Annotated in this window: 47 protein-coding genes and 1 riboswitch (2 of these 48 running past the window's edge); of the genes, 20 read left to right on the top strand and 27 right to left on the bottom strand. The window is 66.8% G+C overall.

Annotated features, from left to right (window positions below; all coding sequences use genetic code 11):
• Together QFZ41_RS10410 and QFZ41_RS10405 are read left to right on the top strand one after the other, a co-directional pair.
• On the top strand, nt 1-905 hold the 3' portion of the coding sequence (locus QFZ41_RS10410; RefSeq protein ID WP_429198703.1) for a sugar MFS transporter. 385 nt of this gene lie to the left of the window's left edge; the window shows 905 of its 1290 coding nt (coding positions 386-1290); its start codon lies off the left edge, out of view; its stop codon occupies nt 903-905.
• 66 nt (nt 906-971) lie between these two features.
• A complete protein-coding gene (locus QFZ41_RS10405) occupies nt 972-2000 on the top strand; it encodes a LacI family DNA-binding transcriptional regulator (protein ID WP_429198702.1) in 1029 nt (342 codons plus the stop codon).
• Between the two features lie 12 nt (nt 2001-2012).
• On the opposite strand, the gene QFZ41_RS10400 is transcribed toward QFZ41_RS10405, so the two are convergent.
• Complete coding sequence (locus QFZ41_RS10400) at nt 2013-2864, bottom strand: EamA/RhaT family transporter (RefSeq protein ID WP_429198701.1); 852 nt, start codon at nt 2862-2864, stop codon at nt 2013-2015.
• Nucleotides 2865-3051: 187 nt separating this feature from the next.
• Here QFZ41_RS10400 and QFZ41_RS10395 point away from each other — a divergent pair, with 187 nt between their 5' ends.
• Nucleotides 3052-5385, top strand: coding sequence for a membrane-bound PQQ-dependent dehydrogenase, glucose/quinate/shikimate family (locus QFZ41_RS10395; RefSeq protein WP_429198700.1), 2334 nt, complete (start codon nt 3052-3054; stop codon nt 5383-5385).
• 6 nt (nt 5386-5391) lie between these two features.
• On the opposite strand, the gene eda is transcribed toward QFZ41_RS10395, so the two are convergent.
• The 4 genes from eda to zwf all read right to left on the bottom strand — a co-directional run bounded on the left by eda (nt 5392) and on the right by zwf (nt 10111).
• Complete coding sequence (gene eda, locus QFZ41_RS10390; protein ID WP_429198699.1) at nt 5392-6042, bottom strand: bifunctional 4-hydroxy-2-oxoglutarate aldolase/2-dehydro-3-deoxy-phosphogluconate aldolase; 651 nt, start codon at nt 6040-6042, stop codon at nt 5392-5394.
• Nucleotides 6043-6061: 19 nt separating this feature from the next.
• Complete coding sequence (gene edd, locus QFZ41_RS10385) at nt 6062-7873, bottom strand: phosphogluconate dehydratase (protein WP_429198698.1); 1812 nt, start codon at nt 7871-7873, stop codon at nt 6062-6064.
• 67 nt (nt 7874-7940) lie between these two features.
• Nucleotides 7941-8642 carry a 6-phosphogluconolactonase gene (gene pgl, locus QFZ41_RS10380; RefSeq protein WP_429198697.1) on the bottom strand — a complete coding sequence of 234 codons (702 nt, stop codon included), beginning with the start codon at nt 8640-8642 and terminating at the stop codon, nt 7941-7943.
• Nucleotides 8639-10111, bottom strand: a complete 1473-nt coding sequence (zwf, locus tag QFZ41_RS10375) for a glucose-6-phosphate dehydrogenase (protein WP_429198696.1) — start codon at nt 10109-10111, stop codon at nt 8639-8641. Before zwf ends, pgl begins: the two co-directional genes overlap by 4 nt.
• A gap of 237 nt (nt 10112-10348) precedes the next feature.
• Here zwf and QFZ41_RS10370 point away from each other — a divergent pair, with 237 nt between their 5' ends.
• The 3 genes from QFZ41_RS10370 to nagA all read left to right on the top strand — a co-directional run bounded on the left by QFZ41_RS10370 (nt 10349) and on the right by nagA (nt 13364).
• A complete protein-coding gene (locus QFZ41_RS10370) occupies nt 10349-11101 on the top strand; it encodes a GntR family transcriptional regulator (protein ID WP_429198695.1) in 753 nt (250 codons plus the stop codon).
• A gap of 16 nt (nt 11102-11117) precedes the next feature.
• Entirely contained in the window at nt 11118-12152 is a 1035-nt protein-coding gene (locus QFZ41_RS10365; protein WP_429198694.1) for an SIS domain-containing protein, read from the top strand.
• A gap of 66 nt (nt 12153-12218) precedes the next feature.
• The gene (gene nagA, locus QFZ41_RS10360; protein ID WP_429198693.1) at nt 12219-13364 is read left to right on the top strand and encodes an N-acetylglucosamine-6-phosphate deacetylase; all 1146 of its coding nucleotides are present in this window, start codon (nt 12219-12221) and stop codon (nt 13362-13364) included.
• Nucleotides 13365-13479: 115 nt separating this feature from the next.
• Here the strand turns inward: nagA and QFZ41_RS10355 are convergent, their stop codons facing one another.
• Nucleotides 13480-16494 carry a TonB-dependent receptor gene (locus QFZ41_RS10355; protein ID WP_429198692.1) on the bottom strand — a complete coding sequence of 1005 codons (3015 nt, stop codon included), beginning with the start codon at nt 16492-16494 and terminating at the stop codon, nt 13480-13482.
• Nucleotides 16495-16740: 246 nt separating this feature from the next.
• A riboswitch (cobalamin riboswitch) is annotated at nt 16741-16982 on the top strand.
• Nucleotides 16983-17125: 143 nt separating this feature from the next.
• Here QFZ41_RS10355 and QFZ41_RS10350 point away from each other — a divergent pair.
• A complete protein-coding gene (locus QFZ41_RS10350) occupies nt 17126-19012 on the top strand; it encodes a TonB-dependent receptor domain-containing protein (protein WP_429198691.1) in 1887 nt (628 codons plus the stop codon).
• Between the two features lie 130 nt (nt 19013-19142).
• Nucleotides 19143-22292 (top strand): efflux RND transporter permease subunit, encoded by a 3150-nt coding sequence (locus QFZ41_RS10345; RefSeq protein WP_429198690.1) that lies wholly within the window; start codon nt 19143-19145, stop codon nt 22290-22292.
• A gap of 171 nt (nt 22293-22463) precedes the next feature.
• Here the strand turns inward: QFZ41_RS10345 and QFZ41_RS10340 are convergent, their stop codons facing one another.
• The 3 genes from QFZ41_RS10340 to QFZ41_RS10330 form a co-directional block, all read right to left on the bottom strand.
• Nucleotides 22464-23024 (bottom strand): DUF2239 family protein, encoded by a 561-nt coding sequence (locus QFZ41_RS10340; RefSeq protein WP_429198689.1) that lies wholly within the window; start codon nt 23022-23024, stop codon nt 22464-22466.
• Between the two features lie 133 nt (nt 23025-23157).
• Nucleotides 23158-23934 (bottom strand): DODA-type extradiol aromatic ring-opening family dioxygenase, encoded by a 777-nt coding sequence (locus QFZ41_RS10335; protein WP_429198688.1) that lies wholly within the window; start codon nt 23932-23934, stop codon nt 23158-23160.
• Nucleotides 23935-24259: 325 nt separating this feature from the next.
• The gene (locus tag QFZ41_RS10330; protein WP_429198687.1) at nt 24260-27145 is read right to left on the bottom strand and encodes a bifunctional diguanylate cyclase/phosphodiesterase; all 2886 of its coding nucleotides are present in this window, start codon (nt 27143-27145) and stop codon (nt 24260-24262) included.
• A gap of 279 nt (nt 27146-27424) precedes the next feature.
• Here QFZ41_RS10330 and QFZ41_RS10325 point away from each other — a divergent pair, with 279 nt between their 5' ends.
• A complete protein-coding gene (locus QFZ41_RS10325; RefSeq protein ID WP_429198686.1) occupies nt 27425-27958 on the top strand; it encodes an acyloxyacyl hydrolase in 534 nt (177 codons plus the stop codon).
• Between the two features lie 220 nt (nt 27959-28178).
• Here the strand turns inward: QFZ41_RS10325 and QFZ41_RS10320 are convergent, their stop codons facing one another.
• From QFZ41_RS10320 to QFZ41_RS10300, 5 genes are all read right to left on the bottom strand, one after another.
• Complete coding sequence (locus QFZ41_RS10320; protein ID WP_429198685.1) at nt 28179-29705, bottom strand: DHA2 family efflux MFS transporter permease subunit; 1527 nt, start codon at nt 29703-29705, stop codon at nt 28179-28181.
• A gap of 10 nt (nt 29706-29715) precedes the next feature.
• Nucleotides 29716-30927, bottom strand: coding sequence for an efflux RND transporter periplasmic adaptor subunit (locus QFZ41_RS10315; protein WP_429198684.1), 1212 nt, complete (start codon nt 30925-30927; stop codon nt 29716-29718).
• 24 nt (nt 30928-30951) lie between these two features.
• Nucleotides 30952-32412 (bottom strand): efflux transporter outer membrane subunit, encoded by a 1461-nt coding sequence (locus QFZ41_RS10310; RefSeq protein ID WP_429198683.1) that lies wholly within the window; start codon nt 32410-32412, stop codon nt 30952-30954.
• Nucleotides 32413-32433: 21 nt separating this feature from the next.
• Complete coding sequence (locus QFZ41_RS10305; protein WP_429198682.1) at nt 32434-32892, bottom strand: MarR family winged helix-turn-helix transcriptional regulator; 459 nt, start codon at nt 32890-32892, stop codon at nt 32434-32436.
• Nucleotides 32893-32969: 77 nt separating this feature from the next.
• Complete coding sequence (locus QFZ41_RS10300) at nt 32970-33212, bottom strand: hypothetical protein (protein WP_429198681.1); 243 nt, start codon at nt 33210-33212, stop codon at nt 32970-32972.
• A gap of 143 nt (nt 33213-33355) precedes the next feature.
• Between QFZ41_RS10300 and QFZ41_RS10295 the strand changes: the two genes are divergently transcribed.
• Nucleotides 33356-34147 carry an AraC family transcriptional regulator gene (locus QFZ41_RS10295; RefSeq protein ID WP_429198680.1) on the top strand — a complete coding sequence of 264 codons (792 nt, stop codon included), beginning with the start codon at nt 33356-33358 and terminating at the stop codon, nt 34145-34147.
• 82 nt (nt 34148-34229) lie between these two features.
• Here QFZ41_RS10295 and QFZ41_RS10290 read toward each other — a convergent pair whose 3' ends face one another.
• The 4 genes from QFZ41_RS10290 to QFZ41_RS10275 all read right to left on the bottom strand — a co-directional run bounded on the left by QFZ41_RS10290 (nt 34230) and on the right by QFZ41_RS10275 (nt 40577).
• Complete coding sequence (locus tag QFZ41_RS10290; protein WP_429198679.1) at nt 34230-34583, bottom strand: hypothetical protein; 354 nt, start codon at nt 34581-34583, stop codon at nt 34230-34232.
• Nucleotides 34584-34734: 151 nt separating this feature from the next.
• Nucleotides 34735-35433 (bottom strand): response regulator, encoded by a 699-nt coding sequence (locus QFZ41_RS10285; RefSeq protein WP_429198678.1) that lies wholly within the window; start codon nt 35431-35433, stop codon nt 34735-34737.
• The gene (locus QFZ41_RS10280; RefSeq protein WP_429198677.1) at nt 35430-38090 is read right to left on the bottom strand and encodes an ATP-binding protein; all 2661 of its coding nucleotides are present in this window, start codon (nt 38088-38090) and stop codon (nt 35430-35432) included. The genes QFZ41_RS10285 and QFZ41_RS10280 overlap by 4 nt, the downstream gene beginning before the upstream one ends.
• Nucleotides 38091-38135: 45 nt before the next feature.
• Complete coding sequence (locus tag QFZ41_RS10275) at nt 38136-40577, bottom strand: S9 family peptidase (RefSeq protein ID WP_429198676.1); 2442 nt, start codon at nt 40575-40577, stop codon at nt 38136-38138.
• 229 nt (nt 40578-40806) lie between these two features.
• Here QFZ41_RS10275 and QFZ41_RS10270 point away from each other — a divergent pair, with 229 nt between their 5' ends.
• The 5 genes from QFZ41_RS10270 (at nt 40807) to hemC (ending at nt 46390) form a co-directional block, all read left to right on the top strand.
• Entirely contained in the window at nt 40807-42909 is a 2103-nt protein-coding gene (locus QFZ41_RS10270; protein WP_429198675.1) for a prolyl oligopeptidase family serine peptidase, read from the top strand.
• A gap of 4 nt (nt 42910-42913) precedes the next feature.
• Nucleotides 42914-43582 carry an alpha/beta hydrolase gene (locus tag QFZ41_RS10265; RefSeq protein WP_429198674.1) on the top strand — a complete coding sequence of 223 codons (669 nt, stop codon included), beginning with the start codon at nt 42914-42916 and terminating at the stop codon, nt 43580-43582.
• A 44-nt stretch (nt 43583-43626) separates the two neighbouring features.
• Nucleotides 43627-44694, top strand: coding sequence for a sensor histidine kinase (locus QFZ41_RS10260; RefSeq protein ID WP_429198673.1), 1068 nt, complete (start codon nt 43627-43629; stop codon nt 44692-44694).
• Nucleotides 44672-45385, top strand: coding sequence for a LytR/AlgR family response regulator transcription factor (locus QFZ41_RS10255; protein WP_429198672.1), 714 nt, complete (start codon nt 44672-44674; stop codon nt 45383-45385). Before QFZ41_RS10260 ends, QFZ41_RS10255 begins: the two co-directional genes overlap by 23 nt.
• An 84-nt stretch (nt 45386-45469) precedes the next feature.
• Complete coding sequence (gene hemC, locus QFZ41_RS10250; protein ID WP_429198671.1) at nt 45470-46390, top strand: hydroxymethylbilane synthase; 921 nt, start codon at nt 45470-45472, stop codon at nt 46388-46390.
• Nucleotides 46391-46400: 10 nt separating this feature from the next.
• Here the strand turns inward: hemC and QFZ41_RS10245 are convergent, their stop codons facing one another.
• Both QFZ41_RS10245 and QFZ41_RS10240 read right to left on the bottom strand, forming a co-directional pair.
• Nucleotides 46401-47258 (bottom strand): DUF481 domain-containing protein, encoded by an 858-nt coding sequence (locus QFZ41_RS10245; protein WP_429198670.1) that lies wholly within the window; start codon nt 47256-47258, stop codon nt 46401-46403.
• An 80-nt stretch (nt 47259-47338) separates the two neighbouring features.
• Nucleotides 47339-48262 (bottom strand): hypothetical protein, encoded by a 924-nt coding sequence (locus tag QFZ41_RS10240; protein ID WP_429198669.1) that lies wholly within the window; start codon nt 48260-48262, stop codon nt 47339-47341.
• Between the two features lie 220 nt (nt 48263-48482).
• Here QFZ41_RS10240 and QFZ41_RS10235 point away from each other — a divergent pair, with 220 nt between their 5' ends.
• Together QFZ41_RS10235 and QFZ41_RS10230 are read left to right on the top strand one after the other, a co-directional pair.
• On the top strand, nt 48483-49472 hold the full coding sequence (locus QFZ41_RS10235; RefSeq protein WP_306848655.1) for a helix-turn-helix transcriptional regulator: 990 nt from the start codon (nt 48483-48485) through the stop codon (nt 49470-49472).
• Between the two features lie 9 nt (nt 49473-49481).
• Nucleotides 49482-50423, top strand: a complete 942-nt coding sequence (locus QFZ41_RS10230; protein ID WP_429198668.1) for a patatin-like phospholipase family protein — start codon at nt 49482-49484, stop codon at nt 50421-50423.
• A gap of 197 nt (nt 50424-50620) precedes the next feature.
• Here the strand turns inward: QFZ41_RS10230 and QFZ41_RS10225 are convergent, their stop codons facing one another.
• From QFZ41_RS10225 to QFZ41_RS10195, 7 genes are all read right to left on the bottom strand, one after another.
• Complete coding sequence (locus QFZ41_RS10225; protein ID WP_429198667.1) at nt 50621-51337, bottom strand: glycosyltransferase; 717 nt, start codon at nt 51335-51337, stop codon at nt 50621-50623.
• Between the two features lie 79 nt (nt 51338-51416).
• Nucleotides 51417-52151 (bottom strand): DUF3379 family protein, encoded by a 735-nt coding sequence (locus QFZ41_RS10220; RefSeq protein ID WP_429198666.1) that lies wholly within the window; start codon nt 52149-52151, stop codon nt 51417-51419.
• Entirely contained in the window at nt 52148-52681 is a 534-nt protein-coding gene (locus QFZ41_RS10215) for a sigma-70 family RNA polymerase sigma factor (protein ID WP_429198665.1), read from the bottom strand. Before QFZ41_RS10215 ends, QFZ41_RS10220 begins: the two co-directional genes overlap by 4 nt.
• 23 nt (nt 52682-52704) lie before the next feature.
• Nucleotides 52705-53577, bottom strand: coding sequence for a ParB/RepB/Spo0J family partition protein (locus QFZ41_RS10210; RefSeq protein ID WP_429198664.1), 873 nt, complete (start codon nt 53575-53577; stop codon nt 52705-52707).
• 10 nt (nt 53578-53587) lie between these two features.
• Nucleotides 53588-54436, bottom strand: coding sequence for a ParA family protein (locus tag QFZ41_RS10205; protein ID WP_429198663.1), 849 nt, complete (start codon nt 54434-54436; stop codon nt 53588-53590).
• A gap of 60 nt (nt 54437-54496) precedes the next feature.
• Complete coding sequence (gene rsmG, locus QFZ41_RS10200) at nt 54497-55126, bottom strand: 16S rRNA (guanine(527)-N(7))-methyltransferase RsmG (protein ID WP_429198662.1); 630 nt, start codon at nt 55124-55126, stop codon at nt 54497-54499.
• A gap of 67 nt (nt 55127-55193) precedes the next feature.
• Nucleotides 55194-55628 carry an SPFH domain-containing protein gene (locus QFZ41_RS10195; RefSeq protein WP_429198661.1) on the bottom strand — a complete coding sequence of 145 codons (435 nt, stop codon included), beginning with the start codon at nt 55626-55628 and terminating at the stop codon, nt 55194-55196.
• Nucleotides 55629-55875: 247 nt separating this feature from the next.
• On the opposite strand from QFZ41_RS10195, the gene QFZ41_RS10190 reads away from it, so the two are divergent.
• The 3 genes in view from QFZ41_RS10190 to QFZ41_RS10180 are tightly spaced (at most 3 nt apart) and all read left to right on the top strand, a layout consistent with a single transcriptional unit that may run on beyond the window.
• Nucleotides 55876-56145, top strand: a complete 270-nt coding sequence (locus QFZ41_RS10190; protein WP_429198660.1) for a hypothetical protein — start codon at nt 55876-55878, stop codon at nt 56143-56145.
• The gene (locus tag QFZ41_RS10185) at nt 56145-56408 is read left to right on the top strand and encodes a hypothetical protein (protein ID WP_429198659.1); all 264 of its coding nucleotides are present in this window, start codon (nt 56145-56147) and stop codon (nt 56406-56408) included. The genes QFZ41_RS10190 and QFZ41_RS10185 overlap by 1 nt, the downstream gene beginning before the upstream one ends.
• Before the next feature lie 3 nt (nt 56409-56411).
• Nucleotides 56412-57671, top strand: partial view of a PepSY-associated TM helix domain-containing protein gene (locus QFZ41_RS10180; protein WP_429198658.1) — the 5' portion only. It continues 342 nt past the right edge of the window; 1260 of the gene's 1602 nt are visible here — the first part of the coding sequence; it begins with the start codon at nt 56412-56414; its stop codon lies beyond the right edge, outside the window.

Here is a 57671-nt window from a genome sequence, read left to right as displayed (position 1 = left end):
CCAACCCGTACATCTCCATCCTCGGCCCCATCGACAGCGGTGCGCAGCGCATCGCCTTCATGGGCATCTGCAACAAGCTCGCCGGCGCGGCGGCACCGTTCGTGTTCAGCGCGGTGGTGATGAGCGACATCGGCAACTTCGACAAGCAGATCGCGGCGGCCGCGTCCCCCGAGGCGAAGGATGCGTTGCTCGCCGCCTTCGCGGCGAAGGTGCACCTGCCGTACATGGTGATGGCCGGTCTCCTCGTGGTGCTGGCGGTATGGGTGGTCCGTTCCTCCCTGCCGGAGATCAAGCCGTCGAGCGACAATTCCGAACGCGCCATCGGTCATGCCAAAGGCAGCCTCTTCAGCTTTCCTCACCTGTGGCTGGGTGTGCTCTGCCTGTTCGTCTACGTGGGCGTGGAAGTGATGGCGGGCGACGCCATCGGCACGTACGGCCAGGGCTTCGGCATGACCCCCGCCGACACCCAGCATTTCACCTCGTACACGCTCATCGCGATGCTGGTGGGTTATGTCGCCGGCCTGCTCCTGATTCCGAAGTTCATTTCGCAGCAGCGTTACCTGGCTTTCTCCGCCGTGCTGGGCGTGGCCTTCTCGATCGGCACCTACGTCACCAGCGGCTATGTCTCGGTGGGCTTCGTCGCCGCGCTGGGCTTCGCCAACGCCATGATGTGGCCGGCGATCTTCCCGCTGGCGATCAAGGGCCTGGGTGCCCTCACCGAGTTCGGATCCGCCTTCCTCATCATGGGCATCGCCGGCGGCGCGATCATTCCGGTGATCTTCGCCCACCTGAAACAGACCTACGACTTCCAGGCCGTGTTCCTGTGCCTGATGGTCCCTTGCTACCTGTACATCCTGTACTACGGCGCCGCGGGCCACCGGGTCGGGCAGCACGTCAGGGACTGATGTCCCGCCTTCGCTAAATAACGGCCATCCGCTAGGATGGCCGTCTTGTTATTGAGGGGTCGTAGATTGCGTAGCCCTACCATTAAGGACGTCGCCGAGCGCGCGGGCGTATCGCTCAAGACCGTCTCCCGCGTGATCAACCACGAGCCGTCCGTCCACGCGCGTACCCGTGAAAGGGTACAACGCGCGATCGAGGCGCTCGACTACCAGCCGGACCAGGCCGCGCGGAGCCTGCGCAGCTCACGCACGTACGCGTTGGGCCTGGTGTACGACAACCCCAATGCGCACTACGTCATCGCCATGCAGAACGGCGTGCTCTCGGTATGCCGCGAACGTGGCTTCGGCTTGCAGATCCATCCTTGCGATTCCTCCGCATCCCGCCTGGCAGAGCAGCTGGGCGACCTGGTACGGCGCAACCGGCTGGCGGGCCTCGTGCTCTGCCCGCCCATGTCCGAGCAGCCGGGCCTGCTGGCGACGCTGACCGAGCAGAAAGTGCCTTTCGTGCGGATCATCTCGGCACGGCAGGACCCGAAGGACGGCTGGCCCTGCGTCTTCGTCGACGACCGCGACGCGGCTTACGCCATCACCGAACACCTCATCCAGCTCGGCCACCACCGCATCGGTTTCCTCTGGGGTGGCAAGGAGCACCGCTCCAGCCCCGAGCGTTACCAGGGATACGAAGACGCGCTGCGCGAGTACGGCATCGCGGTGGACAAGAAGCTCGTGGTGGAGGGCGACTATTCGTTCGACGATGGCTTCCGCGGCGCGCGCAAGCTGCTCGCCTTGAAGGAGCCGCCCACGGCGATCTTCGGCTCCAACGACGAGATCGCCGCCGGCGTGCTCGCCGCCGCGCGTTCCGGTGGCGTGGACGTGCCCTGGGAATTGTCCATCGCCGGCTTCGAGGACAGCCCGTTCTCGAAACAGTCGTGGCCCGCGCTGACCACCGCGCGTCAGAACACGGAAGAAATCGGCCGCCACGCGGCGCAACGCCTCATCGCGGAACTCGAACGCGAGGATAACGACCCGATGATCGAGAACGAAGGGTTCAGCCCGGATCTCGTCGTGCGCGGCTCGACGGCGCCACGGCGGTTGTAACAGTTCCCGCGATCAGGCGATCGTCATCACGCCGATCGCGCCGATCGCCAGGGCCACGCCCAGCCAGTTGACCGCCGCGAGGCGTTCCTTGAAACCGAAGGCGCCCACGAGGGCGCCGAGCACCACGACGCCCACGTTCATCGACGCGAACACGAGCGACGGGTCTTTCGGCAAGGCTTGATGGCCACGCACGTAGAACAGGATGTTCGCGAAATTCGCGGCACCCAATAGCACGCCGAAACCCAGGCTGCGGGCCGTGACCGGCGCCTGCCGCCTGGCGGCGCGCACCAGCACCGCGATCCAGCACAGCACCATGGCGATGAGGAACGACGCGAGCAGGGCGCTCGCGAACGGGGCGCCCGCCTGTGCGATCAGCTTGAAGCAGATATCGATCGCGCCGAAACCCACGAATACGGACAGCGGCGCCAGCCAGCCACCGCGCTCCATGCTGCCGCGCTCCTTTCGCCAGAGCACGCAGAGCACCGCGGCGAGGGCGAGGGCGATGCCCAGCGACTTGATGCCGGTGAGCGTATCGCCGAGGAAGACGAACGCCGCGATAAGCGCAAGAAATAACGAAAGGCGCTGCGCCACGTCGGTGCGAACGATGCCGGCACTGCGGACCGACCGCGCCAGCATCAGGAAGATCGCCGGCAACAAGACGCCAAGCACCACCAGCGGCACATAGGTGGCTTTCGCATCGATGGCGGCTTGTGGCGTCGCGTGAAGCAGCCAGACGGAAAGCGCCGCGGCCACGACATAGTTCGTCGCCACCGCCTGCACGATGTCGATGTTCGCGCGGCGCGCGAGCTTGAGCAGGACCGAGACGGCGACGCTGAAAGCGACGGCGAGAAGGATGTAAGTCATGGAAGGGCGTGTCGCACGGCGGGGCTGCGAAGGATCGTACAGGTTCGGACACATGCGGGTCACGCTCGTGGAGACATCTACCCGGGACGATCACCGATGCTAGACAAGGCGTGCGTTGTGCTACGTGTTTCTCACGCGAGGCAGGGTCATGCGGCGCAGACGGTGGGCGGCTTGGGTGGTGTCCTTGGTGACCGGGATTCTCGGCCTCGTCTATATCGTCCTCGGTGCGTGGCTGGCGGCCAGCGGCGGCAGTGTTTATTACGCACCGGCCGGATGCCTGCTTCTGGCCAGTGCCGTCATGTTCCTGCGCCGTCCGTCGGCGGGCCTGCTTGTCTACTGCGTATTCCTGGTCGCGACCGCGCTCTGGACGTATTACGACGTCGGCCTGGACGGCTGGCAATGGATGCCGCGCCTGCTCGTGTTCGGTTTCCTCGGACTAGCCCTGGCATGGGTTGGTGCGGCCGGCGCCGTACGCCGTGGCGTGTGCGCGACGACGGCCATCCTGTCGCTGCTCGTGCTCGCGGCGATCCTGGGCCTGGGCATTCGCATCACCCACGAGCGCACCGTGCGATACCAGCCGGTCGCGGCGGCCTCGGCCACGACCGACAACGACAACGACTGGATCTACTACGGCCGCACGCCCGCCGGGCAACGCTTCTCGCCCGCCCGGCAGATCACGCCCGCGAACGCCGACGAACTTCAACCGGCGTGGACGTATCACACCAGCGACACGCTGCGCGAGGGAGAGGACAAGGCGGGGCGCGAGTTCAACTTCGAGACGACGCCGGTCAAACGCGGTAACCGCCTCTACCTCTGCACGCCGCATCGACAGGTCATCGCGCTGGATGCCACCACGGGCAAGGAGGTGTGGCGTTTCGATCCGAAGACGGACACCCGTGCGAACGAATACCTCGCCTGCCGTGGCGTGGCCCTGTACGAGACCGGCGACACCGGCGCCTGCCATGCACGCGTGTTGTCCACGACGGCCGACGCGCGTCTCTTCGCCCTGGATGCGGATACCGGCAAGTTGTGCGACTCGTTCGGCCAGGGCGGCTATGTCTCGCTGAAGGACAAGCTCGGCGAGGTGCCACCGGGTTTTCATTTCATCACCTCGCAACCGTTGGTGATTAAGGACCGGTTGCTCCTGAGTGGCTGGATCTACGACAACCAGAGCACGGGGGAACCTTCCGGCGTCGTGCGTGCCTATGATCCGCGCACGGGCGAACTGGCATGGGCGTGGGATCTGGGCAAATCGTCACCGACCGCGCCGCTCGCGCCCGGTGAAACGTATACCCGTGGCACGCCGAACGCGTGGGGGACCTATACCGCCGATCCCGCCCTTGGACTCGTGTACCTGCCACTCGGAAACGCCACGCCCGATTATTACGGTGGCAAGCGACGCCCCTTCGACGATGCCTATTCCAGCAGCCTCGTGGCGCTGGACATCGAGACGGGCCAGGAACGCTGGCATTTCCAGACCGTGCATCACGACGTCTGGGATTACGACCTGCCGATCGGGCCCACCCTGGTCGACCTGCCGGGCGCCCAGGGTCCGGTACCCGCGCTGGTGCAGACGACCAAGCTCGGCCAGTTGTTCGTGCTCGACCGCCGCACCGGCAAGCCGATCGCCGGGGTGGAGGAACGCCATGTCCCGACCGATCCGCACCTGGAAGACGAGCATCTGTCGCCGACGCAACCGTACTCGACGGGCTTCCCGTCACTCACGCCTCCGGACCTCAAGGAGAGCAACGCATGGGGCGCGACGCCCGTCGATCACCTGATGTGCCGGCTGGAGTTCAAGCGTTCGCGTTACCAGGGTCAGTACACGCCGCCCGCCCTGGGCAAGTCGATCGCCTATCCCGCGTTCGACGGCGTGGTCGACTGGTTCGGTGCATCCGTGGATCCCACCCGCCACCTGCTCATCGCCAACACCAGCTACATCCCCTTCGTCATGGAAACGCTCACGCACGACGATGCGCTGCGCCAGGGCCTGATGAAACCGTGGGCGGGATGGGGAAGCGGACAACCGTATCCGAAGCCGAAGGAATTCGCGGTGGGCCCGCAGTACGGGCTTCCCTTCGTCACCGTGGTCAATCCGTGGCTGTCGTTCCTGGACGCACCCTGCGCCGCGCCACCCTGGGGCAAGCTGGTCGCGATCGATCTTGTCAGCCGAAAGATCGCGTGGGAGGAACCGGTGGGCACGACGCGCGACATGAACGTGCTCGGCATCCATACGAACGCGCCGCTTCCGACCGGCATCTACACCATGGGCGGCAACATCGTCACCGCCGGTGGCGTGATCTTCATGGGCGCGACCGCCGACGACTACCTTCGCGCCTTCGACGTCACGTCGGGCAAGGAACTCTGGAAGGGCCGGCTGGACGCGGGCGGACAGGCGACGCCGATCACGTACATCGGCGAGGACGGCCGCCAGTACGTCGTCATCGCCGCGGGTGGACACGGTGGCCTGAGAACGCGCAGCGGCGACTCGGTACAGGCCTTCGCGCTACCCAGGCGGTGACTGGCGTCAGGCCTTGTGGGAAAGCGTCGCCGCTTCGCGCGCGAGGGCTTCGATGCCAGCCCAATCCGACGAGGCCAGTTTGTCGGCCGGCGTGAGCCACGAACCGCCAACGCATACAACGTTGGGCAGGGACAGGAACTCCGTGGCATTGGCGAGGCTGATGCCGCCCGTCGGGCAAAACCGGATCTGCGGCAGCGGGCTGGCCCAGGCGCCGATCAGCTTCGCGCCGCCGACCGGTACCGCCGGGAAAAACTTCTGGAAACGATACCCGCGCTCGAGCAGTTCCATCGCCTCGCTGGAGGTCGCCGCGCCCGGCAGCAGCGGTAGTTCCGAATCGTCCGCGGCATCGAGCAGGCGCGGCGCGCTGCCCGGAGATACCGCGAATTTCGCGCCCGCCTTGTAGGCGTTCTCCAGGTCGCGCGCCGTAAGCACCGTGCCGACACCGACGAAGGCGCCTTCCACTTCGGCGGCGATGGCGCGCACCGCGTCCAGCGCGGCCGGCGTGCGCAGTGTCACCTCGATCGCGGGAACACCGCCCGCGACCAGCGCACGGGCCATGCCCACGGCCTTCGAGGCGTCGTCGATGATCACCACGGGAACCACCGGCGCGAGGCGCAACGTGGCTTCGACGAGTTTCTGCTTCGCTTCGTTGCTCATCAGGTACTGCTCCGGTAAATCAAAATACGCCCGCGCCGAGGTCGGCGGTGACGGCCGACTGGCGGAACATGGCGAAGAGTTCGCGGCCCATGCCGGTGTGATGCATGGCGAGGTCGGCCTGCTCGGGCACGCGGTTGTTCCATTCGTCGGCATCGACCAGCACCTGGAGTGAACCGGTGAGGGCGTCGACGCGGACGAGGTCGCCCGTGCGGATGCGTGCGATGGGTCCGCCCGCCTCGGCTTCCGGCGTGACGTGGATCGCCGCCGGCACGCGGCCGGACGCGCCGGACATACGGCCATCGGTGACCAGGGCCACGCGGTAACCGCGGTCCTGCAACAGGCTCAGCGTTGGGGTGAGCTTGTGCAGCTCGGGCATGCCTCGCGCACGCGGTCCCTGGAATCGCACCACCGCGACGAAGTCGCGATTGAGGTCGCCACGGTCGAAGGCCGCCTTCACGTCGTCCTGCTCGTCGAACACGATCGCCGGCGCCTCGACGACCATGCGGTCGTCCGGCACCGAGGACACCTTGATCACGCCACGGCCGATGTTGCCGTCGAGCATGCGCAGGCCACCATCGTGGCGGAACGGTTCGGTGATGGAACGAAGCACGCCACGGTTGCCGCTTTCCTTCGACACCGGCTTCCACACGAGCGCGCCATCCTCGAGCATGGGCGTGGTGCGGTAGTGGTGCAGGCCGCGGCCCATGATCGTGTTCACGTCGTCGTGCAGCAGGCCCGCGTCGAGCAACTGGTCGATCAGGAAGCCCATGCCACCGGCTTCGTGGAAGTGGTTCACGTCCGCGTAGCCGTTGGGATACACGCGAGCCAGCAAGGGCACCACGGCCGAGAGCGCGTCGAAATCGTCCCAGCGCAACTCCACGCCGGCCGCGCGCGCGATGGCGACGAGATGCAGCAGGTGGTTGGTGGAACCTCCCGTGGCGTGCAGCCCGACCACGCCATTGACGATGGCACGTTCGTCGACGATGCGGCCCAACGGCAGGTACTGGTCACCCAGCGTGTCGATGGCCAGCACGCGTTCCACGGTGGCCTGGGTGAGCGCATCGCGCAACGGCGTGTCCGGTGCCTCGAAGCTCGATCCGGGCAGGTGCAGGCCCATGATCTCCATCAGCATCTGGTTCGAGTTGGCGGTGCCGTAGAACGTGCACGTGCCTGAGCCATGGTACGAGCGCGCTTCGGCTTCGAGCAGTTCGGCGCGCGTGGCCTTGCCGGCGGCGAACGCCTGGCGCACCTTCGACTTCTCCTCGTTCGGGATGCCCGAGGGCATCGGACCCGAGGGCACGAACGCCCCGGCGAGATGGCCGAAGCTCAACGCACCGATCAGCATGCCCGGCACGATCTTGTCGCAGATGCCCAGGTACAAGGCGCCTTCGTACATGTCATGCGAAAGCGAGACCGCCGTGGCCATGGCGATGAGGTCGCGCGAGAACAGCGACAGCTCCATGCCGGGACGGCCCTGGGTCACGCCGTCGCACATCGCCGGAACGCCACCCGCTACCTGCGCGGTGGCGCCGAGCGAACGGGCGGTCTGGCGGATGAGTTCGGGGTAGCGCTCGTACGGCTGGTGCGCCGAGAGCATGTCGTTGTACGAGGTGACGATCGCGATGTTCGCCGCGTGGCCGTTGCGCAACGCGTCCTTGTCGGTCTCCGCGCAGGCGGCGAAGCCGTGTGCGAGGTTGCCGCACGACAGGTGGTGGCGTTTCGCGCCCTTGCCCCGCGCGGCGTCGATCTTGGCCAGGTAGGCTGCGCGCGAGGTACGGCTGCGCTCGACGATCCGCCGGGTCACCTCGGCGAGGGTGGGATGGATACTCATGGCGTTTCCTGAGGCTTGGTCCCGGCGCCGCGCGTGTCGTGCGCGACGCCGGGACCTGGCGGGTTGCTTACGGTGCCCAGTAGACGTCGACCGGCACGCGGTCCTGCTTCAGCACGGCGGCGATCGGGAAATCCTCGCCGGCCAGGGCCTTGCCGAGCAGCGCTTTCTTGTCGTCGCCTTCGATGTGCAGGTACAGCGCGCGCGTATCGAGTACACGCGGCAGGCTGAGCGTGATGCGCGGCTCGCCCGCGCCTTCCGCCCGCATCGAGACCACGGACCGCTTGCCGTCGAGATCCAGCGCCTCGGCGAGATGGTCGCCGCCCGGGAAGAACGATGCGGTGTGGCCGTCCGGACCCATGCCGAGCAACACGACGTCGAAAGGCGAACCCAAGTCGTCGACGCGCTTGCCGACATCGGCGAGCGCGGCGTCCACGTCGTCCTTGTGCGCGCGGTCGAACAGCGGCAGGAAGGTGGCGACGTGCGCCTCGTGAGTGAGCAACGTGCTGGAGACCATGCGCGCGTTCGAGCGATCGTTGTCGGTGTCCACCCAGCGCTCGTCGACCAGCGTGACGGTGACCCTGGACCAGTCGATCTCCTGCTCGGCGAGCACGGCGAACATCACCTTCGGCGTACCACCGCCTGAGACGGCGATCGTGGCCTTGCCACGTGCCTTGATCGCTGCATCGAGCTTCGAGGCCACGTCTCGGGCCAGCTTGTCGCCGAGCGTGAGGCGGTCGGCGAATTCGTGTCGGTTCACTTTTGCGTTCATGCGGCGTCCTCGGCCCAGGTGCGGCCATCGCGTTCGATGAGCGCCACGGCGGCGCTCGGACCCCAGGTGCCGGCCGTGTACGGCTTCGGCGTGTCGCCGCCGGCCTCCCACGCGTCGAGGATGGGACCGGCCCAGTTCCATGCCGCCTCGACTTCGTCGCGGCGCATGAACAGGGTCGGGTTGCCACGCACGACATCGAGGATGAGCCGTTCGTACGCGTCGGGCTGCTGCACGCCGAAGGCCGCCGCGAAGCTCATGTCGAGCGGCACGTGGCGCAGGCGCAGGCCACCCGGACCCGGATGCTTGATAGTCAGCCACAGCTTTACGCCTTCGTCCGGCTGCAAGCGCAGCGTGAGGCGGTTGGGCAGCAACGGGCCACTGGTGGGATCGAAGATGGAATGCGGCAACGCGCGGAACGTCACCACGATCTCCGATACACGGTTGGGAAGGCGCTTGCCGGTGCGCAGGTAGAACGGCACACCGGCCCAGCGCCAGTTACCGATCTCCGCCTTGAGGGCGACGAAGGTTTCGGTCTTCGACTGGTCGCTGCCGAGTTCGTCGAGATAGCCCGGGACGCCTTGGCCTTCGGCCGCACCGGCGCGGTACTGGCCGCGCACGGTGAGCTGCGCCGCGTTGCTGGCGTCGATCGGACGCAGCGACCGCAGCACCTTCAGTTTCTCGTCGCGCACGGCGTCCGGCGCCAGCGACGACGGCGGCTCCATGGCGAGCATGCACAGGAGCTGCAGGATGTGGTTCTGGACCATGTCACGCAGTGCGCCGGCCCGGTCGTAGTAGCCGGCGCGATGGCCGACGCCGACCGTCTCGGCCACGGTGATCTGCACGTGGTCGATGTGCTGGGCGTTCCACAGCGGCTCGAACAGGGCGTTGCCGAAGCGCAACGCCAACAGGTTCTGCACCGTTTCCTTACCGAGGTAATGGTCGATGCGATAAGTCTGCGATTCGCCGAAGACGCGAGCCACGGCGTCGTTGATCGCGTTGGCGCTGTCGAGGTCGCGGCCGATCGGCTTTTCCAGCACCACGCGCGAACGTTCGCCGTTGAGCCCGAGCGAGCCGAGGCGCTGGCAGATGTCGGTGAAGATGTCCGGCGAGGTGGACAGGTAGAACACACGGATATGGCTGGGCTCGGCGGCCATCAGCGCGGCGAATTCGTCCCAGCCGTCGGCCTTGCGCGCGTCGAGCGAGCGGTAGCCGATCATCTGGATGAAGGCGTCGAGCTGCGCGGGCACGATGTGCGACACGCCCTTCTCGACCGCGGCGCGGACCTGCTCGCGGTACGCGGCGTCGTCCAGGCCTTCACGGGCTACGCCGATGATCCGGCTCTTCGCCTGAATCTGCCCGTCCGCGAAGCGGTGGTACATGGCGGGCAACAACTTGCGGACGGCGAGATCGCCTGTGCCGCCAAAAATGACCAGATCGAACGGTTCGATCGGCAGGAGGGGAGCGCTCACGACAGAGGCCTCTTGAGAGATCGTTGGAATGCCTCCGGATCGTACCAGTGACATACCAGGACGTACCAGCCCCGTACCACTCGCCGCGACCTTTCGTCACCCTTCACAACGCGATAACAGCTAGGAAACGTTTCCTGGGGCCATTTGGATCGTGCAAACGACTGTTTGAATCGTTGGCTGGTATGCCTCGGGTTGCACGGTCTTGCCCCAGTGGTCGTGGATTGGTATCTTCGGTGGATGGAAAGTGCCCTCGTCGCCGAATACCAGCGCCTGCAACACGACCCGGCCGCCCGGCAGCCGCTGGCGTACATGCGCCTGCGCCGGGCGATCCGTAACGTGATCGAGAAAGGCGAGGTCCAGGTCGGCCACGCGCTCCCCAGCGAACGCGATCTCGCCAGGGCCCTCACCCTGTCGCGGGTCACGGTGCGCAAGGCGATCGGTGGCCTGGTGGAAGACGGCCTCCTCACCCAGCGCCATGGCGCGGGCACCTTCGTTTCCGAGCGCATCGTGAAGCCGCTGTCGCGAATGACCAGCTTCACGGAAGACCTGCGTGCCCGCGGCCTAAACCCCCGCTCCGAGTTTTTCGAGCGCGGCATCGGCGAAGTCACGCCCGAAGAGGCCATGGCGATGAACCTGTCGCCGGGCACGCTCGTGGTGCGCCTGCATCGCCTGCGTTATGCGGGCGACGAGCCCCTGGCGATCGAGCGCAGCGCGGTGCCGCTGGATCTCCTTCCCGATCCGAACCTCGTGGAGGATTCCCTCTACGAAGCGCTCGACACATTAGGCAACCGTCCGCTACGCGCGCTGCAACGCTTGCGCGCCGTCGTGCTCGGTCCCGCGCAAACCCGCCTGCTCCGGCTGGGCGCCGGCAGCGCCGGCCTCAACATCGAGCGGCGCAGCTTCCTCGAGGATGGCCGCATCGTCGAATTCACCTGTTCCTGGTACCGCGGCGATATCTACGATTTCGTCGCGGAACTGCAAAGCGACTGAAGAGCCCAACCACGCCATGACGATCCAGCCGCAAGACACCCTGATGTTCCGCGAAGCGCACGAGACCGCCGAGGTCGTCGAGCGGCAACTGGCCCATAACGAAGCGGTGATCGGTGCGCTCGCCGAGCGCCTGCGTGCGAACCCGCCACGCATGGTGATCACCTGCGCGCGCGGCAGTTCCGACCACGCGGCGATGTACGCCAAGTACGTGTTCGAGACCCAGCTCGGCGTCGTCACCGCGTCGGCCTCGCCGTCGGTCACATCCATCTACCACGCCACGCAACACCTCGACGGCGCGCTGTATGTCGCCGTGTCGCAGTCGGGGAAGAGCCCGGACCTTGTCCGTAACGCCGAGGCGGCGAAGAAGGCCGGCGCTTATGTGGTGGCGCTGGTGAACGTCGTCGATTCGCCGCTCGCCGCCGTCGCGGACGCGGTCGTTCCCCTGCACGCGGGCCCGGAGAAGAGCGTCGCCGCGACCAAGAGCTATCTCGGGGCGTTGTTCGCGATCCTTCACATCGCCGCGCGATGGAGCGGCAACGCCGCCATCGGCGACGCGCTCACCGCGCTGCCCGCGCAGCTGCGCGAAGGCTGGGACGCCGACTGGTCGGCACTCACGGATGGCCTCGTCGATGCGCACAACCTCTTCGTGGTCGGACGTGGCTTCGGCTTCGCCGGCGCCCTCGAAGCGGCGCTGAAGTTCAAGGAAACCTGCGGGCTGCATGCCGAAGCATTCAGCTCGGCCGAAGTGAAGCACGGCCCGATGGCGCTCGTGGGCCCGGACTTCCCGGTGCTGTTCTTCGCACAGAATGACGACACGCTGCCCGGCGTGCTCGACGTCGCCGCCGAATTTCGCAAGCGCGACGCCAAGGTCTGGATCGCCGCGCCGGGTGCGACGGGCGAGGGCGTGCTGCCGCTGGTGGCGTCCGCGCCGATCAGCGCGCCGCTGCTGGCCGTTCAGAGCTTCTATCGCGCCACCGCGGCGCTTTCCCTGAAGCGTGGTTTCAATCCCGATGTCCCGCCGCACCTGAACAAGGTGACGGAGACGGTCTGACGTCGAAACCGGCCGTCGGACCGGGCACCGCCTTCCATAAAAAGTTTCAGATAAAGGAACACCCGCATGACCATCGCCCTCGTCAACGGACGCGTACTCACCGATAACGGATTCCAGGGCGGCTTCGCCGTGCTGGTCGACGGCGGTACCATCACGGGATTGGCGTTGCCATCGGATCCGCGCGTACGTGCCGCGGAGCGTCACGACCTCGGCGGCCGCACGCTGCTGCCCGGCTTCATCGATTGCCAGGTCAACGGCGGCGGCGGTGCGCTGTTCAACGATGCTCCCACGGTGGAGACCATCCGCACGATCGGCGAAGCGCACGCGAAGTTCGGCACCACCGGTTTCCTGCCGACACTCATCAGCGACGACGCCAAGGTGATGGCGAAGGCCATCGACGCCGTGAACGCCGCCGTGGAGCAGGGCGTTCCCGGCGTGCTCGGCATCCACCTCGAAGGCCCGTTCATCGCACCCGAGCGCAAGGGCGTGCACGACGCGGCCAAGTTCCGCATCGCCGGCGCCGACGACATCGCGATGGTCGCGCGCCGCCATGGCGGCGTCACCCTGCTTACCCTCGCACCGGAACGCGCGTCGGACGACGTGCTCGAACAGCTCGTGTCCCACGGCGTGATCGTCGCCGCCGGCCACACCGCCGCCGACTACGAAACCACGCGCGGCGCCCTCGCCAAGGGCGTGCGCGGCTTCACCCACCTGTTCAATGCGATGACACCGTTCACCAGCCGCGAACCCGGCGTGGTCGGCGCCGCGCTGGAAGACCCGGCCAGCTGGTGCGGCCTGATCGTCGACGGCCACCACGTGCATCCGGCGTCGCTGCGCGTCGCCATCGCCGCGAAAGCGCGCGAGAAGATGATGCTGGTGACCGATGCGATGCCGCCGGTGGGTTCGGACAATCCGAACTTCGTGCTCAAGGGCGAAACCATCACCGTGCGCGACGGCGTCTGCCAGACGGCCGACGGCACGCTCGCCGGTTCCGCGCTCGACATGGCGACGGCGGTGCGCAACACGATCGGCATGGTCGGCGTCGCCTACGACGAAGCCGCCCGCATGGCCTCCACGTATCCCGCCGACTTCCTCGGCCTCGGCGCCAGCCACGGCCACATCGCCGCCGGCTACCGCGCCGACTTCGTCGTGATGGACGAGAGCTACCACGTCGCGGAAACCTGGATCGGCGGCACCAAGGTCTTCGGCTGACAGCCACGCTTAAGGCACGATCACAAAAAAGGCCGGCGCTCCGCGCCGGCCAGTTCCAGGGAGATCTCGTCGCGCGCCCGGATACGTCGTCCGGGCGCGCTGCTGTTCCCGCTACTTAGAGCGAGAAGTCGTAACGGACACCAAGGCGCAGGTAGCGCGGGTTCTGGAATGCGATCGGACGACGATAGTCGTCGCTGACCACGGGAACGCCGTTCGCCACCGTACCCGTCTCGCCAACATCGATCTGTCCGACCGGTCGCTGACTGCCGACGACGTTGAACACCGTGGCGGTGAATGCCAACGGCTGCTTCTCACCGGCCCAAAGCGGGCGGTATTCGGCGTTCAAGTCGAGGTTCCAGGTGTAGGGCAGGCGGCCCTTCGAACCGCGCGGAGACGGCTGGAAACCGCACTCAAAGTACGACGCGCCGTACTGGATCGCATCCACCGGATCCAGGCCGATGCAGTTCTTCGGGCGGCCGGTGGCAACCGCGAGGTTGCCGCCAAGCAGCCATTCTTGCGACGCCTGCCAATACCCGTATGCCTTCAACTGATGCGTACGATCATTCGGAAGCGGGCCATTCGAGTACTGCATGATCTCGGGGGCGTCCCAGTCCTGGGTCACGGACGGATCGAGCTGACCGATATCGGACTTGAGCTGGCCTTCCGAGTTGCCGTAGCTACGCGAGAAGGTGTAATCGACGCGGCCGTACCAATCGTCCGCAAAGTGGTGCTCAAGGTAGAGATCGAGCGAGTAGTAGCTTCGCTTCAGGTCTGGGAATGCAACGCCTTCGGGCGACGTGAAGTCATCCTTGCGAAGATTGAACGGAACGTAGTTGCCACCGCCGACGTCGACCAGGAACTCGTTCGACTTGCCGGGGTTGAACAGATAGCAGCCCGGCAGCGATGCGTTGCTGATGTCGATGTTGTTACGCGCGGCATACGCTTCAAAGGGGCGCGAGTCGCAGAAGTCGTCGATCGAACTCTTGAGCTTGCGATACGTCGCCTTGGCGCCGAAGCTCCAGTTATCGTTGATCGCCTTGTCGAAGCCCAGGATGTACTCATCCTGGTAGTACGCGTCGATACCCTTGGCGGCAACGGTCTTCGGATCGGGTGTAGTCCCATCCTCGCCGTTGAGGTAAGCGCGGCTACCCAATTGGGTGAGACCCGTCGGCTCGCCATTCGGGCCAACGGAACCGTAGGTGTAGTACTCGCTATAGTAGGTGGACGCGGAAGCGCCGCGAATAGCCACGTTCGACGGAATGGCCAGATGATAGCGTCCGGCATTCGCGTAGATCTTGAACGTTGAGTCGCCAAACACGTCCCACGTCGCGCCGAGGCGTGGTGCGAGCTGGTGGCGTTGCTTGACATAGGTGGTGCCATCGCCATTCAAGTTCTTGAACTGCTCGTTTCGAAGACCGACGTAGATCCTCCAGCGATCGGTGACCTGCCAGTTGTCTTCGATGAACTGCGCTTCCTGTTCGGTCTTTACACTGGCGCCCGTTTCGAAGAGACGCTTTTCGGCAACATAGACAGTACCCGGCGGCGGAACGATGTCTGGACGGCCGGTGACCGTGCCTGCGTTGCGATAAACCCAGCGATAACCGCCCTCATAGATCTGACCAGACGTCGACTCGAGAGTCTGGTTGTCCAGACCCGCGCGCAGATCGTGATCGCCCGCATGGTATTCGACGTCGAGACGCCAGCCGTGGGTCTTGTCCTTCGCGCCTGCGTTCAGCACCGTGCCATTCACCAGGCCGCAGCCGGTGATGGGGTTGGCGATGCCACGCCGGTTGTCTGTGATCCACGGACAATTAGCCGACCCGGAATAGCCAATATCGCGCTCATGATTGGTCGTGGTGTGGCCGTACAAGGCGTTGACTGTCAGGTCATCGGTGATATAGCCGGTGTACTTGCCAATGTATACGTCACCGCCAGGGGCCGACCCCGCGCCTGCGTCGAAATTCTTGAGATTGTCCGTACCCAGGTAATTGCCTCGGCTCCGGGTGGCGTAATCGTAGGCATAGACGCTACGCTCGGTGTTGGTTTTGTCGCCGAGGCCAGTCAACTCAAGCAGGTGGTTGTCGGTGATATTCCAATCGATCTTGCCCAACCACTTGGTCGCCTTCTGCGACTGGTTCGTGCGCTGCGGAGCAAGGATGCTGCTCGTCGTGGTCGTATTCGTACGAGTGAAGTCACCCGCACCGAAGAAGAACAGCTTGTCCTTGATCAACGGACCACTGATATAGGCGGTGTACTGCGTATCGCTGCGTTCGTTGCCGCCACGGTTCTGGAACAGCTGACCGTTCGTGCGATAGATATTGCGCGGCGACTGCCGTGCGCCGTTCGGCTGGATATACATGCCGACGCCGCCCTTCCATGTGTTACCGCCACGCTTGGATACGATGTTGATAACGCCGCCCGTGGAACGGCCGTATTCCGCGCCATAGCCACCGGTGAAGATCTGTTGCTGGTCGATCGCATCGTAGGGCAGGCTCGTGAAGCCGAGGCCGGTAAGCGCGTTCGTGACCGAGTAACCGTTGATGTAGTACTGGTTTTCCGAGGCCGACGAACCACCGAACGAGGCCACGTTACCGTAGCGGCTGTCTCCGGAGATGACGCCCGGCGCGAGCAGCGCGGCGGCGGTGACGTCACGTGCGAGCGGTAGTTTCTGCAGCTGTTCCGAAGTGAGCACGGTACGCGAGTCGACCTGGGACACGTCGATCGCGGGCAGCACGTTGCCGGTGACCTGCACTCCTTCGAGGTTCTGCGCCTCGGTGGTGGTAGTCGAAGCGCCTGCGAAGGACACGTCGACACCGCCACCCAGATTCACCTGGACATTGTCGCGGGTCTCGACGGGCTGGCCGCCGCGCTCCACGGTGACCTTGTAGCGGCCGACCGGCAGCGAACTTGCGCGGTAGCGGCCATCGGCGTCGACGCCGACGTCGCGTGTAAGGCCGGTATCCAGGTTCTGCAGGTGGATGACGGCACCTTCCGGCTGCGCGACGCGGCCGAAGACGACACCGGAAGCATTGGACTGGGCGAGCACGGCGCCGCTGGCGAAGCAGAGGGCGAGCGCGGTGCAAAGGGTCGATCGGCGCAGGGCGCCGGTACGCTTGGTGGAACGCTGCATGTTTTGTCTCCCCGATAAACAGCAAGTAAGCCGGCCACAAGAGGCGGCCGAACTCGTTTTCGACGCCGTCCCATGGGCCCCGGTGCCCATCCCCCCCGGGATGCGGCTCTGGCTGCTCATGCTCCCCGTGCGCAACTTCTTGCGCCCAACGGCTATCAGTTGCGGTTGTAATCGAATTATTTTGCGCTCGTCAAGTGCGCGTTAAGGATTTCGTTAAGCCGCCGTGACAGTTCGGCCCCCTCCCGGTACCATCGGCGGGTTCGGGTGTCCCGACCGGCCAAGGCCGGGGAGGATGAAACGGGAAGCCGGTGCGCCACTTCGTGGCAAGGCCGGCACTGCCCCCGCAACGGTAAGCGTCCATCCGAGTGGGTCGTCAGACCTTTCTCATGGAACCGGCCTCACGCCACTGCGCAAGCGGGAAGGCACCGGTTCCCGCCACTTCGGTGGCTGGCGCGAGTCCGGAGACCGGCCCGATGAACGTCCCGCCCCTGTGGCGGGCGTCCCTGTTTCGGTCGATTCGCGGAGGGCGGATCCGGGCAGCCACCGGGTTTCCGCCCGTTCGCCGTTCGTCGCACGTCCTCCTCGAGCGTCCTTCGCACATTGCCGCCCGGCGGCTGAGGAAGACGGTTCCATGAAGAAGACCCTGCTCGCGGCGGCCCTGTTGTTGTCCATCGCCGCGGCCCACGCCGCCGACGAAGGCGCGCCCGATCGCCTCGATCCTGTCGTGGTCACGGCCAATCGCGTCGCGACGCCCCTGGACGAGGTGCTCGCTCCGGTCACCGTGATCACCCGCGAGGACATCGAGCGCCTGCAGCCGGTGAGCGTGCAGGACCTCCTCACCGGCCTGCCAGGCGTGACGATCGCCAATGCGGGTGGCATCGGCCAGCAAACCTCCTTGTTCATGCGCGGCACGAACTCCTCGCACACGCTGGTGCTTCTGGACGGCGTGCGCGTGGGCACCGTGGGCGCAGGCCTGCCTGCCTACGAGCAACTTCCCGTGGAGCAGATCGACCACATCGAGATCGTCCGTGGCCCGCGCTCGGCCCTGTACGGCTCGGACGCGATCGGCGGCGTCATCCAGATCTTCACCCGCAACGGCCAGGCCGGCGAAGCGCCCACGCCGACGCTTTCGTTGACCGGTGGTAGCCATGGCTATTCGGCGGGCCAGGCCGGGCTATCGGGCGGGACCCGCAACGGCTGGTACAACGCCAGCCTCGGCGAGCAGTACACGGCGGGAATCAACGCCTGTCGCATCGGCGCCGCGGCCGCGTTCGCCGGCTGTTTCACCGACGAACCGGACCACGATGCCTCCCGCACTTACAACGGTGCGCTGTTCGGCGGCTATCGCTGGGACGACGGCACGGAATTGACCGGCAGCTGGCTGCGCAGCAAGGGCGACATAGAGTACGACGGTGACTTCCAGAACCTCACCCGGCGTTCGCAACAGGTGGCCGGCACGAAGCTGGCCTTCGACGTGCTGGCGAACTGGCGCATGGCGCTCAGCCTGGGCCAGAACCAGGACCGCGCCGACAATTACCTCAACGGGGCGGACAAGACGCTCGATTTCGTGCACTACGGCCTGGACAAGGCGCGCGTCGGTTACCTCTACTCGAAGCGTAACCAGGCGTCGTGGCAGAACGACTTCACCCTCGCGAAGGGCCAGACGCTGAGCGCGGGCGTCGACTTCCAGCAGGAAAAGCTGAAGAGCGATACGGACTATCTGAAGGACTCGCGCAACAACACGGGCGTATTCGCGCTCTACCAGGGTCTGTTCGGCCCGCATGAGATCCAGCTGTCGGCGCGCCACGACCACAACACCCAGTTCGGCAACCACACGACCGGCTCGGCGGCTTACGGCTTCCGCTTCGACAACGGCATGAAGATCACCGCGTCGTACGGCACGGCCTTCCATGCGCCCACGTTCAACGACGAGTTCTACCCTTACGGCGCACCGGTGAACCTGAACCCGGAGACCTCGCGCACGGCGGAGATCGGCCTCTCTGCGCGGCCTGGTATCTGGAACTGGGCGGTGAACGCCTACCAGACCACGGTCGACGACCTGATCGGTTTCGACGCCAACTTCCTGCCGGTGAACGTGAGCAAGGCGCGCATCCGGGGCCTGGAGGGACAGGTCGGCGCCGATGTCGATGGTTGGCACGTGCGGGCCTACGGCACGCTCCAGCAGCCGGAGAACCGCGACTCGGGAGTGCAGGAGGGCAATCTCCTGGCGCGCCGTCCGGAGCGCACCGCGCGGGTCGACCTCGACAAGGACCTGGGCCGCTTCACCGTCGGTGGCTCGGTCTACGCGGCCGGTTACAGCTACGACGACGCGGCCAACACCCGCCGGCTCGGCGGTTACACCACGGCCGACCTCCGCGCGACGTGGCACGTGGACACGGACTGGAGCGTGCAGGGGCGCGTCGCCAACGTCGCGGACAAGCGCTACGAGACCGCCGCGTTCTACAACCAGCTGGGGCGCACGGTTTACCTGACCGTCCGTTTCGCCCCCGGCCACTGACGCGCCGCCGCATGAACGGGGGACCCCTGCCTTCCGGCAGGGCCCCCACTAAAGGCACACGCGACGAAGCAAGCGGAACGTCATAAAGTTCGCGGGCGCGGGGAGCCTTCCCGCGATCACAGGAAGTGTCGTGAACTTTTTTGCACCATTCATTCGCCGGCCGATCGGTACCTCGTTGCTCGCGGCGGGCCTGACCCTCGCCGGCGCGATCGCATACATGCTGCTGGGCGTCGCCGCGTTGCCTTCGATCGAGGTACCGGCGGTCTTTATCCAGGCGCAGATGCCCGGCGCCAACGCACAGACCATGGCGTCGACCGTCATCGCGCCGCTGGAGCGCCACCTGGGACAGATCCCGGGCGTCGACCAGATGTACTCCAACAGCACGGAGAACTCCGGCTTCGTCCGCGTCCGCTTCAACATGGACCGCTCGACGGACGCGGCCGCCCGCGACGTGCAGGCCGCGATCAACGCGGCGGCGGCCGACCTTCCCGCCGGGATGCCCTCGCCGCCGCAGTACTTCAAGTTCGATACCGGACAGATCCCGGTGCTGCTGGTCGCGATGACCTCCAAGACCATGCCGCCCGACAAGCTCTACGACGTGGTGGACACGCTGATCCGCCCCGCCGTGGCGCAGATCGACGGCGTTTCACGGGTGCAGGTGTTCGGTGGCACGCCCCATGCGGTGCGTATCGAGCTGGACACGAACGCCCTCGCGGCGAAGCGGCTGACCGCGAACGACGTCTCGAACGCCTTGCAGGCCGCCAACGTGAACTCGCCGCAAGGCGTGCTCTCCGATGGAGAGACGCAGATGACGGTGATCGCGAACGACGGCCTGCGCGACCCGAAGGACTTCGCCAACATCCTGATCGCCATGCGCGACGGGGTGCCGGTACGGCTCTCGGACATCGCCAATGTCCACAGCGGCCAGCAGGACCAGTACCAGGCCGCCTGGTTCCAGGGCGAGCGCTCGGTCACCATGCAGATCAGCAAGCGCCCGGAGGCGAACTCCATCGCCACCGCGGAAGCCATCCGTGCGGCGTTGCCGCGGTTCCAGGCGTTGCTGCCGGCGGATGCGAAGGTCACGCCGATCTTCGACCTGACCCAGACCACGCAGTCCGCGCTGCACGAGGTCAAGGTCGCGCTGATGATCAGTATCGTCATGGTCATCATGGTGATGCTGGTGTTCCTGCGCCGCCTGGGACCGACGATGATCGCCACGCTCAGCGTGCCGCTATCGCTGGCCGGCGCTTTCGTGGTGATGTGGACGCTCGGCTATACGCTGAACACGATGTCGCTGATGGCGCTGGTGCTGTGCATCGGCTTCGTCGTCGATGATGCCATCGTGGTTATCGAGAACATCGTCCGGCACATGGAAAACGGTGCGAAACCCATGGCCGCGGCAATGGAAGGCGTTCGCGAGATCGGTTTCACGGTGATATCCATCACGCTGTCGCTGGTAGCGGTGTTCGCGCCGCTGCTGTTCGGCAACAACATGATCACCAAACTGCTGCGCGAGTTCTCGGTGACGCTCGCGGCGGCCGTGCTGATCTCGGCGGTGGTGTCGCTGACGCTGACCCCGGCCCTGTGCGCGCACTACCTCAAGCACGACGCGCCCGATCGCAAGGCGAGCCGTTGGGAGCTGGCACTGGAGCGCTTCGACCGGGGCTTCCTCGGGGTCTACCAGCGCGCGCTCGACTGGGCGATGCGTCATCGCCGCCTGATGCGCTGGCAGCCGTTGATCCTGCTCGCCGCGACGGTGGTCCTGGCCATCGCCGTGGTGAAGACGGCCGGCGGCAACTTCATGCCCGACGAGGACACCGGCATGCTGCAGGCGCAGATCAGCGCCGACGCCAACATCTCGCCCGATGAGATGACGCGCCGCCTGAAGCGGGTCAGCGAGTTGATGCAGAACGACAGCACGGTGGCGGACGTCACCACGATCCTCGGTGGCGACAACGGCGGCGCCGTGGGCAACCAGGGCCTGATGTTCGTCGACCTCAAGCCCAAGGGCAGCGGCCCGGGCCAGCGCAAGGAATCCATCAAGGAGATCATGGACAGGCTGGGCAAGGAGTACGAGAAGTTCTCCGATGTCCAGGTCTTCATGAACCCCGTGCAGTTCCTCGGCGGTGGCGGCGGTAACAGCAATCGCGGCCAGTATTCGTTCCAGCTGATCAGCACCAGCGGCGAGGACCTGCAGCCCTCGGTGCTGAAGCTCGTGCGCCAGATGCGCAACATGAAGGAGTTCCGCGACGTCGGCAGCGACTTCGACATCGTCGGCAAGCAGCAGATGGTGAAGGTCGACCGTGATGCGGCCTCGCGCCTCCAGGTGGGCATGGGCATGATCGACTCGGCCCTGTTCAACGCCTTCGGCCAGCGCCAGGTCTCGATCATCTATTCGGACATCAACCAGTACTGGGTGGTGTTGACGGCCGCGGCCGCCCAGACCCTGAGCCCGGACGCCTTGCTCAACACCTACGTGAAGAACAACGTGGGCACGATGATCCCCCTTTCTGCCGTGGCCAGGATCGCGCCGGTCGCGGTGCCCAGCGCCGTAACCCACCAGAACCAGCTCGAATCGGCGGACATCACCTACAACCTCGCGCCGAAAATCACGGCGGACAAGGGCAATACCCTGGTCGAACAGGCGGTGCACGCGATCAACCTGCCCGAAGGCGTGCGAATGGATTTCACCGGCGCGAACCAGCGCCTGCGTGACGCGCAGTCGAACGGCATGGTGCTGCTGATCGGCGCGATCCTCGCGGTCTACATCGTGCTCGGCATCCTGTACGAGAGCCTGGGCCATCCGCTGACCATCATCTCGACCTTGCCGGCCGCGGGCGCTGGCGCCTTCCTCGCCATGCTGGTCACGCAGACCCAGCTCACCCTCATGGCGATCATCTCGGTGTTGCTGTTGATCGGCATCGTGAAGAAGAACGCGATCCTCATGGTCGACTTCGCCCTGGTCGCACAGCGGGAGCACGGGATGTCACCCGTGGAAGCCATCCGCCAAGCGGCGCTGGTGCGTTTCCGCCCGATCACGATGACCACCCTGGTGGCGATGGGCGCGGCCTTGCCGCTGGCGATCGGCTTCGGCGTGGGTTCCGAGATGCGCCGGCCGCTGGGTATCGCCATCGTTGGCGGCTTGCTCGTCTCGCAGCTGCTCACCTTGCTCAGCACACCCGCGATCTACCTGTGGAACCACGATCGCAAGGAACGCAAATACCGTCGCAAGCTAAAGCGCCGGTACAAGCGCTGGTTGAAGATCCGCAAGGCTAGATAAAACTGCTGGAGCCCAGCTACGGGATGGGAGCCCAAGCTACGGCAACAGGGTGGGAGCTCCGATAACATGGTGAGAGCTCCGACAACATGGTGGGAGCCGACCTTGTCGGCGATCCCGCGGCAGCGGGCCAGGTTGCGGCAAGCACCCATCGCCGCTGAAGCGGCTCCCACCCTAAGCTTCGCTGCCCGCGCGTGCCGCGAGCACACGCACATAGTCGCGCACGTCTTCGGGCCACTCCTGGGTAAGAGCTTCGAACCGCTCGGTCTCGTGACGATGGAAAGCACGCGAGGCTTCTTCGTACCCGGGCAGGTTGCCCGCAAGCGCCGACATCACGCGGTCCACCGCTTCGCGCGCCTGCCGCGCGCGATCGGCTGGCGCACCGTCGCGGCTGGCCACTTCGACGAGACGGCGCAGGGCCACGGATGCACCGCCAGGCTGGCCCGCCAGCCATTCCCAGTGACGCGGAAGGAGGGTCACCTCACGCGCCACGACGCCCAGCTTCGGCCGGCCCGGACCGCGCTTCGCGACGGAGTCGGGCCCCGGCAGCCGCGCGAGCACATCGTGGACGGTGCCACGGTAGTCGATATCGACGGGCCGGCCGGTGCTGTCGTCGTAAACCAGTGGCGTGGCACCGGGATCGTTGTCGAGTGCGATCTTGCAACGTTCGGCCACGGCGGCGAGCGAGCCCGCCGCGAGGCGCCGATGTTCGAGGAAGGCGGTGTAGGTAGCCATGGATGCGGTCGTCGATACGAAGTCGTGCATATATTACCCGGGTCAAATATGAGGTCAATACCTCCGGGTAAAAACTTCCCACGGCCTGGTTGGCGGTTCCTCGACGATCCAGACGCAAACCTGGAGAACGTTCCTACGCGACGCCCCACGCGTAGGAATCCATCGCGAGCACGCCGTAGGTAATGCCACCATCGATCGCCATCGGCATATCGCCCCGCGCCGCGCCCACCGCCACCAGCAAGGGCAGGTAATGCTCTTCGGTAGGATGGGCGCGGATGGCGCTCGGAGCGAGGCGGCGATAGTCGACCAGCGCATCGACCTGCCCCGACAGCACGGCCTCGCGGCTCCACGCCGCGAACTCCTTCGCGTAGGCCGCCGATTCGCCCGAACGGCGAACCTCGTGCAGATTATGGGTGAGACTGCCGGACCCCACCACGGCGACGCCCCGATCCCGCAACGGCGCCAGTGCCTTGCCGAGGCGCAGGGCGCCGGCGGCGTCGAGGTTGTGTGGCATCGAGACCTGGATCACCGGCGTGTCAGCGTCGGGCCGCAAGTAACGCAGGGGCACCCAGGCCCCATGGTCGTAGCCGCGCTCGGCATCGACCATCGCGGCGAAACCGTTATCGATAAGCAGCGAGACCGTTTCGGCGGCGAGCGCGGGCGATCCCTGCGACGGGTAGGTGAGGCTGTAGAGCGGTGGCGGGAAACCGCCGAAGTCATGGATCGTCTCCGGCCATGGCGCTCCGGTCACGCGGATGCCGCAGGTCTGCCAATGCGGCGAAACCACGACGATGGCGCTGGCACTGGCCAGCCGCTCACCTAGTTCGGTCAACCGTGATCCCAGCAAGCCGGGTTCGAGGGCGAAGGTGGGTGCACCGTGGGAGACGAAGATGGCGGGGGCGCGGAACATGGGGATCACCGGGGGACGTGGCGCGATGCCACCTCCCTCCAATGTAGGCGCCACGCGTCATTGGATAAATCGCCGTGCGGCGAACGCAATGACTCCCGGCGTGAACGACGCCCGCGGCGTACGAACCCGCAAGGTACAAGTAGCTTGGTGGAACTGCCTTGGTGGGAGCCGACCCTGTCGGCGATGGAGTGCTTGCCTCAGTCTGGCCCGCTGCCGCGGGATCGCCGACAGGGTCGGCTCCCACCAGGTGGCTTCTAGTTGGGCCCCATCAACTAGGTGGGCCCCATCAAGTAGTTGGCTCCTACCGAGCTGCCTCTCGCTGACCTCAAGCGGGTTCCAGTGCTTCCAGGGCCACCGGGCGGGAGAAGAAGTAGCCCTGCATCGCCTCGCAGCCTTCGGCCAGCAACCAGCGGCGCTGGCAGTCGGTCTCCACGCCTTCGGCCACGACCTCCAGGTTGAGGCTGCGTGCGAGGAAGACGATGGATCGGCAGATGGATGCGTCCACGTCGTCCTGCAGCAAGCTCGCCGTGAAGTGCCGGTCGATCTTGATCCTGTCCAGCGGCAGGCGCGACAGGTAGGTCAGGTTGGAATAGCCCGTGCCGAAATCGTCGAGCGCGATGCTGACTCCCATCGCGCGCAGTTCGTGCAACGTGCGTATCGCACGCTCGGGCTCGGTCATGAACGCGCTCTCGGTCAGTTCCAGTTCCAGCAGCGAAGCACTCGCCCCCGTCTCGGCCAGCGCCTGCCGCACCTCGGCGACGAGATCGGTATGCACCAGTTGCATCGCCGAGATGTTCACCGCGATCCGGCAAGCGGAACCGAGCGTCGCGGCCACGCGCCGCTGCTGGCGGCAGGCCTCGCGCAACACCCACTGGCCGATCTGCACGATGGCGCCGGTCTCCTCCAGCAGGGGCACCAGTACCTCGTTGCCACCGAGGCCGCCCGGCGCCGACGGCCAGCGCAGCAACGCCTCGATGCCGGTGATCTTCCCGGATGCACCGTCGTGCTGGGTTTGCCAGGCCAGCGCCAGCTCGTTCTCCAGGTTCGTGCCCGAGAGCCGCGTGAGCACGTTGAGGCGGGCCATCGCGGTGGCATGCATCTCGGACGAATAACATCGCCAGGTATGCCGCCCGGAACGTTTCGCATCGTACATGGCGGTGTCGGCGTTACGGATGAGCGTATCCGCGTCGGACCCGTCACGCGTGGCGAACGCCACGCCGATGCTGCACTTCAGGCGCTGCATCGTCCCGGCGACTTCGAGCGGTTCCTCGATCGCGCGCTGGATGCGCGGCAGGACATCCAGCGCCTTCGCCGGCGAGCAGGTGAACGGCAGCATGGCGACGAATTCATCGCCGCCGAAACGGCCCACTTCGCCGGCGCCGCTCATCGCGTCGCCGAGCTTCAACGTCACGTCGCGCAGCACCTGGTCGCCGAGCGCATGACCGAGGGCGTCGTTGATCACCTTGAAATGATCGAGGTCGACGAACAGCACCATCAGCCCCGACCCTTCCGCCACGCACTTCGCCACCAGGTGGTCGAGGCGTTCGCGCAGGGCACGCCGGTTCGGCAGCCCCGTCAGTTCGTCGTGGGTAGCCTGGTGGTTCAGCCGTTCCTCGTAACTGCGCTGCTCGGTGAGGTCGCGCACGATCACCAGCGTGCCGCGCTCGCGCGGGTCGCGGTCTCCGGACAATGCCAGCTCGGCCTCGAACGGAATGCCGTGCTCCGGGTTCAACCATGCCGTGATGCTGCCGCCCTCCATCGTGCCGTCACGGATCGCTTCCAACGCGTCTTCGTCCATGAAGTCCGCGGCGTCACGGCCGATCAGCGTGGACTCCGCGCTGCCGAGGCGCTCCTCGGCGAGCAGGTTCGCATAGGCGATACGGCCGCCACGCACGATCACCAGCGGCAATGGCATGCGCGCCAGCAACTGGCGATACGCACCCTCGCTCGCGGCGAGTTCGCGCTCGGACATCACCTTGTCGGTGAAGTCCAGGCCGATGACCTGCCGGGCGCGGCGGCCCATGAACTCGATATCCGCACCGTGGCAGCGCATGTGCATCAGGCGGCCGTCCCGCGCCCGGTGCACCCAGGTTTGCGGGCTGCTGTTGTCGAAGGCGGTACCATCGGCAACGGCCTTCCGTAGCCTGGTTATTTCACTGGCCGGACGCAGCGCTTCGATCGTCAGCGCCAGCATTTCCTCTTGCGTATACCCGTAGATGCGCGCCGCCGCCTGGTTGACCGCGAGGATGCGCAGGGTCTCCGGCTCGAAGACCCACGTGGGAAGGGGGCTCTGCTCGAAAAGCATGCCGAAGCGCGCCTCGGTGTCCCGAAGCGTCCGCTGCGCATCGCCCAGGTCGCGGGCGCTGCGAGAGAGTTCCAGCAGGAGCCGGCTCTGGCGCCGGTAGGCCCGGTCGAACAGGGCGGCGAAAAGATTGAGCAGGAGAACCAGGGCGAGCGTGGCCAGCATCGATGGCCGGGCCTGACGCAGCCACTCCGAACGTATGCCCGCCAGGTCGAGGCTCACGAGCACCACGAATGGATAATGGGCCGACGACACCCATGCATGGACACGGCCGTCCCTGGTGTATTCGCCCGAGGCGCCGGGCGGTTGGACGGGTAGCACCCACGGTGTGGCGATATCCTCGCGGTTGCTGGCGAAGAGCCTGCCATCCGACGAGAACACGCTCATCGCCGCGGTGGCGCCGAGCATGGAATGACGCATGCCATCGCGCACGCGCGCCGCGTCCACCAGCGTGCCGAAGGCGGCCGGCAACGGCACCCGTGAGTCCACGAGCACGCGCACCGCCGGCGGCACGTCACCCACGCCATCGGCCACCGCGACCCGCACGCTGGCCCCCAGCGCGAACCGCCGCGGCGCCGCGAGGCTGTCACGCCAGTTCATCAGCGGCACGTCGGTGCACGCCACGACGCTGCCTTCCGCATCGAGGGCGACGAAGGCCGGCAATTCCGGATGGCGTGCCTGTACTTCCGCCAGGCGAGCGTGCAGCGGTCCGGAGTCCGCGCTGTCGACGGCGTTGCGCAAGGCGAGGAGGGGCCCGAGGCTGGCGTCGATGTACTGGTCCAGCAAGCGCATCGTGCCCGTGCTCGAGCCCGCGATCTGGCGGCGCGCATTGCCCAGCATGACCTGGTAGCCATCGACCTGGAGCAGGGAGACGATGGCGACGACGCCCACCGACAACACCAGGGCCACGGCCCAAGTCGCCATCCGGACATGACGGGCGCGCCTCGTCGTCGCCGCCTTTGCCGTCGCGCCCTGCACCGTCCGCCGCCCCTTGCCATCGTGATACCCGAATTAACGGCAGGAACGGGGGCGCCTTGAACGTTGCACGCCTACACAAAGGTGAATCGGCCAAGCCTGGGGCATGTCGAGATCGAATAATTACGCCGCCCCCCTTTATTCACGCCCACTGGACACTATTTACCGAACGATCCGGTTCATTAACGTCCCACCACAAGGACCCGTTCCCCCATGCGTTCGTCCCGCCTCGCACTTGGCATCCTCGCCGCCCTCTCTCTCGCCGCCGTGACCGTTCCCGCCGCAGCGCAGACCCACCTGGAAGTACAGGGTGGCCGCAGCTACATGGATAGCCACGGCACCGATGCCTTCTTCATCGAAGCCGTGTTCGATCCCCGCGCGATGGGGCAAAGCCGCTTCACCTGGTCGCCTGACGTCTCGCTGGGCTACATCAGCGGCCGCCATGTCGGCGAGTACCGCGGCGCGCATCCGGGCGTGACCAACAATGTGTGGGTTGGCGCTGCTGGCGCGCGTTTCCACTACGGCAGCGCCGGTGACTGGTACCAGCCGTTCTTCTTCAGCTTCCAGGTGGCCGGCACGGCCGGTGGCCGTACCCAGGCCCTTTCCAGCGCCTATCAGTTCGTCAGCACGCTCGGCTGGCAGTACAAGAACATCAGCCTGCAGATCCGCCACATCTCCAACGGCAGCTTCAAGGAGCCGAACCGTGGCGAGACGATGGCCCTCGTGGGCGTCGGCTTCGACATCTGATCCGAAGATCCGTGGCGCGGCCCCTACACAGGGGCCAATGCCTTTGGTAAGACCCGACCCCGGTGGGTGGAACCCGATCCTGGTGGGAAGTCGCTTCAGCGGCGATGGGTGCTCGCCGTAACCTGGCCCGCTGCCGCGGGATCGCCGACAAGGTCGGCTCCCACCATCTCCCCCCACCATCTCTCCGCCACTCGCCATGACTTGAGCTTTGGGAGCGGCCTCAGTGTCCCGAGGCCGCCGGTCCCGCTTTTGCCGCGAAGGGCGGCTTGGCCAGCCAGACCACGAAGATCAAGGCCATGAAGACGTAGCCCAGCAGGTGGAACACCTCGTTGAACGAGATCTGGTAGCCCTGCTGCGTGATCATCTGGTTCATCGCCGCCGCCGCGTACTGCGGGTCGCCGTGTCCGATCTGGGTCAGTGCCTGCTGCGCCGTCGGATCGAACGGCGTGATGTTTTCGGCCAGCCTTTCGTGATGGACGATCGCGCGGCGATCCCACAGGAAGGTGGTGAGCGATGCCGCGAAGCTGCCGCCCAACGTACGCAGGAAGGTGGCGAGGCCGGAGCCCGCCGCGATCTCACGCGGTTGCAGGTCGGAGAGCAGGATGCTCAGCACCGGCATGAAGAACAAGGCCACGCCCAGTCCCTGGATCAGCTGCACCATCGCGACGCTGTAGAAATCGATGTCCAGGAAGAAGTCGGCGCGCATGAAACACGTCGCTCCCATCACGATGAACGCACCCGAGGCCAGGACGCGCAGGTCGAACTTGTGCGCGTAGCGGCCCACGAAAGGCGTGAGTATCACCGGCAGGATACCCAGCGGCGCCGCGGCGAAGCCCGCCCACGTGGAGGTGTAGCCGACGTTGCGTTGCAACCATTGCGGCACGAGCAGGCCGATGGCGAAGAACGCCGCGTAGGCCAGCACGAGGCACAAGGTGCCCATCGCGAAGTTACGGTGCCGGAACAGCTTCAGGTTGACGATCGGATCCTTGTCCGTGAGTTCCCAGATGAGGAACACGATCAGGCCGATGGCCGCGACGATCGCCGTGATGACGATGAAGGTCGACGAGAACCAGTCTTCGTCGTTGCCCTTGTCGAGCACCACCTGCAACGCGCCCACGCCGATGATCAGCGTGATGAGGCCTACGTAGTCGACCTTCGGCTTCTCGGTGACTTCCGGACGCCCCTTCATCTGGTTGGCCACGACGAAGCTGGCGAAGATGCCGATCGGCACGTTGATGAAGAAGATCCACGGCCAGGTGTAGTTGTCGGTGATCCAGCCGCCGAGGATGGGACCGGCGATGGGCGCGACGACCGTGACCATGGCCAGCAGCGCCAGCGCCATGCCTCGTTTGGCCGGTGGATAGATCGAGATCAGCAGGCTCTGCGTGATCGGATACATCGGGCCGGCCACCGCGCCCTGGATGGCGCGGAACAGGATGAGCATGCTCATGCTCTGCGCGATGCCGCACAGGAACGAGGCCAGCGAGAACAAGAGCGTCGCCCAGACGAACAGCTTCGTCTCCCCGAAACGGCGGGTGAGGAAGCCGGTCAGCGGCAGGGCGATCGCATTGCTCACCGCGAACGAGGTGATCACCCAGGTGCTCTGGTTGGAACTGACGCCCAGGTTGCCCGCGATGGTCGGGAGCGAGACGTTCGCGATCGTGGTGTCGAGCACCTGCATGAAGGTCGCGAGCGATAGCCCGACCGTGGACAACGCCAGGTTCGGCGGTCGAAATTCGGTGCTCATGGCCGCTCCCTTACTTCGGGGCCTGCTGTTGCTCGCCTTCGCCCGCGGAAGCGTTCTCGTGGATCACGCGAGCGATGTCCTTGTCGGCATCGGCGAGCTGCTTGTCGTAGATCGGCGTGGAGAACTCCGGCGCGGTCGGCGCCTGCTTCGCCAGCAAGGGGCCACTCTGGTCGTGCAGCGACACCGTCACCTTGGTCGACAGGCCCAGGCGCAGCGGCTTTTCTTCCAGCTGCTTGGGATCGGTGAAGACGACGCGGACCGGCACGCGCTGCACGATCTTGATCCAGTTACCGGTGGCGTTCTGCGCCGGCAGGATCGAGAAGGCGCTGCCGCTGCCGACGCCGAGGCTGCGCACGCGAGCCTTGTAGACGATGTCGCTGCCGTAGACGTCGGCGGTGACGTCGACCGGCTGTCCGATGCGCATGTGGGTCAGCTGGGTTTCCTTGAAGTTCGCGTCGATCCAGACCTGCTGCAACGGCACCACGGCCATCAGCGCGGCGCCCGGCTGCACGCGCTGGCCCACCTGCACGGTGCGCTTGGCGACGTAGCCGTCCACCGGCGCGATCAGGGTTGCACGCACGTCGTCGAGGTACGCCGAGCGCAGTTTGGCGGCGGCGGCTCGCACGTCAGGATGCGAGGCGACGACGGTGTCGTCGACCAGGACCTTGCTGCTGCTGTACGCCTGCCTGGCGGACGACAGGCTGTCCTCGGCGGAGGTCAACGTATCGAGGGCATGCGACAGTTCCTCGGCCGAGATCGCGCCGGACTTGGCGAGGTCGCGGCGACGGTCGTAGTCGGCGCGGGCACGCGCCACGGCGGTCTGGCGCACGGCGACATCGGCCTGCGCCGATGCCACGTTGTTGTACAGCCCGCGCACGCGGCGCACGGTGTTTGCCAGGTTGGCGCGAGCGCTTTCCAGCGCCACTTCGGCGTCGCTCGGATCGAGCTTCACCAGCACGTCGCCCTGGTGGACCAGGTCGCCGTCATCGGCACCGATCGAGGTGACCGTGCCGGCGATCTGCGGCGTGATCTGCACGACGTTACCGTTGACGTAGGCATCGTCGGTGTCCTCGTACCAGCGGCCGTCCACGAAGTACCAGACGGTCCAGCCGATGGCGGCCAGGACGAGCACCAGGACAAGGAGCTTGAGGAAGAAGCCGCGACGGCTCTTCGGTGGCGGCGCCACGACGGCGCCGGCGGGGGCGGTGGTTTCTTGTGACATCGTTGGGTGCCTCGGGACGTGTTCTTAGTTGTGGGCCGGCGTGGCGGCGGCGACGGGCTGGTCGTCCGCCTCGGGGCGGAAACCGCCACCGAGCGCCTGGATCAGTTGGACGGAGATATCGACCTGCTGGGCGCGCAGCGCGGCCATGCGCTGCTGCGCCTGGAGCAGTTGCTGGCGCACGATGAGCGATTCGAGGTAGCTACCGACGCCGGCCTTGTAACGCTGTTGCGAGAGGTCGTAGGCCTGCTGCGCCGCGTCTTCCGCGCGCTGCTGCGCGGCGATCTGCGTGCCGAAGGAATCCAGCGCGGAGAGATCGTCGGCGACTTCGTTCAGCGCGCCGACCAGCGTCTTGTTGTACTGGGCCACGGCGAGATCGTATTCGGCGTCCTTCCCTGCGAGGTTCGCGCGGAGGCGGCCACCATCGAAGATCGGCAGGCTGAAGGCCGGCAGCACCTGCCAGAAGCGGGCACGCGAGGCGAACAGGTTTTCCGAACCACCCGCCACCTGCGCGGCGAGGATGCCGAGGCTGACGTTGGGCAGGAATTCCGTCTTCGCCGCGGCGATGTCCTTCGAGGCCGCTTCCACGCGCCAGCGGGCGGCGACGAGGTCGGCGCGGTGGCCGAGCAGGTCCGCCGGCAGGTTGGCGGGCACCGCGACGGACGACGGCGTCAGCACCGCGGGGCGGCCGATGTCGAGTCCGCGGTCCGGACCCTTGCCGAGCAGCACGCTCAGCGTGCTGCGCGCCGAATCGATGGCACGCTGGGCCACCGCCATTTCGCGCTCGGCCGTCGCCACTTCGGTGTCGGACTGCTTGATCTGGATCTGGTTGTCTACGCCGGCAGCGACCCGCTGGCGGGTGAGATCGCGCGACGCACGGCTGCGATCGAGTTCGGCCTTGGCCACGTCCATCTGGGTGAAGGCATAGCCGAGCTGCACGTAGGCACGCGCGACATTGGTCGAGATCTCGATGCGCGCGGCGCGGGCGTCGATCTCCGCCGCGCGCTGCGAACCGAGCGCGGCTTCCCACGCGGCGCGCTTGCCGCCCCACAGGTCGAGATCCCAGTTGAAGTTGCCGTACCCGTACTTGGTCCAGCTGAAGTGGTTACCCAGCGGCGCCGGGAACAGCGTGCCCGGAAGGTGCGCGCCGGCGACACCGCCGCCCACGCCGAAGGTGGGATCACGCGAGGCGTCGGCCGCGCCACTCTGCGCCTGGGCCTGGCGCACGCGCGCATCGGCCGAGGCGAGGTCGAGGTTGTCTTTCAGCGCTTCTTCGATGAGCGCGCCGAGCTGGCTGTCGCCCAGCCCGGTCCACCAGTCGGCCGCCGGCCAGTTGGCCGGGGAAACCTGTGCCTTCGCCAGGCTTCGGTCGGCGTGGAGGGTGGCCGGGTCGGTCAGCTGGCCCTGCGGATCCAGGCCACGGCTGGTCACGCAGCCGGAAAGGATCAACGCGGCCCCGACGGCCGCCACGAGAGTGTGCAGACGCATGAGTTTTGCCTCGACAGTGAATCAGTCTTTTTCGCGGAGCGCGTTGAGCACGCGTCCCAGGTAATCGTGTAACCGCTCGCGCTCTTCCGCGGATAGGTCGCGCTGGGCGCGTTCGAGCGTCGCCACGTTGCTTTCGTACAAATGCCGCCAGAGCGCCTCGCCCGCCTCGGTCAACTCGATGCGCAGCGCGCGCCGGTCTTGCTGGTGCGGCTGTCGGCGCAGGTAGCCCTTGGCTTCCAGCTGATCGAGCTGGCGCGTCATCGCGCCGCCATCCACGTCCACCGCGCGGGCCAGTTCGGTCGCGGACATGGGCCCGAATACCGCGAGGCGCTTGAGCACGTGGAACTGGGTGAACTTCAGGTCGGCGCCCTGGGCGGCGAGATCGGACTCGATCGCTCGCACGATCTCGCTCCGCACCATGCCGATCAGGGAACCGAGGCTATCCCTGCCGTCGGGTGTGGGACATACGCTGCTGTTCATGGCCGCACATTCTATTGCCTCAAATATAGTTGTCAAGGCAAATATGCGTGCGGCAGATATTCCCGTTCAATAAGCGGCTAGGTCTCATCCGCCAGCAAGGCCGCCAGCGCGGGATCGCGTACCTCGAACAAATCGAATATGCCGAGCGCTTTCAGGGTGGGGAGCTGGGCCAGCAAACGCGGTTCCAGCCGCCTCACCTGGTCTTCGGGGGTGCTCGGGTCGAGCATGGCGTGGGCACAGGCCACGAAGGTCACCAGGGCTTCGCCTGCTTCCTGGCCTTCGCCCAGTTCACTGTAGTCGCGGGTGACGAGACGGATCATGGGGACGATCTCCGGCGTCGATGGTCCCTGAGCGTGGCGAAAAGCCGCCACGCCGGAACACTTAGTTGGGAGTGCAAATGTTAGCCATGGAAGCTATCGGCCTGATATCGTTATCTGGCCAAGTTATGTCGAGAAATGGCCAAATGTTGGACGAAAAGCTGCATACCCTGCTGGAAAGTGCCGAAGGCCCGCCGCTGATCGCCTACGAAGCGCGGGGTGAGATCCCGCTGGAGGAAACCGACTGGCACAGCCACGTGCGCGGCCAGTTTTTCTATGTGGAAGAAGGCCTTGTCATCACGCGAACCGAGCACGGCTCATGGCTGCTGCCCCCGCACCGCGCGGGCTGGATGCCGCCGGGAGAGATGCATACGGTCAGCATCGCCGGCCCGAGCCATGCCTGGGGCGTATTCATCGCCCCCTGCGCCGCGGCGGGGCTTCCGGACCGGCCGTGCGTCGTGGGGGTGAACGACCTGTTCCGCGCGATCATCAAGCGTGCCGCCAGTTGGCCTGCGGATTCCGAAAGCGAGCCCGAGAAGGACCGGCTCTTCGCCGTGCTGCTCGACGAGATGCGGCGGGCGCCGGTGGAACAGTTGCACCTGCCCATGCCGGTCGACCGCCGCCTGCGGCGCATCGCCATGGCGATGTTCGAGCGCCCCGACGACACACGCGGCATCGAGGAATGGGCGAGTTGGGCCGGTATGTCCGTGCGCACGCTCACGCGCCTGTTCCGCCAGGAAACCCAGTGCAGCGTGGCGCAGTGGCGGCAGCAGGCACGGCTTACCCGCGCCCTCGAACGTCTCGCCCATGGCGAGCCGGTGTCGATCGTCGCCGATGCGCTCGGCTACGCCACGCCGAGCGCTTTCGTGGCGATGTTCCGCAAGGCTTTCGGCGACTCACCCGGACGCTACCTGGCGCGCCAGGCCATGAGCGTCTGACGTTCCCTCACCCGGGTGGGAAGTAGGCCCGCTGCCGCGGGATCGCCGACAAGGTCGGCTCCCACCAGGGTGTGGAGACTTTTTAGTCGGGCGATGGTTTGCACATCCATAGCGCCTCGAAGGTATAGGCATCGCCGCTTTGACGTTCGACCACGTCCACGGCGATGCGGCCGTGCCGCCACGGGCCATGCGTGCCCGGAGGCGTGACGTCGTAGCAGGAGCGCTCCTTCTCGTAGTGGCCGCTCTTGCCGTCGGTCATCGCGTTCTCTTCCTCGCGGCATTGCGCCAGCGCTTCGTCGTGCGTGGGCAGCGTCCGCTCCCCGGCGACGTAGTGCTCGTCGGTGCACTCCACGTCGTTGGCGCGGGATGTGTAGACGATGCCGATGGCGACGGCGGTGGCGACGATCGATATGGCGATGGGTGGCAGACGGTGCACGCGACGCTCCATGGAGGTATGAGCGCGTGAGGCTGCACGCGTGCGCCGGCGAAGAACATCGGACTAGTCCGAGAAATGATGTGGAAGGCCCGGGCTGTGACGGGGATCACGCGCGTGGCGAAGGATATGAAGTTCGCGTGAGGACGAATCGTCAGTTCGCGGGAAAGCGATAGCCCACGCCCGGCTCCGTCTTCAGCCAGCGCGGTGCTGAGGGATCGTCGCCGAGCTTCTGCCGTAGCTTTCCCATCACGATGCGCAGGTAATGGGTGTCCTGCGTATGCGTGGGACCCCAGACTTCGCGCAGGATCTGTTGCTGGCTGACCACCCGCCCCGGATGACGGACGAGCAATGACAGCACGGCGAACTCCTTGCGCGTGAGGGCGACCGCCTTTCCGTCGAGCATCGCTTCGCGCCGTGCGAGATCGATCGACAACGTGCCATCGTCGTAACGCACCGGAGCCTCGGCCTGTCCCGCCTTCGCCCCTTGTCGAAGCAGCGCCCGCAGGCGCGCCATCAACTCCTGGATACCGAAGGGCTTGGTCACGTAGTCGTTCGCGCCGCTGTCCAGCGCCTTCACCTTTTCGGTTTCCGCATCGCGCACGGACAGCATCAACACGGGCACCTGGCTCCATTGGCGCAGTTCGCGCAGCACGTCGTGGCCCTCGCGGTCCGGCAAGCCGATGTCGAGGATGACCAGGTCGGGCGATTGCGTGGCGGCGAGGCCCAGGCCTTCTTCCCCCGTGGCGGCGAGGAATACCTGATAGCCCTCCGCACGCAGGCCGATGTCGAGGAACCGGCGGATCTGGGCCTCGTCGTCGATCACCAGCACGCGGGGAGCGGTGGGGTTCATGGCTGGTCGTCCGGCGGCGGCGGCAGGGGGAGGGAGATGCGAATGGTGGTGCCACCGCCGGTACTCGGCAAGGCCTCCACGCTGCCACCGTGCGCGCCGATCATGCCGCGGCAGATGGCGAGGCCCAGCCCCGTGCCCTGCGCGCCGCGATCGCCGCGCGACACCGAGTAGAACATGTCGAAGATCCGCGCTCGTTCGTCCTCGGGAATGCCGGGGCCGCGGTCGATCACGTCCACCAGCAGGCGGCCCGCCTCGGCGCGGACGATCACGCGTACCGGTTCGTCCGCCGGCGAGAAGCGCGCGGCGTTCTCGAGGATGTTGAACAACGCCTGCTCGATCAGGGCGGGATGGACATGCAGCAGGACGGTGTCCGCCGGCAAATGCACGTCCACACGGACATCAGGGAACAACTTGCGCAGGCGCCCCACGGCGGCGACGACGATCTCGGCGGCGTCGACCCAGTCGCGGTTGAGCTTCAGCGTGCCGTGGCCCAGGCGTGTCATGTCCAGCAGGTTCTGGATGTAACGGTCGAGCCGTTGGCCTTCGCCAAGGATGGCCTGCAACAACTCGATCCGTTCGTTGTCCGGCAACTGCGTGTCGTAGCTCAGCAAGGTTCCCGCCGAACCGATCATGGAGGCGAGCGGCGAGCGCAGGTCGTGCGAGACCGATGAAAGCAGCGCGTTGCGCAAGCGCTCGGTCTCGCCTTGCACTCGCGCGCTTTCCAGTTCGGCGGTGAGCCGTGCACGGTCAAGGGCCTGTCCCACGTCCTGGATCATGGCCAGCGCCAGGCCGCGACGATCGGCGTCCGGTTCTCGCTGGTCGCTCGCGAAGCGCAAAGCGACGACGCCTGCGTGTCGCGCGGCGCCTCCCAGCGGCAGCATCCAACAGGCGGCGCCATTGAGCGTGTCGGTATAGCGGCCGGCTGGCTCGGTGTGGGCTTCGCTCCAGTCCGCGGCGGCAAGGTCCTGCGTCGACAGCGTGAAGCTTCCGGGTACCGAAGCGGCGACGGTCAGCTCTCCCGCCGCATTCCGCGCCAGCACCGCCACGTCGGCGTCGAGCGCCCGCGCCAGCGCGCGCGCGGCGACGATGCGTACGCCATCGGCATCGGCGGCCGTGGCGAGCTGTTGGCCCAACGCCACCAGCGCCCGGCCGCGCACCTGTGCCGCACGCAGGGACGTCACCTGTCCGGCGAGCCGGGTGGCGAGACGGCTGCAAACCAGCGCGGCGAGCAGGAACAACACCACCGCGAGGACGTCGTCCGCGTTGGCGATCGCCAGCGTGTACCGGGGCGGCGCGAAGAAGAAGTTGTAGCCGAGGAAACAGAGCACGGCGGTGAAGACGGCCACGGCCATGCGCGTGCGGACCGCGACGAAGAGCACCGCGGTAAGGAAGATCAGCGAGAGGTTGGCGACCGACAGGAAGCGGTCGGCCACGAACGACAACGCCATCGCCACCGCGGTGGCCGCGGTGGCGACGAGATACTCGCGGCGCGAACCGTTTCCATCGGCGAAACGCAGGCGGCGGCGTGCCTTGGCGCGCTCCACCGGCGTGGCGACGATCGTCAGCTCCAGGTGCGCGCCGCGGCGAAGCAGCTGCTGGGTCAGCGAAAAACCCAACCGCCGTGCGATGGGGCGCTCGCGCGTGCGGCCCACGATGATCTGGCCCACGCCCTCGCGATCGGCCCAGGCCAGCAATTCGTCGGCGACGGCATGGCCACGCAGGATCACCGCTTCGCCGCCCAACCGCCGGGCCGCCCGCATCGCGGCATCCACGCGTTCGCGGCGCTCGCCGTCCGCACCGCCACGATCGACGTAGAGAACGCTCCAGGGCGCGCCACGCCGTTCGGCGATGCGCCGGGTGATGCGCACCAGGTATTCGCTCTGCGCCGCGCCGTCGATCGCCACCATCACGCGACGCCGCACCGGCATGGCGCCGCCGCGGGCGAGCATGTGCCCGCGCAGGTCGCTTTCGACATGGGCCGCGACGGTCTCCACGGCCAGTTCGCGCAGGGCGGCGAGGTTGGTCGGCGAGAAGAAGGCGTCCAGCGCCACGGCCGCGGTCTCGGGCACGTAGACCTTGCCCTGTTGCAGGCGGCCGATGAGTTCGCGCGGCGGCAGGTCCACCAGCACGATGTCGCGCGCGCGATCGAGGAAGGCGTCGGGAACCGTCTCGCGCACGGCCACGCCGGTGATTCGCCGGACCTGGTCGTTGAGGCTTTCCAGGTGCTGCACGTTGAGCGCCGTGTAGACCTCGATACCCGCATCGAGCAGCTCGGCGATGTCTTGCCAGCGGCGCTCGTGCCGCCCTCCGGGAAGGTTGGTATGGGCCAGTTCGTCGACAAGGAGCACCGCCGGCTTGCGTGCGAGCGCGGCCTCCAGGTCGAACTCGGCGAACTCCCGCCCGGCATAACGCACCTGTCGCGGCGGCAACACCTCGATGCCTTCGAGGAGGGCGGCCGTGTCGGCCCGCCCGTGCGTCTCGACCAGGCCGGCCACCACGTCGACGCCCTGCCGGCGCAGGTCGCGCGCGGCGGACAGCATCGCGAAGGTCTTGCCCACGCCGGGGGCGGCGCCAAGGAAGACCTTCAGGCGCTGCCCATCGCCGTCCTTCATCTCGTTGAGGAGCGCGTCGGCGCGTGCATCGCGGGCGTCGGCCATGGGTGCGTGCCGTCAGGAAAGGAATACGTTAGCGCGCGACGGTCCTCAATGCGACTGATTTTCCAGGGAGTCGCGGAACAGCTCGTCGATACGGCGGTATTCGTCGTACCACGAGTCGGCGTGCACGAAACCATGCCGTTCCATCGGATAGAGCGACATCCAGAAGTTCTTCTTGTGCAGTTCGATGAAACGCTGGTAAAGGCGGATCGAATCGCTCGCCAGCACGTTATCGTCGATCAGGCCGTGCTCGATCAGCAGCGGATCGGCGAGCGCATCGGCGTAGCGGATGGGCGAACTGGCCGTGTACGCCTCCGGATCCAGCTGCGGGTCGTTGAGGATGTTCGAGGTGTATTCGTGGTTGTAGCTGGTCCAGTCGGTCACCGGGCGGAGCGCCGCGCCGGCGGCGAATTCTCCCGGCGCCCGGAGCAAGGCCATCAGCGTCATGAAACCGCCATAGCTGCCACCGTAGATACCGACCCGTTTCGGGTCCACGCCTTGCCGTTCCACCAGCCAGGCCTTGCCGTCGAGCAGATCGTCCAGCTCGGGGTGGCCCATCCGACGGTAGATGGCGGTACGCCAGTCGCGGCCGTAACCCTTGGAAGCGCGGTAGTCCATGTCGAGCACCACGTAACCGCGCTGCACCAGCAGGTTGTGGAACATCTGCTCGCGAAAATAGGCCGGGTACGACAAGTGCACGTTCTGCAGGTAGCCGGCGCCGTGGACGAAGATCACGGCGGGGCGGGATGCCGACGCGGCCGCGTCGGCCGGGCCATAGAACTTCGCCCATATCGTTCCCGCACCGTGCCGCGAAGGCACTTCGACGATCTTCGGTGCGATCCAGGCACGCGCCGCGTAGGCCGGCTTGCGCGTGTCGGTGAGGTCACGCGACTCCGTGCCGTCCACGCCGACGACCGCCAGTTGGGACGGTACATACGGCGCCGAGTGCAGCACCGCGAGGCGCGTGCCGTCCGGCGAAAGACTGAAGTCGTCCAGGCCCTGGAACCGGGTGATGCGGACGAGTTCGCCGCCCGCCGCCGGCACGCCGTAGATGTCGTAGCTGTACGGCGCGGCCTTGTTCGTACGAATGTAGAAACGGGCGCCGTCGGGGCTGAGCACCGGGTGATCCACCTCGAAGCGTCCCGACGTCAAAGCCCTGGCCTTGCCGCCGAGTGGCTTCGTGTAAAGCTGCGCGTACCCGGATTCCTCGCTCAGGTACCAGAGGGTGCGGCCATCGCGCAGCCAGCCGAAGTCGTTGCCATCCCAGTTGATCCAGGCCTTGTCGGTGAGCCGGTGTTGCGCGACGAGCGCGTGGCGATCGAAGTCGACCGTCGCGATCCAGCGATCCTTGTTGTCGATGGCGCGCAGTTGCACGGCCACCTCGCGGCCGTCGTCACTCCAGACGATGCCGGGGCTGTATTCCCCATTGACGATCACCGGCCGCTTCTTCGGAGCGGCCAGCGCGTCGGCACGGTCGGCCTTGCCGTCCTTGCGCAGCGCGGCCACGGTCTTCTTACGGATGTCCGCCAGCGGGTCGTCGCCGATACCTGGCAGCGTGTCCGTATCGAGTTCGAACGCGGCGTGCGTCTTGAGGTCGAGCAGCCGCAGCGTCTGCGGCGCGGGATCGTTGCGGCCGACGTAGGCACGCGTCGCCTCGGTTTCCGCATACCCGGAATCGGTCACGTAATGGGTGAGGTCGGCGATCTTTCCCGCGTCCGCGTCCTTGGCCTGGGTCACCACCAGCATCCACCGGCCATCCGGCGACAACGAGGTGTCGGCGATGCTCACGTTCTTGCCGAGCCAGAAAGGCTTCGGCGCCCGGCCCGGATCGGCCGCGGCCAACGCATCGGCGTCGGCCTTCATCGCCTCTTCGTCGGCACGCAGCCCACGTAGCGTCTTGAACAGCGACTGCTGGTCGTCGGCCAGGTCGTCCGGCTTCTTCGCCTTCGGATCGTCCTTCTCTTCCAGGTCCGCGGCCTTCACCACGGGGCCACCGGCGAGGGCATACGCGAACCACTCGTTGTCGGCGCGGAAGGTCAACATGCCACCGTCCGTGGAGAAGCGCGGATCACGCTCCTTGGCCGCCGTGCGAGTCACCTGCACGGTGGCGCCCGTGGCGAGGTCGCGCAGGAAGATGTCGCCGTGCCTGACGAACGCGGCGTGCCGGCGAGCCCGGTCGAATACGGGCGTGCCGCCATCGGCGCTCGCGGCGGCCGTGGGCGCGAGCCGCTCCGGTGTGCCGCCATGCGCGGGAACGCGCCAGAGATCGCGCACCGGACTGCCGTCATGCTTGAGCGAGTAGTAGAGCTGGCTGCCGTCGACGCTCCAGTAGGCATCCTCCACCGCCGGCCCGATCCAGTCCGGATCGGCCATGATCGTTTCCATGTCCAGCGGCGCCGATGCCGTAGGCACGGCGGCCGGGGTCTGTGCTTCGACGGTGGCTTGCGCGGCGGCAAGGACGGTAAGCAGGGCGGCGGCAAGTACACGCATGGTGCGTTCCGGATCGGGCAAATCGGTCGAGCATAGCGCGCCCCCTCGTTTGGTGGGAGCCGACCCTGTCGGCGATGGGTGCTTGCCGTAACCCGGCCCGCTGCCGCGGGTTCGCCGACAAGGTCGGCTCCCACCAGGCTGTCTCCCACCAAGCTGTTTCCAACGAGAGGTGGCGCGCTAGAGGTGGCGCGCTTTGCTACGCTCGGCGTTCCTCCCCCGGAGTCCACCCATGCGCGCCCTCGTTCCACGCCTGCTCGCCGCCAGCCTGTTCGTCGCCTTCGCCGCCCAGGCGGCCACGCCCCAACCGCCGCCGACGCCGAAGCGCGTGGTGTCCGAAACCCTCGCGGGGCAACCGGTGAACGATCCGTACCGTTGGCTGGAAAATCCGGGCGCGGCGGACGTGACGAAGTGGATCGAAGCGCAGAACGCCTATACCGAAGCCGCGATCGGCGCGATGCCGCTCGGCAAGACGCTGAGCGCGCGTATCCGCGAACTGTCCATCACCTCCACGACACGCTCGTCGCCGACCCTGGCGGGCGGCACCTTGTTCTACTTCGAGAACACGCCGCCGCAGCCGCAGCCCGTGCTCGTGGCGAAAGCCTGGCCCGACGGCGAGACGCGCACGCTGGTGGATCTCAACAAGGGCGAGGGCAACACCGCCATCACGGCCTACTGGCCCTCCCCGAGCGGCCGCTACCTCGCCTACGGAACGGCCGAAGGCGGTAGTGAACTCACCACCATCCATATCCTCGACACGAAGACGGGCAAGCCGCTCGGTGACGCACTGCCCTTCGCCGGCGGCGGCACCACACCGCAGGCGCTGGCCTGGGACGCCGACGAAAAGGGCGTGATCTACGCACGTTTCGACGCGCCGGCCGCCGGCAAACCCTTGCGCGAGTTCGATGCCTACCTCGCCCATCACGTGATCGGCGAGCCCGCGGCGAAGGACCGTGTCGTGTTCGGCAAGGGCTACTCGCACGTGGCCGAGTACATCCTCATGGAAGGCGGCGGTGGCAAGTCCACCGCGCTGCTCGCGAACGAAGGCGACGGCGGTCCCGCCGAGGTCTACCTGCGCAAGGACAGCGGCGAGTTCAAGCGAGTGCTGGGCCATGAGGCCGACGTGCGTTCGGCCAGTTGGGTGGGCGACCACCTCTACGTAGTGACCTTCGCCGGAGCGCCACGCGGCAAGATCGTCACGATAGGAGCCGATGGCAAGACCGCCGACGTGCTCGCCGAAGGGGAAGGCGCCATCCAGCATGTGACACCCCTCGGCAACGGCTTCCTCGTCGTGCGCAGCGCGGGCCCGGATTGGTGGGCCGACCAGTACGACGCGAAAGCGGGCTTCGTGCGCCGCGTGCCGCTTCCGGCGACGGGCGTGGCCATCGGCGGCGTGGCGTCGGAAAAAGGCCAGGACAAGGCGTTGATCTCGTATGCCGGCTGGACCACACCGACGCACTGGGCCGAGTATGACGGTGCCACCGGTTCGCTGAAGACCATCTTCGAGGTGAAGCCGGCCGCCGACTATTCGAAGGTGCGCGTCACTCGCGTCGAAGGCACATCGAAGGACGGCAGCAAGATCCCGGTCACCGTGATCGCGATGGACGGCGTCACGCCCAACGGCAAGCGTCCCACGATCCTCTATAGCTATGGCGGTTTCGGGATTCCCGTCACGCCCGGCTTCGTCGGCCCCAACCTGGCATGGCTGGAACGCGGTGGCGTGCTGGCCTACGCCAACATCCGCGGCGGCAACGAGTTCGGCGAAGCATGGCACGAGCAGGGCCAGAAGCAGCGCAAGCAGAACGTGTTCGACGATTTCTACGCGGCGTCGCAGGCGCTGATCGACACCAGGTGGACCGATACGGGCCACCTCGGCATCCTCGGCGGCAGCAACGGTGGCCTGTTGATGGGCGCGGCGCTGACCCAGCATCCGGAACAGTACCGCGCGGTGGTCGGTGCCGTCGGCATCTACGACGTGCCTCGCCATGAAACCGCGTTCGCGAACGGGCCGTACAACGTCAGCGAGTACGGCTCGGTAAAGGATCCCGCCATCGCGAAGGCCATGCTGGCGTATTCGCCCCTGCACAACGTGAAGAAAGGCACGAAGTACCCGGCTGTCCTGTTGACCACGGGCGCGAACGATCCGCGCGTCGCGCCGTGGCAGTCGCGCAAGTTCGCCGCCGCGTTGCAGGACGCCAGCACCTCGGGCCAACCGGTGCTGCTGCTCACGCGGATGAACGCCGGACACGGTATCGGCGCGCCCTTCAGCCAGCGCGTGGGTAACCAGGCGCTGTCGATGACGTTCTTCGCGACCGAGCTCGGGCTGGGGGAGTAAGCGCATGTCCTTGCCCACCGTCGAACAAGAAACCCGTCAGTCACCGGCCTGGTCGGTGATCTGGCTGCACGGCCTGGGCGCGGACGGTAACGACTTCGCGCCGATCGTGCCGGAGTTGGTCGACCCGGCATGGCCGGGCATCCGCTTCGTGTTCCCGCACGCGCCGGTGCGTCCGGTGACGGTGAACAACGGCGTGCCGATGCGCGCGTGGTACGACATCAAGGGACTCGCCATCGCCGACAAGCAGGATGCCGAGGGCATCCGTGCCTCGATCGTCGACGTGGAGGCCCTGATCGCGCGCGAGGTGGAGCGCGGTATCCCCGCGTCGCGCATCGTGCTGGCCGGTTTCTCGCAGGGAGGCGCCATGGCGCTTTCCGCCGGTCTTCGCCACGGCGAGTCGCTGGCGGGCATCCTCGTGCTATCGGCGTACCTGCCCTTGCACGAGACGATCGAGGCCGAACGCAGCGGCGCGAACCACGCCACGCCGATTTTCTGGGGCCATGGCAGCGCCGACCCGATCGTACCCATGGTCCTCGGCGAGCAATCGCGACGGGCGCTGGAAACCCTCGGTCATCGGATCGAATGGCACAGCTATCCCATGGGGCACCAGGTCAGCCTGGCGGAGATCGGGGACATCCGCGCCTGGCTCGCCGGGCGCTTCGCCGACGCGTGATCCGTCGCGCGCTGGCGCCCACGAGCATCCGGCATACTCGCGGCATGCCACCCACCCCTTCCGACAGCCCCGCCACGCGACGCCCGCCGTCGGCGCCGCTGCCCGACTTCTGCAGCCTGCCGGTGCTGTTCGCGTTGCTGGTGGTGGGTGCGCTGACCGTCACGCTGATGTGGCTCGCGCCGGGCAACGACGGCGACCTGCGCGACTATTGCATCGCCGTGTTGTTCACCAGCTGGCTGTCGATGCTGTTGACGGTGGCGCTGTGCAAGCTGCGCCCCTGGATGCAACGGTTGTCCTGGTTATGGCCTTACGCCGCCGTCTGGTTGGTGTTGGTGGTGACGGTGGGCGTGAGCGCCACCTTGCTCGGCTGGATCGATCACAACCTCGGCGCGGGGCTCAGCCCGGCCTCGCGATTCCGCTTCGTCCGCGACAGCGTGCTCGCCACCGGCCTGCTCGGCGCAGGCCTGCTGCGGTATTTCTACGTGGTGGCCCAATGGCAGGCACGCGTGGCGGCGGAGGCGCAGGCGCAGGTGGCCGCCTTGCAGGCCCGCATCCGTCCGCACTTCCTCTTCAACAGCATGAACGCCGTGGCCGCGTTGATCCGCGTGGACCCCGACGCCGCCGAACGCACGGTGGAGAACCTGGCGGAGCTGTTCCGCGCCGCATTGGGCAGCGACCCATCGTCCGTGGGAACGCTGGGAGAGGAATGGTCGCTGGTCGATCGTTACCTGGAGATCGAGGCCTTGCGCCTGGGCGACCGCCTGCGCGTTGAGCGCTCGATCGACGTGCCCGAGGATCTTCCCCTGCCGCGCCTGCTGTTGCAGCCGCTGGTGGAAAACGCGATCCGTCATGGCGTGCAGCCCAGCCGCGCCGGCGGCACGATACGCCTCGGCGGCCGCCGGGTCGCGGGTGGCGTGGAGATCGTGATCGACAATCCGTTGTCGGACGCCCCGGCCACGCCCGGCAATGGCCACGGCTTGCGCAGCGTGCGAGAACGCGTCCGCTTTCATTTCGGCGAGCGCGCCACGGTACGCGCCGAAGCCGACGGCAACCGCTTCGTCGTGACCCTGTTCCTGCCGGAGTCCGCGCATGCGCGTACTGATCGCCGATGACGAGCCGCTGGCGCGGATGCGCCTGCGCACCTTGCTGGCCCGTCGCGACGACGTGACCGTGGTAGGCGAGGTCGCCGACGGCGACGCCGTCATGGAAGCCTGCGCCCAGCTGAAACCCGACCTCGTGCTGCTCGACATCGAGATGCCGGGGCTGACGGGCACGGCGGCCGCGAAGCGGATCGCCGCGTTGCCCGCGCCACCCCAGGTGGTGTTCTGCACCGCCTATGAGCAACACGCGCTCAGCGCCTTCGACCTCGGCGCCACGGACTACCTGCTGAAGCCGGTGCGCGCCGAACGCCTGGACGAAGCGATGGAGCGCGCCATGGCGCGCCGCCTGCCTGCCCGTGCCGAACGCGGGGCTTGGCTTCGCGCCCGGCACGGTGCCGACGAGGTGCGCGTGGCGCTCGACGAGGTGCTCTACCTGCTCGCCGACGAGAAATACGTCGCCGTGCACCATCGTGGCGGCATGTGGCTGATCGACGAATCGCTGCGCCAGCTCGAGGCCGCGCATGGCGAACGCCTGGTCCGCCTGCACCGCAACTGCCTGATCCCGCGCGAGCGGCTGCTGGGCCTGAAGACGCTCCCCGACGGACGTGTGCTGGCCCGCCTCGCGGGCACCGACATGACCCCCGAGGTGAGCCGGCGCAACCTGCCGGCGATCCGCCAGTTGCTCCGCGCGCCTGGCGCCTGACACCGGGACGTCGCGCCACGCTGCGCTCGGCCGTCGTTTGCGGGACAATCGTCACCTTTCACGTCAGCTCCCGTACGGAACGCCATGACCGCACCGCTTCGCATCGCCACCCGCAAGAGCGCGCTGGCCCTCTGGCAAGCCGAACACGTGGCCGGTCTGTTGCGCCAGGCGCATCCGAACCTGGTCGTGGAACTGGTACCGCTCTCCACGCGTGGCGACGAGATCCTCGACCGGTCCCTGGCGACGATCGGCGGCAAGGGGCTGTTCCTGAAGGAACTGGAAGTGGCGATGCTCCAGGATCGCGCGGATATCGCCGTGCATTCCCTGAAGGACGTACCGGCCGAACTGGAGCCCGGCTTCGCGCTGTCGGCGATCCTGCCCCGGGCCGACGCCGCCGATGCCTTCATCGCCAACGACTACGCCAGCCTCGCCGAGCTTCCGATAGGCGCCCGCGTCGGCACCTCGTCGTTGCGGCGCCAGGCGCAGTTGCGCGCACTGCGCCCGGACCTGCGACTGCTCGACCTGCGCGGCAACGTGAATACGCGCCTGGCCAAGCTCGACGACGGTCACTACGACGCGATCATCCTCGCCTGCGCGGGCGTCGAGCGGCTTGGTCTCGGCCAGCGTATACGTACACGGCTGGCCAGCCCCGGCTGGCTACCGGCGCCCGGCCAGGGCGCCATCGCGGTGGAGTCCCGCGTGAACGACATGCGCGTGACCGAATTGCTGGCCGCGCTGGAAGACGAGGAAACCCGCATCGCCGTGGACGCGGAGCGGGCGATGAACGAACGATTGGGTGGCAGCTGCGCCGTCGCCATCGGCGCATGGTGCGTGGTCGCCGAGCGCGGCCTCACCCTGCACGGCCTGGTCGGCGACGCCGCCACGGGCGAACTGCTGCATGCCCAGGCGGACAGCGCGGGCGATACGCCGGTCGCGCTGGGACACGAAGTGGCGGCGATGCTGCTGGAACTGGGTGCCGAGGATTTCCTGAAGCCGCAGCGGTGAGGGGTTTGCGTCAGAAGTTATAGACGAGGTTCGTCGTCATCAGCTTATCCGTGCTGACCGTGCCCGGCTGCGTGTCGCTGTTGTAGCGGATCTGATAGCCGACCTTGAGCGCCATCTTCTTCGTCATGCTGACCGATACGCCGATATCGTTCTGGTAGTACTGGTTCTTCGAACCCGCTTCCACCAGCAGCGTATCTTCCAGCGCCGTATTGTCGGTGAGGCGATACTTGCCGTTGATCAGCCCACGGCCGACCACTTCGCTCTCGGCGCTCGGCGTGTAGGTCTCGGAGAGCGCGTTGCCCTCCGCGTCGACCGCCGGCGTGCCATCGGGGTTCAACACCGCGCGGCTCGACTTGGCCGGCTGGTAGCGCTTGAAACCGGGACCGATTTCGAACGACAGCTCGGCACGTTCGTTCTTCAGCGCGATGTAGCCGTAGCCGACCGAGATGATGCCCTGCCACAGGTTGGCACCGAAATCATCGTGCTCGTAACGGGCGGCGGTCACGACGTAGCTGCGCGGATCGAACTTATAGCCCACCGATGCACCCGTGTCGTAGCGGTTAGCCGTGGTGCTGAACTTGTCGACGGTGTTGCCGTCGCCGTCGGTGACCGACACCTCGCCCTTCGAACGCAGCCCGTTGAGGAAGAAGTTGTTCTTCCAGACCTCGTTTTCCTGGCTGAGGCCGAGCTTCGCGTTGGCGTTCTCGGAGCGAGAGTTGCCGCGGGAAGAAGCGAAACCGAATTCGCCCGAGCCCGTCCAGCCGCCGTTCTGCGACGGGTCCTGGTTCGGATTGGCGTTGGCGTCCTGCGCCGATGCCGTGAACGGCAGCGCGGTGAGGACGAGCGTGGCGATAAGCAGTTTTTTCATCGTCTACCCGGATGTGAATGGAAATCGTATTTTTTGGCCGTATGGACGGCCAGCGGCGCGCCCCCGCGCCATGATGGTGCCTAGCTCGCGACGAGCCGGGCGTATGCGCGGCCATAAAGCCGCTGTTCGAGACATTGACCGACAACGCAGCTTAACGCGGCCAGACCGGCGGCCATGGATTGCATCGCGCCACTCGGGTGGGCGATCAACAGCAGGCAGGGCAACCCCACCGCGAGCGCCGCCACGCCGAACCGCCAGCCCAGCAACGAGGCCGTGCCTCGGCCGGAGATCGATTCCGTCTTGCCGCGATCTTCAGCAAGCTGGCGCAGGGCCCGCCAACGCATGCCCTCGACCAGGCCCAGGGCGAGAGCCACCCCGAGCAAGGCCAGCCGCCACGGATTGAACGGAGCGATCGGCGTCTCAACCTGTAATGCGACGCAGACCCAGAACCACAGGCCGCCCGCGAAGAGGGCGGAAATCGTCCTGCCCAGCGGCAAGGCGTTGGCCACCGAGGCCAGTGGACCGGGCAGGCCACGCGAATCGCCGCGAGCCGTATAGACCAGGGTAGCCAGGCTACAGAGCATCAGCGCCGCGCCGGCCAGCCGCGTCGCCCAGAAATCGTTGCCGCCCCGGGCCAGGCCGCCCAGCGCCAGCATCGGCAGGAATGTCGCCATGGCGATCATGCCTTCCGAGGTGGGCATCATCCGCTTCACGGGATTCCAGCCATGCCATTCCGGCGCGAACGGCAGGCGCAGGCACGTCGCGACCAGTCCGGCGCCGACCAGCACCAGCCCGATCGACAGTGGTGCCAGCACATCGCCGCGGCCGTCCGGGTACAGGCCCAGGGCCAGGGCCGTGCCCAGCACCATCCACAAGCCGTAACCGGTCGCGCTGGCCGTCTGCACGACCACGATCGGTGGGGAAAACAGGCTGAGGAGGGCGCCGCCGCCATCGGATCGCCCTTGGGCCGACACGATGGAGGGTGCCTCGTTCGGTTCCGCCATGGTCGGGGGGAGGCCTTCGGCGAATCGCAAAGCGTACATTTTTGCGCCTATTGCGGCCCGGCGCAAACCCAGGGCGTTGCACGAGCCTGGAATCCTACAGGATGAAGTGGGCCCCTCCCTTGCGGACGCCTCGTCTCACCGCCATGCTTGGCCCGCGTAGATACGGGCGTCACGCCCGCGCGGACACACTTCCCGAAAGCTCCATCTGCCGGCGACATCCATGGACCGCTACGAGCGCATTCTTACCCTGCACCGGCTGCTGAAGTCGGCCCATTACCCGGTACCCCTGTCGCGCCTGATGGACGAGCTGGAGTGCTCGCGCGCCACGCTGTATCGCGACGTGGCCTTCCTCCGCGACGCCTTGGGGGCACCGGTGCAAAGCGTGGCCGGCGAGCAGGCCTCCTTCCGCTACGAGGCGGGCGAAGGCGACAGTTTCGAATTGCCCGGCCTGTGGCTGACCAGCGACGAGCTGGCCGCCCTCATGGCACTGAACGAGTTGATCGGCCGGTCCGACCCGGGCGTGCTGGCCGGGGCGCTGGCGCCGTTCAAGGCCCGCATCGAACGGTTGCTCTCCGACCACGGCAGCGGCAAGGCCCTGCCTGTCGACCGCATCCGGGTGATTTCCTGGGGCGCGCGCAAGATGGACCAGCAGGTGTTCCGCATGGTCGCCGGCGCCGTGCTCGAACGCCGCCAGTTGAGCTTCCGCTACCGCGCACGCACGACGAACTCCGATACGAAGCGCACGGTGTCGCCACAACGCCTGACCCATTATCGCGACAACTGGTATCTCGACGTGTGGGATCACGATCGCGAGGCGCTACGCAGCTTCGCCGTGGACCGCATCGCCGAGCCGCAGGCGCTGGACGCGAAGGCGAAGGACGTGGAAGAGGCGGAACTCAACGACCTGCTTGCTTCCAGCTACGGTATTTTCGCGGGCAAGCCGAAGGCTTGGGCGACCATCCGCTTCTCCTCGCACGCCGCGCGCTGGGTGGCCGACGAACACTGGCATTCGCAGCAGAAGGGTGAGTGGCTGCCCGACGGCCGCTACGAACTGAAGGTGCCGTACTCGAACTCGCGCGAACTACTGATGGACGTGCTCAAATACGGTCCGGACGCCGAGATCGTCTCGCCGCTGCCCCTGCGCGAGGAAATGAAGATCCTGCTGCAACTGGCCCTTTCCGGGTACCAGGGCAACGGCAACCGTCACTAAGCAGGCTCCATGAGCGACCTCGACATCGCCGATCCCGGCGCCCTGCCCGCCACCACCGGCGAGCCACGTAAACCCCGTGTGGCGCTGGCGTTGGGTGCGGGTGCGGCCAAGGGCCTCGCCCACATCGGCGCCATCGAGGAACTGGAGGAGCGCGGCTTTGAGATCGTCGCCGTCGCCGGTACGTCGATGGGCGCCCTCATCGGCGGCATCTACGCCATGGGCAAGCTCGACATCTACCGCGACTGGGTCTCCACCCTTGCCCGCTTCGACGTGCTGCGCCTGGTGGACTGGAGTTTCTCGGGCGGCGGATTCATCAAGGGCGACCGGATCATGGCGGCCCTGCGCGAGTTGATCGGCGAGGTGAACATCGAGGAGTTGCCGATCACGTATACGGCGGTGGCCACCGATATCGACCGGGAGCGCGAAGTGTGGCTCACCCGCGGCCCGCTGTTCGACGCGATCCGTGCCTCGATCGCGATCCCCACGCTGTTCCGCCCCTATACGCATGAAGGCCGTCGCCTGGTCGACGGCGCCTTGCTCAATCCCTTGCCCGTGCTGCCCCTGATGCGTGAGGACGCGGATTACGTGGTGGCGGTGAGCGTGGATGGCGCGGCCGAGATGCAGAAACCACCCGAACGTGACGTGACCGCCGTGGCCGACAAGGGCTATACCGCCCGGCTCGGCCGCCTGATCGGCCGCGTGCTGCCGCAAGGCGAAGCCAAGGTCAGGGATCCCGGCGCGTTCGAACTGATGACGCAGTCCATGGATCTCATGCAGGCGAATCTATCGCGGCTGCGCCTCGCGGCCTATCCGCCCGACCTGCTGATCGAGATCCCGCGCAACGTCTCCACCGTGTACGAGTTCTATCGCGCACGCGAACTGATCGAACTGGGGCGCGAACGCACGGCCCGCGCGCTGGACCACTGGACACCGCGGGCTACCTTCCGCTAGCAGGGCCTTCCCGGTGGGCGCCCGTCCGATGGGAGCCCAGACCCGCTCTGGTGGGAGCCGACCCTGTCGGCGATGGGGTGCTTGCCATAGCCTGGCCCGCTGCCGCGGGATCGCCGACAAGGTCGGCTCCCACCAGGTCTCTTCCTAAGCTGGTCTATTCGGTGCTGTGGTGGGAAGCCGCTTCAGCGGCGATGGCGTCAGATCTCTTCGGTGCGGGTGACCTTGGCGCGGCGCATCAGCCATGCCACGCCGCGAAGATCGGCAAGGCCGACCCAGAGGCGGTCGAGCATGCCGTATTTCGAGGTGCCCGCCGTGCGCGGACGGTGGCCTACGGGGACGCTCTGGCTGGCGAAGCCGGCGCGCTTGACCAGGGCCGGGAGATACCGGTGCATGTGGTCGAAGTAAGGCAGGCGCAGGAAGGTCTCGCGCTCGAACAATTTCAGGCCGCAACCGGTATCGGGCGTGTCGTCCTGGAGCATGCGCGAGCGCACCGCGTTGGCGACCTTCGACGAGATGCGCTTGTTGAAACTGTCGCGCCGCGTGACGCGCCAGCCAGCGAACAGCTTCAACTCGGGCTTGGCGCCTTCCCGCGCGGCGAGCAGCTTCGGGATATCGGCCGGATCGTTCTGGCCGTCACCATCCAGCGTGGCGATCCAGGGCGCGCGGGCGGCGCGCACACCGTTCCATACCGCGGTGCTCTGCCCGCTGCGGGTGATGTGGCGGATGATCCGAAGCTCCGGATACTGCGCGCGGGCGGCCGTGAGCACGGCCACGCTGTCGTCGGTACTGTCGTCGTCGACGTAGATGATCTCGAAGTCGATCCGTCCACGCAGGGCCGAGGCGATTTCGGCGAGGAGGGGCGGGATGTTGTCGCGCTCGTTGAAGACGGGCACGACCACGGCGAGATCGGTCATCGCGGTTCCGGAGACAAGAGATTCGGGGCGGCATTATCGCCCAACCCGCGCCGGATGGGGCCGCCGGGGCGGCAATCGTTCAGATCCGGCCCACGGCCTGGCCTGCCGGGCCCTCGATCGCGGCCCGCCAGCCGCGTTCCACCGCGTCCCGCGTCTTCCGGCTCGCGCCCTGCGCCATGACCACCAGCGTGCCGCCACTGAGCGCCACCTGGCGGCCGTCCCAGCCGTCGCGATGAAACTCGGTGGTCTTGTCGACCATCTTGCCGGGCATGTACAGCGCGACCACCGGCTCGTCGTTCATGCGGGTGACGACATGCACCGCCGGGTAGGGGCCCACCGTGCAGTCGTGCACGTACGTCACACCGATCGGCGCCGGACCCTTGAGCCGGGTCGCCCGACCGGTGAACCCGGCCTCGACCTGGGCGTCGGTCATGGGTTCGGTGAGACTGAGGGCGTCCATTTCCTCGGGCATGTGCGCCACGGCGAGGGCCGGCACGGAGTTGAGGTCGGCGTGGCGCCACAACATGCCGACACCGGCGAAAGCGATCAGGACCGACGCGGCCATCGCCATCCAGGCACGCCGGCGCCCGACCTGGCGGCGGCGCTCACCGGTAGCCTGGACCAGCAGGATGCGATCGGCCAGGCCGTCGGGCACCGGCACGGCAAGAGCGGCTTCGAGGTCGTCGTCGAAACGCTGGGCACGCTGCCAGAAAGCCGCGCATCCTTCCTTGCAGCTGTCGCGGTGGGCGAGAAGTTCGGGATCGCGCGAGCGGGGCTCGGCACCGATGCGGCGGCGGAATTCGAGGCAATTCATTTCCGGCTCCCCTCGGCCAGGGCGCGCCCACCGAGCAGGTCCTTCAGGCGCTGGCGGGCGCGGAACAGCTGGGTCATCACCGCGCCCGGCTGTTGACCCGTGCTTTCGGCGATCTCTTCGCACGTCATGCCGCCGAGCACCTGCATGGCGAGCGGATCGCGGTATTTTTCCGGCAGCTTGAGCATCGCTTCGCGCACCTGCGCGGCGTCACCGCTGCGTTCGGGGCTGGCGAACGCGGCGTCTTCGGGCACGTTGTCGTCCAGCTCCACGGTGTCCAGGCGCTTGCGTTCGTAGAGGCGCGCGTGCTCACGGCGCAGGATGGTGATCAGCCATGGCTTCGCCAGTTCGGCGTCGCGAAGGCTGTCGAGGTTTTTCCACGCGCGCAGGAAGGTCTCCTGGACGAGGTCCTGGGCGACCGTCTCGGAGCGCGACAGCCAGAAGGCGTACCGGTAGAGGTCCGCCGACAGGGCGCGCACCATGGCTTCGTACTGGCGCTGCTTCGGATTCACACCCTCTTGGACCGGCGCCATGCGCATTTCCTTACAGGTCGCGGTCAGCGGACCTTGGTGAGGATGCCATCCAGCTCGTCGAGGCTGTGGTAATGGATGACCAGCTTGCCCTTGCCACCGCGGCCGTGGGCGAGTTCGACGCGAGTGGCGAAGCGCTCGGCCAGTTCACGTTCGAGATTGGCGATGTTGGGATCCATGGCGGCCGACTTGGCCTTGCCCTTCGGCGCCAGCTGGGCCTTGCGGGCGGCTTCCTCCAGCTCGCGCACCGTCCAGCCGTTTCGCGCCGCTTCCAGCGCCAGGGGTTCGGCAATGGTGGCGGGCAACGTGAGCAGCGCGCGGGCATGACCCATCTCCAGCTTGCTTTCGTCGAGCAGCTGCTTGATGGAGGCGGGCAGTTCGATCAGGCGGAGCAGGTTGGAGACCGCCGCGCGCGAGCGGCCGACGGCATCGGCGGCCTGCTGGTGGGTGAGGTCGAATTCGTCGATCAGGCGCTGCAAGGCCTGCGCTTCTTCCAGCGGGGTGAGCTCCTGGCGCTGGATGTTCTCGATCAGCGCCATGGCCAGCACGGACTGCTCGGGCACGTCCTTCACCAGCGCGGGAATCTCGCTCATCGACGCGCGCTGGGCCGCGCGCCAGCGGCGCTCGCCGGCGATCAGCTCGTAGCTGTTCTTGCCGATCGCGCGGACCACCACCGGCTGGATGAGGCCCTGGGCCTTGATCGAGGCGGCCAGTTCGTCGAGCGCCTCGTCGTTCCAGTGGCGACGCGGCTGGTACTTGCCGGCCTGGATCTGGTGGATCGGCAACAAACGCAGCTCGCCTTCCTGTTCGACGATCGAGGGAGCCGCGTCGGGACCCGCGCCACCGCCGAGCAGGGCGTCGAGACCACGGCCCAGTCCACGTTTCTTCGCTGCTGCCATGGGTACTTCCTTAAGAGGTCGTCGGGGCCGCGCCACTGGTATCGGGCGCCGCTTCGTCGAGGTCGACCGCCAGGTCGCCGGCGCCCTCCGCCTTCATCGCGCGCTCGCGGCGGATGATCTCGCCGGCAAGGCCGATATAGGCGATGGCGCCGCGGGAGCCGCGGTCGTACAAGTGAATCGGTTGGCCGTGGCTGGGTGCCTCGGCCAGGCGCACGTTGCGCGGAATGATCGAGCGCAGCACCTTCTCGCCGAAGTGCTGCGTGAGTTGCGCGGACACCTCGTTGCCGAGGTTGTTGCGCACGTCGTACATGGTGCGCAGAAGGCCTTCGACCTCCAGCTTCGGATTCAGGCGCTGGCGCACGGCGGAGATCGTGTCGAGCAGGCTCGACAGGCCTTCCAGCGCGAAGTACTCGCACTGCACCGGGATCAGCACACCATCGGCCGCGGTCAGCGCGTTGAGGGTGAGCAAGTGAAGCGACGGCGGGCAGTCGATCAGGATGGTGTGGTACCTGTCCGAAACCTTGGCCAGCTGCTCCTTCAGCCGATGCTCGCGGGCCAAGCCGTCCATCAGCTTCAGTTCGGCGGCGGTCAGGTCGCCATTGCCCGGCAGCAGGTCGAAGCCTGCCTCGGTACGCACGAGCACGTCGCCGATCTCGGCTTCGTCCAGCAGCACTTCGCAGCCGTTCGGCTTGGCTTCGTGCTTGTCCACGCCCGAGGCCATCGTGGCGTTGCCCTGCGGGTCGAGGTCGACAAGCAGCACCTTGCGCCTCGCGGCGGCCAGGGCCGCGGCGAGGTTGACGGAGGTGGTGGTCTTGCCGACACCGCCCTTCTGGTTGGCGACTGCGAGGATGCGGGCCATGGATTACCGGTAGCTACCGTGCGCGGAAAGGGCGTTAGCGTAGCATCTTCGGTGGAGCGGTCAGGCCCGGCGGATCACCACCAGGTGCCGCTCCCCGTCGACGCCCGGCACGCGCAGCGCATGGATCGCCTCCACCTGGAATCCATCGGGCACGCCGTCCAGTTCCTCTGCCGGATGCTTACCCTTCATCGCCAGCCAGACACCACCCGGCGCCAACAGGTGACCGCCCCAGCCGAGCATGTCGGCCAGGGAGGCGAAAGCACGGGCCGTGACGCACTCGAACGTGCCCTCGACGTCTTCTACCCGGCTCTGCAAGGCCTTGGCGTTGACCAGCTTCAGCGAGCGGATCGCCTCGCGCAGGAAACGGACCTTCTTTCCGTTGGAATCGACCATGAGCACCTCGCGCGCCGGCTCCGCGATGGCCAGAGGAATGCCCGGCAAGCCGGGGCCGGTGCCGAGGTCGGCCAGGCTGCGGCCGTGGACGTAGGGAAGGATCGCCAGTGAATCGAGCAGGTGGCGGGAAACCATCTCGTCCGCGTTGCGCACGGCCGTCAGGTTATAAGCCGAGTTCCAACGCTCCAGCAGCTCGCGGTAATCGAGCAGGCGGTCGACGGCACCACCTGGCAAGGTCACATCCAGTGAGGCGATGCCGCGTTCGAATTGGACTTGCAGGGCTTCACGCGCGGTCATGCGGCACCGGGGAGACGAGGGGGCGCAAGAGTATGGAAGCGCCGGCGCGAAGGCGCCAGCGCAGGGATCAGGCGGCGTCGAGTTCGACGCGGGTGACCAGCATGCCGCGAGCCCGAAGCGAACCGTTCACCGCGTGCTTGAGCTGGGTGCCGACGGCGCGGCGGTCGGCCGGGCGGCCCGTGTCGGTATCGCGCAGGGCGGCGACGACATTGCTGCGAATCAGCTCGGGCGCCTCGTCGATCACTTCGTCGGCGACTTCCGGCTCGAGCACCTGCCAATACACGGTGCCGCCTTCAAAACGGAGTACCTGGCCGCCGAGGTCGATCTTGTGGAAGACGCGATCGAGCACGGGAAGAACGAGGTGCGTGCCTGCGGTGAGCAAGGCGGGCGAACGGCCGAAGCGGCGCACGCTGTAGACCTGGCCTTCCGGAATGCGACGAACCGATGCCGCCGCCAGGGCGAAGGCAATCAGGGTCGTGGCAATGAGGGCTGTGGTCAACATGGCTGCTATATCAATCGGTTACCGGCTTTTCCTGTCGCATCGCATAGCGAGACGCCGCATCGCGATGATCGTTGGAGTGTTAATTCTAATTTAACAGGGCTGGTTAACGCTAGTTTTACCAGACCCCCGTATTCAGTTAACGGACGGGTTGGTCAAAACTTGAGCAATTCGCTCCGATTGGCGCGGGTTTGACCGCCCGGTCGCAAATGATAATAATTATCAATCAATCCTTGTCGCCGGTCTCATTATGAATCTTCTCGGCTGCGTGGCGGCTTTCATCGCCATGGCTCTCGCCTACCTGGCCTCGCGCAACCAGCGATGGTTGCCGCGGCCGCTCGGGCGCCCTGCCCGCCTCGGTGCCGGCGTGTTCGCCGTCGCCGCGCTGGCCGCGTGGGTCGCCGGGGAAACGTCTCTGCCGGGCATTTTTTCGGCGCTGACGGCGCTGATGCTAGGCGGCGTCGCCCTTCCCTACATCACATGGCTGTTCCGCCCGGCCGCCGAAGGGAAGCCCCGCTGATGCTCGCCAAGACCTTCGCCGGCATCCTGCTCGGCCTGCCGCTGTCCATGGCCCTGGTCGCGGTGGCGATCTGGATTTGGCCGCCTTCGAGCGAGTCGGTAGTCATCCCGATGATGGTGATCTTCTTCCCCCTGTGGATCGGAATCATGGCCGCGACCTTCCTCTTCCGCAGTGGCGCGCGCGCCTGGGCATGGCTGGCCGTGGCCAACCTCGCCGCGTTCGCCGCGCTCTTCCTCGCCAAGCACACGATGCCGGGGCTCTGACCGATGAAAGCCTCCACGCTGCGAACCTTCACCACCGTCCATACCTGGACCGGCCTGCTGGCCGGCTTCGCGCTATTCATCGCGTTCTACGCCGGCGCGCTGACGATGTTCCACGAAGAGATCGACGCCTGGGCCGTTCCGCGAACCGAGATGGCCCGCGCGGACACCATGGACCGTGCACACGCCATGCTGGCCGATATCGTGTCGAAGCATCCGGCGGCCCGCGAGCAGATCGGCGTGACGTATCCCGCCGACCATCCTTCGCATGAAGTGGCCGCGTACTGGATGGAGAAGAACGGCGAATGGAAGACCCAGTCATTGGGTGAAGCCGGGCCGCGCGATTCCGAAGACCACGAGCACGGCCTCGCCGACTTCGTCTACGAACTGCATTACGACCTCGGCATTCCCGTGGCCGGCATCTACCTCATGGGCATCGTCAGTGTGATCTACGGGCTGGCATTGCTGACGGGCTTGCTGATCCACCTGCCGAACCTCGTGCGCGAACTCTTCGCGCTGCGGCCCGGGCACAACCTCAAGCGACTGTGGCAGGACGCGCATAACGTGATCGGCATCCTCAGCCTGCCCTTCCACATCATCTTCGCGATCACCGGCGCCTTGCTGTGCCTCACCCTCGTGATGCTGGTCGCGTTCAACACGGCCATCTTCGACGGCAAGCTGACGCCTGCCTTCGAACGCATGACCAGCGCCTTGCCGGCCACGCAGGACAAGGGCGGCACGGCGGTGATGCTTTCACCCGCCGAACTTGGCGCGCGTGCACGACAGGCCGCACTCGCAGCGGGTGCCGCCAACTTCGAACCGGATTACATGCGTTACGTACACTACGGTCGGCAGGGCGCCGCCGCGGAAGTACGTGGTACGTCGACGAAGACGCTCGGCGAATACGGCATGGTCTCGCTCGATGCCGCGAACGGGAAAGTGCTCGGCATGCAACTGAGCGGCGTGCGCGATGCGAACCACGCCACGTACTCGGCGATCTTCGGCCTGCATTTCGGCAGCTTCGGCAGCTTGTCGCTGCGCTGGCTGTACTTCGTGCTCGGCCTCGCCGGTGCCTTCCTGTTCTATTCCGGCAACCTGCTCTACATCGAATCGCGACGCAAGCGGCGCCAGGCGAACCAGCCGATGAAGGTACGCGCGATGGCCACCGCGACCGTCGGCGTGTGCATCGGTGCGTGCTTCGCGATCTCGGTCACCTTCCTCGCGAACCTGCTGGGTCCGCTCTGGGGCGCGTCTCCAACGGCCATC

The sequence above is a fragment of the Luteibacter sp. W1I16 genome (genome assembly GCF_050434905.1).
In the GTDB taxonomy this organism is placed as follows: Bacteria; Pseudomonadota; Gammaproteobacteria; order Xanthomonadales; family Rhodanobacteraceae; genus Luteibacter.
The sequence above is the reverse complement of the archived record's forward strand: the minus strand, read 5'-3'. Positions and strand labels throughout refer to the sequence as shown.

Excerpts from the sequence above, each read along its gene's own strand:
- QFZ41_RS10270 (WP_429198675.1), top strand. The coding sequence starts at position 40,807 with ATGCGCGCCCTCGTTCCACGCCTGCTCGCCGCCAGCCTGTTCGTCGCC.
- rsmG (WP_429198662.1), bottom strand. The coding sequence starts at position 55,126 with ATGACCGCGCGTGAAGCCCTGCAAGTCCAATTCGAACGCGGCATCGCC.
- QFZ41_RS10285 (WP_429198678.1), bottom strand. The coding sequence starts at position 35,433 with ATGAACCCCACCGCTCCCCGCGTGCTGGTGATCGACGACGAGGCCCAG.
- QFZ41_RS10245 (WP_429198670.1), bottom strand. The coding sequence starts at position 47,258 with ATGAAAAAACTGCTTATCGCCACGCTCGTCCTCACCGCGCTGCCGTTC.
- QFZ41_RS10240 (WP_429198669.1), bottom strand. The coding sequence starts at position 48,262 with ATGGCGGAACCGAACGAGGCACCCTCCATCGTGTCGGCCCAAGGGCGA.
- QFZ41_RS10195 (WP_429198661.1), bottom strand. The coding sequence starts at position 55,628 with ATGTTGACCACAGCCCTCATTGCCACGACCCTGATTGCCTTCGCCCTG.
- QFZ41_RS10370 (WP_429198695.1), top strand. The coding sequence starts at position 10,349 with ATGGAAAGTGCCCTCGTCGCCGAATACCAGCGCCTGCAACACGACCCG.
- QFZ41_RS10265 (WP_429198674.1), top strand. The coding sequence starts at position 42,914 with ATGTCCTTGCCCACCGTCGAACAAGAAACCCGTCAGTCACCGGCCTGG.
- QFZ41_RS10230 (WP_429198668.1), top strand. The coding sequence starts at position 49,482 with ATGAGCGACCTCGACATCGCCGATCCCGGCGCCCTGCCCGCCACCACC.
- QFZ41_RS10320 (WP_429198685.1), bottom strand. The coding sequence starts at position 29,705 with ATGAGCACCGAATTTCGACCGCCGAACCTGGCGTTGTCCACGGTCGGG.
- hemC (WP_429198671.1), top strand. The coding sequence starts at position 45,470 with ATGACCGCACCGCTTCGCATCGCCACCCGCAAGAGCGCGCTGGCCCTC.
- QFZ41_RS10335 (WP_429198688.1), bottom strand. The coding sequence starts at position 23,934 with ATGTTCCGCGCCCCCGCCATCTTCGTCTCCCACGGTGCACCCACCTTC.
- pgl (WP_429198697.1), bottom strand. The coding sequence starts at position 8,642 with ATGAACGCAAAAGTGAACCGACACGAATTCGCCGACCGCCTCACGCTC.
- QFZ41_RS10310 (WP_429198683.1), bottom strand. The coding sequence starts at position 32,412 with ATGCGTCTGCACACTCTCGTGGCGGCCGTCGGGGCCGCGTTGATCCTT.
- QFZ41_RS10215 (WP_429198665.1), bottom strand. The coding sequence starts at position 52,681 with ATGGCGCCGGTCCAAGAGGGTGTGAATCCGAAGCAGCGCCAGTACGAA.
- QFZ41_RS10260 (WP_429198673.1), top strand. The coding sequence starts at position 43,627 with ATGCCACCCACCCCTTCCGACAGCCCCGCCACGCGACGCCCGCCGTCG.
- QFZ41_RS10400 (WP_429198701.1), bottom strand. The coding sequence starts at position 2,864 with ATGACTTACATCCTTCTCGCCGTCGCTTTCAGCGTCGCCGTCTCGGTC.
- QFZ41_RS10255 (WP_429198672.1), top strand. The coding sequence starts at position 44,672 with ATGCGCGTACTGATCGCCGATGACGAGCCGCTGGCGCGGATGCGCCTG.
- QFZ41_RS10315 (WP_429198684.1), bottom strand. The coding sequence starts at position 30,927 with ATGTCACAAGAAACCACCGCCCCCGCCGGCGCCGTCGTGGCGCCGCCA.
- QFZ41_RS10295 (WP_429198680.1), top strand. The coding sequence starts at position 33,356 with ATGTTGGACGAAAAGCTGCATACCCTGCTGGAAAGTGCCGAAGGCCCG.
- edd (WP_429198698.1), bottom strand. The coding sequence starts at position 7,873 with ATGAGTATCCATCCCACCCTCGCCGAGGTGACCCGGCGGATCGTCGAG.
- QFZ41_RS10350 (WP_429198691.1), top strand. The coding sequence starts at position 17,126 with ATGAAGAAGACCCTGCTCGCGGCGGCCCTGTTGTTGTCCATCGCCGCG.
- QFZ41_RS10300 (WP_429198681.1), bottom strand. The coding sequence starts at position 33,212 with ATGATCCGTCTCGTCACCCGCGACTACAGTGAACTGGGCGAAGGCCAG.
- QFZ41_RS10185 (WP_429198659.1), top strand. The coding sequence starts at position 56,145 with ATGCTCGCCAAGACCTTCGCCGGCATCCTGCTCGGCCTGCCGCTGTCC.
- QFZ41_RS10340 (WP_429198689.1), bottom strand. The coding sequence starts at position 23,024 with ATGGCTACCTACACCGCCTTCCTCGAACATCGGCGCCTCGCGGCGGGC.
- QFZ41_RS10205 (WP_429198663.1), bottom strand. The coding sequence starts at position 54,436 with ATGGCCCGCATCCTCGCAGTCGCCAACCAGAAGGGCGGTGTCGGCAAG.
- QFZ41_RS10325 (WP_429198686.1), top strand. The coding sequence starts at position 27,425 with ATGCGTTCGTCCCGCCTCGCACTTGGCATCCTCGCCGCCCTCTCTCTC.
- QFZ41_RS10355 (WP_429198692.1), bottom strand. The coding sequence starts at position 16,494 with ATGCAGCGTTCCACCAAGCGTACCGGCGCCCTGCGCCGATCGACCCTT.
- QFZ41_RS10190 (WP_429198660.1), top strand. The coding sequence starts at position 55,876 with ATGAATCTTCTCGGCTGCGTGGCGGCTTTCATCGCCATGGCTCTCGCC.
- QFZ41_RS10365 (WP_429198694.1), top strand. The coding sequence starts at position 11,118 with ATGACGATCCAGCCGCAAGACACCCTGATGTTCCGCGAAGCGCACGAG.
- QFZ41_RS10235 (WP_306848655.1), top strand. The coding sequence starts at position 48,483 with ATGGACCGCTACGAGCGCATTCTTACCCTGCACCGGCTGCTGAAGTCG.
- QFZ41_RS10220 (WP_429198666.1), bottom strand. The coding sequence starts at position 52,151 with ATGAATTGCCTCGAATTCCGCCGCCGCATCGGTGCCGAGCCCCGCTCG.
- QFZ41_RS10280 (WP_429198677.1), bottom strand. The coding sequence starts at position 38,090 with ATGGCCGACGCCCGCGATGCACGCGCCGACGCGCTCCTCAACGAGATG.
- QFZ41_RS10225 (WP_429198667.1), bottom strand. The coding sequence starts at position 51,337 with ATGACCGATCTCGCCGTGGTCGTGCCCGTCTTCAACGAGCGCGACAAC.
- nagA (WP_429198693.1), top strand. The coding sequence starts at position 12,219 with ATGACCATCGCCCTCGTCAACGGACGCGTACTCACCGATAACGGATTC.
- QFZ41_RS10305 (WP_429198682.1), bottom strand. The coding sequence starts at position 32,892 with ATGAACAGCAGCGTATGTCCCACACCCGACGGCAGGGATAGCCTCGGT.
- QFZ41_RS10275 (WP_429198676.1), bottom strand. The coding sequence starts at position 40,577 with ATGCGTGTACTTGCCGCCGCCCTGCTTACCGTCCTTGCCGCCGCGCAA.
- QFZ41_RS10210 (WP_429198664.1), bottom strand. The coding sequence starts at position 53,577 with ATGGCAGCAGCGAAGAAACGTGGACTGGGCCGTGGTCTCGACGCCCTG.
- eda (WP_429198699.1), bottom strand. The coding sequence starts at position 6,042 with ATGAGCAACGAAGCGAAGCAGAAACTCGTCGAAGCCACGTTGCGCCTC.